Annotated in this window: 41 protein-coding genes; 12 read left to right on the top strand and 29 right to left on the bottom strand. The window is 64.1% G+C overall.

The features are described from left to right. Positions 1 to 232 precede the first annotated feature (232 nt). From GXP34_06325 to GXP34_06310, 4 genes are read right to left on the bottom strand one after another with little or no spacing between them, the layout of a single operon-like run. On the bottom strand, positions 233 to 937 hold the full coding sequence (locus tag GXP34_06325) for a hypothetical protein (protein ID NOY55587.1): 705 nt from the start codon (positions 935 to 937) through the stop codon (positions 233 to 235). Continuing rightward, on the bottom strand, positions 934 to 2,358 hold the full coding sequence (locus tag GXP34_06320) for an aldehyde dehydrogenase (GenBank protein ID NOY55586.1): 1,425 nt from the start codon (positions 2,356 to 2,358) through the stop codon (positions 934 to 936). Before GXP34_06320 ends, GXP34_06325 begins: the two co-directional genes overlap by 4 nt. Before the next feature lie 12 nt (positions 2,359 to 2,370). Then, positions 2,371 to 3,147, bottom strand: coding sequence for a glucose 1-dehydrogenase (locus GXP34_06315; protein ID NOY55585.1), 777 nt, complete (start codon positions 3,145 to 3,147; stop codon positions 2,371 to 2,373). A gap of 8 nt (positions 3,148 to 3,155) precedes the next feature. Beyond that, positions 3,156 to 4,517, bottom strand: coding sequence for a glutamine synthetase (locus GXP34_06310; protein NOY55584.1), 1,362 nt, complete (start codon positions 4,515 to 4,517; stop codon positions 3,156 to 3,158). 118 nt (positions 4,518 to 4,635) lie between these two features. Between GXP34_06310 and GXP34_06305 the strand changes: the two genes are divergently transcribed. Further along, entirely contained in the window at positions 4,636 to 6,018 is a 1,383-nt protein-coding gene (locus GXP34_06305) for a DUF4173 domain-containing protein (GenBank protein NOY55583.1), read from the top strand. Positions 6,019 to 6,057: 39 nt separating this feature from the next. Here the strand turns inward: GXP34_06305 and GXP34_06300 are convergent, their stop codons facing one another. From GXP34_06300 to GXP34_06290, 3 genes are all read right to left on the bottom strand, one after another. After that, entirely contained in the window at positions 6,058 to 7,200 is a 1,143-nt protein-coding gene (locus GXP34_06300) for a hypothetical protein (GenBank protein ID NOY55582.1), read from the bottom strand. Positions 7,201 to 7,471: 271 nt separating this feature from the next. Next, complete coding sequence (locus GXP34_06295; protein NOY55581.1) at positions 7,472 to 8,179, bottom strand: hypothetical protein; 708 nt, start codon at positions 8,177 to 8,179, stop codon at positions 7,472 to 7,474. 72 nt (positions 8,180 to 8,251) lie between these two features. Further along, positions 8,252 to 8,797 carry a DUF1697 domain-containing protein gene (locus GXP34_06290; GenBank protein ID NOY55580.1) on the bottom strand — a complete coding sequence of 182 codons (546 nt, stop codon included), beginning with the start codon at positions 8,795 to 8,797 and terminating at the stop codon, positions 8,252 to 8,254. 276 nt (positions 8,798 to 9,073) lie between these two features. On the opposite strand from GXP34_06290, the gene aroF reads away from it, so the two are divergent. Genes aroF through GXP34_06275 form a run of 3 tightly spaced genes read left to right on the top strand, consistent with a single transcriptional unit; the run spans position 9,074 to position 12,016 of the window. Further along, positions 9,074 to 10,168, top strand: coding sequence for a 3-deoxy-7-phosphoheptulonate synthase (gene aroF, locus GXP34_06285; GenBank protein NOY55579.1), 1,095 nt, complete (start codon positions 9,074 to 9,076; stop codon positions 10,166 to 10,168). Continuing rightward, on the top strand, positions 10,161 to 11,210 hold the full coding sequence (locus tag GXP34_06280; GenBank protein ID NOY55578.1) for a prephenate dehydrogenase/arogenate dehydrogenase family protein: 1,050 nt from the start codon (positions 10,161 to 10,163) through the stop codon (positions 11,208 to 11,210). The genes aroF and GXP34_06280 overlap by 8 nt, the downstream gene beginning before the upstream one ends. Then, entirely contained in the window at positions 11,207 to 12,016 is an 810-nt protein-coding gene (locus tag GXP34_06275) for a bifunctional chorismate mutase/prephenate dehydratase (GenBank protein NOY55577.1), read from the top strand. Before GXP34_06280 ends, GXP34_06275 begins: the two co-directional genes overlap by 4 nt. Positions 12,017 to 12,201: 185 nt before the next feature. Here the strand turns inward: GXP34_06275 and GXP34_06270 are convergent, their stop codons facing one another. The 10 genes from GXP34_06270 to GXP34_06225 all read right to left on the bottom strand — a co-directional run bounded on the left by GXP34_06270 (position 12,202) and on the right by GXP34_06225 (position 21,862). Beyond that, complete coding sequence (locus tag GXP34_06270) at positions 12,202 to 12,804, bottom strand: isoprenylcysteine carboxylmethyltransferase family protein (GenBank protein NOY55576.1); 603 nt, start codon at positions 12,802 to 12,804, stop codon at positions 12,202 to 12,204. 414 nt (positions 12,805 to 13,218) lie between these two features. Continuing rightward, the gene (locus GXP34_06265; protein ID NOY55575.1) at positions 13,219 to 15,600 is read right to left on the bottom strand and encodes a cation-translocating P-type ATPase; all 2,382 of its coding nucleotides are present in this window, start codon (positions 15,598 to 15,600) and stop codon (positions 13,219 to 13,221) included. Positions 15,601 to 15,944: 344 nt separating this feature from the next. After that, a complete protein-coding gene (locus GXP34_06260) occupies positions 15,945 to 16,355 on the bottom strand; it encodes a heavy metal-responsive transcriptional regulator (GenBank protein ID NOY55574.1) in 411 nt (136 codons plus the stop codon). Positions 16,356 to 16,539: 184 nt separating this feature from the next. Next, on the bottom strand, positions 16,540 to 17,787 hold the full coding sequence (locus tag GXP34_06255; GenBank protein ID NOY55573.1) for a hypothetical protein: 1,248 nt from the start codon (positions 17,785 to 17,787) through the stop codon (positions 16,540 to 16,542). Continuing rightward, entirely contained in the window at positions 17,754 to 17,945 is a 192-nt protein-coding gene (locus tag GXP34_06250) for a hypothetical protein (protein NOY55572.1), read from the bottom strand. The genes GXP34_06255 and GXP34_06250 overlap by 34 nt, the downstream gene beginning before the upstream one ends. Then, positions 17,942 to 18,409, bottom strand: a complete 468-nt coding sequence (locus GXP34_06245) for a hypothetical protein (GenBank protein NOY55571.1) — start codon at positions 18,407 to 18,409, stop codon at positions 17,942 to 17,944. The genes GXP34_06250 and GXP34_06245 overlap by 4 nt, the downstream gene beginning before the upstream one ends. 318 nt (positions 18,410 to 18,727) lie before the next feature. Further along, positions 18,728 to 20,347 carry an FAD-dependent oxidoreductase gene (locus tag GXP34_06240; GenBank protein ID NOY55570.1) on the bottom strand — a complete coding sequence of 540 codons (1,620 nt, stop codon included), beginning with the start codon at positions 20,345 to 20,347 and terminating at the stop codon, positions 18,728 to 18,730. After that, the gene (locus tag GXP34_06235; protein NOY55569.1) at positions 20,095 to 20,961 is read right to left on the bottom strand and encodes a cytochrome c biogenesis protein CcdA; all 867 of its coding nucleotides are present in this window, start codon (positions 20,959 to 20,961) and stop codon (positions 20,095 to 20,097) included. The genes GXP34_06240 and GXP34_06235 overlap by 253 nt, the downstream gene beginning before the upstream one ends. Then, positions 20,961 to 21,587, bottom strand: coding sequence for a TlpA family protein disulfide reductase (locus GXP34_06230; protein NOY55568.1), 627 nt, complete (start codon positions 21,585 to 21,587; stop codon positions 20,961 to 20,963). Before GXP34_06230 ends, GXP34_06235 begins: the two co-directional genes overlap by 1 nt. Continuing rightward, entirely contained in the window at positions 21,584 to 21,862 is a 279-nt protein-coding gene (locus tag GXP34_06225; GenBank protein ID NOY55567.1) for a hypothetical protein, read from the bottom strand. The genes GXP34_06230 and GXP34_06225 overlap by 4 nt, the downstream gene beginning before the upstream one ends. 92 nt (positions 21,863 to 21,954) lie before the next feature. On the opposite strand from GXP34_06225, the gene GXP34_06220 reads away from it, so the two are divergent. The 3 genes from GXP34_06220 to merA all read left to right on the top strand — a co-directional run bounded on the left by GXP34_06220 (position 21,955) and on the right by merA (position 24,715). Further along, positions 21,955 to 22,572, top strand: coding sequence for a sigma-70 family RNA polymerase sigma factor (locus tag GXP34_06220; protein ID NOY55566.1), 618 nt, complete (start codon positions 21,955 to 21,957; stop codon positions 22,570 to 22,572). A gap of 66 nt (positions 22,573 to 22,638) precedes the next feature. Next, the gene (locus GXP34_06215; protein ID NOY55565.1) at positions 22,639 to 23,013 is read left to right on the top strand and encodes a winged helix-turn-helix transcriptional regulator; all 375 of its coding nucleotides are present in this window, start codon (positions 22,639 to 22,641) and stop codon (positions 23,011 to 23,013) included. Positions 23,014 to 23,068: 55 nt separating this feature from the next. Further along, complete coding sequence (gene merA, locus GXP34_06210; protein NOY55564.1) at positions 23,069 to 24,715, top strand: mercury(II) reductase; 1,647 nt, start codon at positions 23,069 to 23,071, stop codon at positions 24,713 to 24,715. 530 nt (positions 24,716 to 25,245) lie between these two features. On the opposite strand, the gene GXP34_06205 is transcribed toward merA, so the two are convergent. Continuing rightward, positions 25,246 to 27,552 (bottom strand): MMPL family transporter, encoded by a 2,307-nt coding sequence (locus GXP34_06205; GenBank protein NOY55563.1) that lies wholly within the window; start codon positions 27,550 to 27,552, stop codon positions 25,246 to 25,248. A 69-nt stretch (positions 27,553 to 27,621) separates the two neighbouring features. On the opposite strand from GXP34_06205, the gene GXP34_06200 reads away from it, so the two are divergent. Both GXP34_06200 and GXP34_06195 read left to right on the top strand, forming a co-directional pair. Then, entirely contained in the window at positions 27,622 to 28,206 is a 585-nt protein-coding gene (locus GXP34_06200; protein NOY55562.1) for a TetR/AcrR family transcriptional regulator, read from the top strand. 261 nt (positions 28,207 to 28,467) lie between these two features. Then, a complete protein-coding gene (locus GXP34_06195) occupies positions 28,468 to 29,955 on the top strand; it encodes a DEAD/DEAH box helicase (protein NOY55561.1) in 1,488 nt (495 codons plus the stop codon). Positions 29,956 to 30,198: 243 nt separating this feature from the next. On the opposite strand, the gene GXP34_06190 is transcribed toward GXP34_06195, so the two are convergent. Next, positions 30,199 to 31,650 carry a PDZ domain-containing protein gene (locus GXP34_06190; GenBank protein NOY55560.1) on the bottom strand — a complete coding sequence of 484 codons (1,452 nt, stop codon included), beginning with the start codon at positions 31,648 to 31,650 and terminating at the stop codon, positions 30,199 to 30,201. Positions 31,651 to 31,994: 344 nt separating this feature from the next. After that, positions 31,995 to 33,860 (bottom strand): serine protease, encoded by a 1,866-nt coding sequence (locus GXP34_06185; GenBank protein NOY55559.1) that lies wholly within the window; start codon positions 33,858 to 33,860, stop codon positions 31,995 to 31,997. Between the two features lie 532 nt (positions 33,861 to 34,392). On the opposite strand from GXP34_06185, the gene GXP34_06180 reads away from it, so the two are divergent. Together GXP34_06180 and GXP34_06175 are read left to right on the top strand one after the other, a co-directional pair. Next, on the top strand, positions 34,393 to 35,019 hold the full coding sequence (locus GXP34_06180; GenBank protein ID NOY55558.1) for a TetR/AcrR family transcriptional regulator: 627 nt from the start codon (positions 34,393 to 34,395) through the stop codon (positions 35,017 to 35,019). Positions 35,020 to 35,663: 644 nt separating this feature from the next. After that, positions 35,664 to 36,236 (top strand): hypothetical protein, encoded by a 573-nt coding sequence (locus tag GXP34_06175; GenBank protein NOY55557.1) that lies wholly within the window; start codon positions 35,664 to 35,666, stop codon positions 36,234 to 36,236. A 207-nt stretch (positions 36,237 to 36,443) separates the two neighbouring features. On the opposite strand, the gene GXP34_06170 is transcribed toward GXP34_06175, so the two are convergent. The 4 genes from GXP34_06170 to GXP34_06155 form a co-directional block, all read right to left on the bottom strand. Next, entirely contained in the window at positions 36,444 to 37,208 is a 765-nt protein-coding gene (locus tag GXP34_06170; GenBank protein ID NOY55556.1) for a class I SAM-dependent methyltransferase, read from the bottom strand. 426 nt (positions 37,209 to 37,634) lie between these two features. Next, a complete protein-coding gene (locus GXP34_06165; GenBank protein ID NOY55555.1) occupies positions 37,635 to 38,456 on the bottom strand; it encodes an SDR family NAD(P)-dependent oxidoreductase in 822 nt (273 codons plus the stop codon). Positions 38,457 to 38,531: 75 nt separating this feature from the next. After that, the gene (locus tag GXP34_06160) at positions 38,532 to 39,428 is read right to left on the bottom strand and encodes a hypothetical protein (protein ID NOY55554.1); all 897 of its coding nucleotides are present in this window, start codon (positions 39,426 to 39,428) and stop codon (positions 38,532 to 38,534) included. Positions 39,429 to 39,581: 153 nt separating this feature from the next. Further along, entirely contained in the window at positions 39,582 to 40,598 is a 1,017-nt protein-coding gene (locus tag GXP34_06155; protein ID NOY55553.1) for a zinc-binding dehydrogenase, read from the bottom strand. A 207-nt stretch (positions 40,599 to 40,805) separates the two neighbouring features. Here GXP34_06155 and GXP34_06150 point away from each other — a divergent pair, with 207 nt between their 5' ends. Continuing rightward, positions 40,806 to 41,108, top strand: a complete 303-nt coding sequence (locus tag GXP34_06150; protein NOY55552.1) for a hypothetical protein — start codon at positions 40,806 to 40,808, stop codon at positions 41,106 to 41,108. Between the two features lie 165 nt (positions 41,109 to 41,273). Here GXP34_06150 and GXP34_06145 read toward each other — a convergent pair whose 3' ends face one another. From GXP34_06145 to GXP34_06125, 5 genes are all read right to left on the bottom strand, one after another. Next, the gene (locus GXP34_06145; protein ID NOY55551.1) at positions 41,274 to 41,615 is read right to left on the bottom strand and encodes a DUF3024 domain-containing protein; all 342 of its coding nucleotides are present in this window, start codon (positions 41,613 to 41,615) and stop codon (positions 41,274 to 41,276) included. Continuing rightward, positions 41,615 to 42,514: a nucleotidyl transferase AbiEii/AbiGii toxin family protein gene (locus GXP34_06140; protein NOY55550.1), complete on the bottom strand. Its 900-nt coding sequence runs from the start codon at positions 42,512 to 42,514 to the stop codon at positions 41,615 to 41,617. Before GXP34_06140 ends, GXP34_06145 begins: the two co-directional genes overlap by 1 nt. Next, on the bottom strand, positions 42,514 to 43,140 hold the full coding sequence (locus GXP34_06135) for a hypothetical protein (GenBank protein NOY55549.1): 627 nt from the start codon (positions 43,138 to 43,140) through the stop codon (positions 42,514 to 42,516). The genes GXP34_06140 and GXP34_06135 overlap by 1 nt, the downstream gene beginning before the upstream one ends. Then, positions 43,100 to 43,645, bottom strand: a complete 546-nt coding sequence (locus GXP34_06130) for a hypothetical protein (GenBank protein ID NOY55548.1) — start codon at positions 43,643 to 43,645, stop codon at positions 43,100 to 43,102. Before GXP34_06130 ends, GXP34_06135 begins: the two co-directional genes overlap by 41 nt. After that, positions 43,465 to 43,925: hypothetical protein (locus GXP34_06125; GenBank protein NOY55547.1), on the bottom strand; the 461-nt coding region annotated here is incomplete at its 5' end. The genes GXP34_06130 and GXP34_06125, both read right to left, overlap by 181 nt.

Below are 43,925 nucleotides of genomic sequence, written 5' to 3'. Positions count from 1 at the left end.
CAAAGCCGCTACGGCACCTTCCCCCCTACGGTCGCTCCGCTCCCCGACAAAGACCCCCCTACCCCAGCGCAAAGCCGCTGCGGTACTTTCCCCCCTGCGGTCGCTTCGCTCCCTTGGGGGGACCAATAGACGCATCACCCAGCGGTCTTGAGTCGACCTGAGGCCACGATACGAAGCACCGGATACCGGACAGGGCGATCAAAGCGAACTGCGACCGTGGATGAGGCTTCGACTACTCGGCGCGGGCGAACTCGATGATCCAATCGGCCAGCAGCGCCTCGTCGGTCGCATCGTGCAACGTCGCCTGTGCGACATCGGCGACGGCAGTGCCGATGTCATCTCTGCGTTCCGTCAGCAAGGCTCCTGCGAAGGCGGGTGTGAACTCCGGATGCCCCTGCACCCCGACCATGTGGTCATCGACGGAGAGCATCCAGATGGGACAGTGCTCGCTCGATGCGAGCGTCCGACCGCCTGGTGGGAGCTTCTCGATCTGATCCTGGTGGGTCATCAGAAGGCGCAGCCGGCGGGCCGGTGGCCGCATCCACGCCGCCTCGTCGACGACTTTGGCGACATGGACCCCGACTCCCCAGCCGCGGGTCGACCTCTCGACCCGCCCGCCGAGCGCCTGCGCGATCATCTGGTGGCCGAAACAGATCCCGAAGTATCGGTGGCCGCCTTCGTAGATGCCGACGACGAGACGCTCGAGCCTTGTCGCTATCGGTAGTGGATCGTAGACGGAAGCTCTTGCTCCGGTGGCCAACCAGACGTCGCATTCGTTGAGCGAGTCGGGCTCCTCGCCCCCGGCCAGGTCATAGAACCTGAGCCGCACATCGGATGCCGCCCGGGCGAAGAGGCTCCGGAACATATCCGGGAAGTCGCCCGAGATCGACCGGAACCGGTCCGACACGTGGTCGCAGATGAGAATCCCGACGTTCATCGGCTGTCCGCGATGAACACGGATTTGTAGTCGCTGTAATGATCGAGCGCGACCATGCCTTGCTCACGACCGATGCCGCTCTTCTTCATCCCGCCGAACGGTGCCTCGATGTGGACGCTGGAACTCGAGTTCACCGAGATCATCCCAGTTTCGAACTCGCGCACGAATCGCAGGGCGCGCCCGATGTCACGGGTCCATACCGAGCCCGAGAGCCCGTAGTCGCTGTCGTTGGCGAGGTGGACCGCCTCCTCCTCACCTTCGAAGGCGATGATGGCGACGACCGGACCGAAGATCTCCTCTTGCATGATGGCCATCTCCGGCTTGACATCGATGTACACGGCCGGGGTGAGGTAGTTGCCTTCGCCAAGGGCCCCGCCCGGGCGCTCGCCGCCGCACATCCGGGTTGCTCCGGCGGCATCACCGATCTCGAGGTATCTCTCGACGAGTTCACGATGGGCAGGGGTGATCAGCGGCCCCATCTCCGTGGCTTCGTCTGCGGGATCTCCGAGTTTGATCGTCGAAGCCCTGGCGGAGAACCGTTGCACGAACTCTTCGAAGATCGGCCGCTCCACGAGGATCCGGCTGCGGGAGCAGCAGTCCTGTCCGGCGTTGTCGTACACGGCCCAGATCGACGATTCGACACATGGCTCCATGTTCGCGTCGGCGAACACCACGTTCGCGGACTTGCCGCCAAGCTCGAGCGACACCCGCTTGATGCCTTCGGCTGCACCTTGCATCACCCTGGTACCGACCTCGGTCGAGCCGGTGAACGACAGCTTGCGGACCAGCGGATGGCGCACGAGTGCTTCACCTGCGATCGATCCCTTGCCCGGAACGACGTTGAACACGCCTGGCGGCACTCCTGCCTCGAGGGCGAGTTCGGCAAGCGCCAGCGCCGACAGCGGCGTCACCTCGGCGGGCTTCGCGACGATGGTGTTCCCCATGGCGAGAGCCGGCGCCGTCTTCCACGACAGGATCAGCATCGGGAAGTTCCACGGCACGATCAGGCCGCACACGCCAAGCGGCTCGCGGAACGTGAGCAGCGTTCCCGGCGCACCGGTCGGGATCGTCTGCCCGTGGATCTTGTCGACGGCTCCTGCGTAGTAGTCGAAGGTGGCGGCGGCCGCCTCGATCTCACCGCGAGCAGCCGAGATCGGCTTGCCGACGTTGGAGGACTCGATCCTCGCCAACCGCTCATGGTCCCGGCGGATCAGTCCCGCGAGCCGCCGAAGGACGTCCCGCCGTTCGCCTGGAGATGTCTTGCGCCACACTCCGAACCGCCCATGAGCGATCCGAACCGCCCGATCCACGTCGTCCGGAGTCGCACGGGCGACATCTGCGAGGGCCCGACCGTTCGCAGGATCGATGATGGTGACGGCGGTTCCGTCTGCGCTTTTGATGGCGGTCCCGTCGATGAACATGCCTTTCATCCCTTACTCCGCGGTCACGTAGGCGGCGGAGAGTCCCCCGTCGACCATGAAATCGGTTCCTGTCACATACGACGAGTCGTCGGAGGCGAGGAACAGAGCCGCCTTCGCCATCTCTTCGGCTTCTCCGAACCGTCCCATCGGCAGATGCACGAGACGCCGCCGTTTCTTCTCGGGCGTATCGAGGAACTTCATCAGCAGTTCGGTGTGCAGCGGCCCCGGGCAGAGTGCATTGACCCTGATGTTCTCCTTCGCATGCACGATCGCCAGCTCGCGGGTCATCGCAAGGACCGCCCCTTTCGACGCCGTGTAGGCGATCTGCGGAGTGGCGGCACCCATGACGGCCACGAATGAGGCGGTGTTGATGACGGATCCACCGCCGGCACGGCGCAACGCGGGGATCCCGTACTTGCAGCCGAGGAAGACACCCTTGGCGTTGATGTCCATCGTCAGATCCCACACGGCCTCGTCGGTGCCGACTGCATCGCCGTCGGCCGAATGCATGATGCCGGCGTTGAGAAAGAGCACATCGAGTCGCCCGAACGCCTCGTCGGCGACAGTTACCATCGCCTCGTTGTCGGCCGATCTCGAGACGTCGGCGCGAATCGCCACCGCCCTGCCGCCTGTTTCCTCGATCTCGGCGACCGTGGCCGTCACCGCATCGAAATCGATGTCGACCGCCGCGACCGCCGCGCCTTCTGCGGAGAACAGCAGGGCGGTCTCACGACCGATGCCGCTCCCCGCTCCGGTGATCAACGCGGTCTTCCCATCGAGTCTGTTCATGGTTCTCCTCAGATACGTTCGAAGTAGCGCCACTTCTCCCAGTCGGTCACGGCGTTGTCGTAGGCGGCCTGTTCGGTCCGGAAGAAGTGCAGGTAGTGCTCGTGTACGTCGGCGCCAAACGCTTCCCGCAGGAAGGCGCTGCCTTCGAAACCGTCGGTCGCATCGCGCAGGGTGCGCGCGACACGAGGAAGGTCTCGTGCTGCGTACACGTTGCCTTCGAAGATCTCCGGCGGCTCGATCCGGTTGGCGATGCCGTCGAGCCCCGAGGCGAGGACGGTCGCATACACGAGATACGGATTTGCATCGGCCCCGGGAATCCGACATTCGATGCGCAGACTCTCACCGCGCCCCACGACCCGGAACCCTGCAGTGCGGTTGTCGTAGCTCCAGGCGATACGGGTCGGCGCCCAGGACTTGTCCTGATAGCGCTTGTAGGAGTTGACCGTCGGTGCATAGGCGACCATCGCCTCGGAAGCGTGGGCCATCCACCCTCCGAGGAACCAGCGGAAGTCGTCGGAGCCCGAGATCGGACCCATCTTCTTGTCGCCGGGGAAGACATTGGCGCCGTCCCGCCACAAACTCGCGTGCACATGGCAGCTCGATCCTGCTTCGGCGGCATCGGGCTTGGCCATGAAGGTGACGCTGACACCCTTCTGCTCGGCGATGTCCTTCATCGCCAGTTTCATGATCGTGTGCCGATCCGCCATCTCGAGAATGCCCGCGTAGCGGATGTTCATCTCGTGCTGCCCTCGTCCCCATTCGCCCTTGGAGTTCTCGACAGGGATTCCGGACCGGCTCAGGTGACGACGCACCGCTGCGTTGTAGTGCTCTTCGCGGGCGCCCTGGAACAGGTGATAGTCCTCGATGTACCAGCCGGCAGGGGTGAGATTCTGGTAGCGACACTCGGCGCCTTCGCGGTAGCTCGTCTCGTACAGGAAGTACTCGAGTTCCGAAGCCGCCTTGGCCGTGTATCCCATTTCGGCGGCATGATCGATCTGGCGTCGCAGCATCGAACGGGGTGCGACGGGAACCAACTCGCCGGTCGTGGTGTCCTCGAGATCGCACAGCACGATCGCGCTGGTGGAAAGCCAGTCCGCCACGCGAAGGGTCGACAGATCCGGCACCATGTGAAAGTCGCCGTACCCGAACTCCCAGCTCGCGTATCGATATCCGGGGACCGGTTCCATCTCCATATCGACGGTCAGCAGGTAGTCGCAGGCGTGTGTGCCGTGCTCGTACACCTCGTCGACGAAGAACCGGCCGTCGACACGCTTGCCGTGCACCCTTCCATAGTGGTCGGTGAACGCGACAACGACGGTGTCGATCTCGTCGGTCTCCACTCTGGCTCGAAGGTCGTCGATGCCGAGCATGCCCCGTTCCATCCCGTGTCCTTCGGTCGCCGTCACCCGCCGGTGAATCTTAGACGTCGGGATACATCGCCGACTCCCGACTCCGCGACGACAACCGGGCATCTATCGTTGACTGTGCATGGACACGAGAGTCGTCGCCAGACCGGCCCGCACAACCGCCGTCGTCGTGTTGATGGCTGTCGCATTCGACGTGCTGGTGTTCCAGCACCCGTTGGGCATCGGGCTGGGGGTTGCCGGTTCGCTGTTCGCAGCGGTCGTGTGGTTTGGAGAACGCACCCTGTCCATTCGGCCCACGTCGTCGGCACGGCTCCTCGCTCTCGTTCTTGCGGTCGTCGCCTGGATCCCGACGTTCAGAGCTGCACCGACGCTTACAGCTCTTGCCGTCATCGCCATCGTCGGCCTCGGGATGGTGTCCATCCGTGTGCTGGCGCGTGACGACCTTCGTGCCTGGACCGTCGGACGGTACGCGGGAGCGCTCGGCAGGGCGACACTCGCTGCGGTCGTCGAGACCTTCGACTTCGTGACCGAGGACGTCACCTTCGGCCACACCGGCAACCGGGTCGGACGAATCCTGATCGGACTGCTCGTCGTGCTGCCGGTGCTCATCGTGTTCACCGCTCTCTTCGCCGGCGCGGATGCCGTCTTCTCCCGCCTGCTCGACGACGTCGTCAACATCGATCTGGGACGCTTCGTGACCCACGTACTGACGGTTGCAGCCCTCACCTGGGCAGGACTCGGCATGCTCCGGCACGCACTGCGCGTGGAGACACCGGCTCCCCGGACGAACCCTCGGCCGCGCCTGGTGGTCGAAGCGACCGCCGGCCTCGTCGCCATCGCAGCGTTGTTCGCCGTATTCGTTGTGATCCAATTCGCCTACCTGTTCGGCGGGCTCGATACGAACACCGGCTTGACCTACGCGGAGTATGCCCGGCGGGGGTTCTTCCAGCTCGTGACCGTCGGTGCGCTCGTCGTGCTTCTCGCGCTCGCCGTCGACCGCCTCGTCCAGGGCGTCGAACGCTCTCGAATCGTGGATGGCCTTCTCACCGTGCTCGTCGCCGAGACGCTCCTCGTGCTCGCCGGCGCAGTTGTCCGCCTCCGGTTGTATGTGGACGCGTACGGCCTGACCGACGCCCGCTTCTACGCAGCAGTGTTCCTGCTGTGGGCCGGGTTGGTGCTCGTGCTCGTTGTGGTGATGCTGCTGCGCGGACGCCGGTCGGCGTTCGCGCTGACTGCGTTCGCGACGGGGATCGTGCTGCTCATCGGGACCGCCGCCGTGAATCCCGATGGGGTCATCGCCCGCACCAACCTGACGAAGGATCCGGTGGATGTCGGCTACCTCTCCTCACTGAGCGCGGACGCGGTGCCATCACTCATCGGCCATATCGACCCGTGGACCCTCTGCGGGATGGTGGAGGCGCCCGGTGACTGGCGCAGCTTCACGTTTGCGGAAGCCGGAGGGCGCCGGGCACTCGACAAGGCCGGCGCGCCCTGCGAGTCCTGACGGGCGAGGCGGGAAGCGGGTCGGCGCGCGAGGCCGGTCTCAGTATCTGAGCACGGCGGCAACCGCCCCACCGCCCGGGACCTCCGAAGTGGGCTCCAGGTAGACCGATCCTCGGTGCCGCCAGGTCTCTGCGACGGCAAGATCGAGCAGATCGCGGTCTCCGGGCTGACGTTCATCGTGCCGTTCCACGGATGTCGGAAGGTCCGCCACCCCCCACTCGATGGCGTCTTCTGCAACGAACAGGGCCGCCACTCGTCCCAGGGATGCGGCGGGCAGAATGGCCTCGATGGTGGTTTCGGTCGGATTCACGCCTGTCGCGAACGACTCGGCGGCTGCATCCCGCTCCTTCCGAAAGAACGGTTGGGCGATACTCCATGCCCGCTGATGGAGTTCCTCGGCCGTGAGCTCCTCGGGGTTCCCGGTGATCTCGCCATCGAGGATCGTGGGATGCTCGCTCACACGGCGATAGATGGGAAGCAGGTACTCGACACCGGCCAGCACGAGGGGAGCATCGGTTTCGATGAGCTGGCCGATCCCTTGGTCGACGGCCCGGAAGAACCGCTCGAGTCGCTTGTATGAGGTCTCTTTCCCCATCCCGTGACCGTGGAACGTAGCCGTCAGCCTTCCCTCTCCTTGCCGTGCCGACTGGTGAAACTGGAGCTGACGTTCGGGATCCTCGAACCAGAGTGCCTCGGCCAGGCTCTCCGGGACCTCGTCCTTGATGTCGACCTCACCCACCCGATATCTCGATGCCCGCAGCAGCCGCACCCGCTGTTGGCTGAGCCCCAGCACATAGAAGCGCTCACCCCGACTCATCACCCGCAACAGCGGCTTGACATGGAACGTCTCGCCTACCACCACCAATTCTCGAAACGCCACAGGGAGTCGGTATGAGTCGAACCGATCCGGCGCGAGGAACAGGGCCAATCCGTCCTCCTGATGCTGCCAGAAGCTGGGATCATCACTCAGCTCGGCGGCGGGGCGAAGCAGTGTTTCTGCCTCCGGCGCCCGCACACCATCGCTCACGAGCCTCCGATGGGCCGCTTGGAGCAGGTTCTTCAAACGGATCGGATCTTGTTGAATCTCGGGCCCGAAACGATGCGTGGGCATGTAGATCGACACCGCGGGCGATGCCGTCGATTCGACCAGAGCGTCGAACATGTCCCTGTTGATGATGTCCACTGAAAGCCTCCTCTTCTTGGTGCACTTCGGAGTCGGTCGGGCGCTCGGCGACACCTTGACGAGCCATACGCTCCTGTGGAACCCTCTGTTCACCCAACGCCGGTGAATCTGCGGTCACACGCCACATTCACTCTTCGCACATCTGATTCGCCTCTCACGTACAAAACTACCTGATCGAGGAGCCAACCAGACCCGGGACGCCGGTTCTCCCCTCGCCCTGTCGCAGCCGCCCGAGCCCACTTCCCACAGCGATCGAGAATGCCTTCCGTAGTCACAGGGCGTCCGTCCCGATATCGGAACGTCGTGACAGGAGCTGCTTGGCCTGCTGCTGCACAGCCTCGACGCTCACCACCGGCTCGACGCCGAGGCATGCGAGCATCGGGAGGTCTCGGTCCGAGTACCGGGCACCCACCACAAGCTCCTGGGGCCGGAACTTCGCGATGATCGGTGCATGATCGCCGGGCTTGCCTTCACCGGCGGTCGGGCGCCGTTCGTTGCGGTCGATCCGCACCTCGACGCAGCGGTCGGCCATCGGTCGGGTGCCGAGGACAAGGTCGATCCTGAGCCCCAGCCACGATGGAACGCCCCCGCCGCGGTAGTCCCACCAGCTGTACCGGCCGGCGCCTTCGCTGTGGAGGCGGAGAAGGTCGACGAACCCCCGGTCCAGGAACCACCGCAGCTCGGCGCGTTCCGTTTCGGAGCAGTGGATGCGGCCGGCGCACGTGGCCGGGTCGCAGACGTCACGCTCGTCCGGGGCGATGTTGAAGTCTCCGGCGACGACGAGCTCGTCGTTCAGGTCAAAGGTGTCGGTCATCCAACGGCGCAACGCGGCAAGCCATTCGAGCTTGACCTGGTACGTCGGGTCGGTGACGTCCCGGCCGTTGACCACGTACACGTCGATGAAGATGACGCTGCCGAATCGGGCGGTGAGGACCCGGGCGTCATCCGGCACGGGGTCTTCGGGGAAGTCACGGATCACCTCATCGCGATACGAAGCACGAAGTCCGAAACACGCGACTGACGCGCACAGCCGCCGATCTACGCACTGGCACTACTCGGCAGACTTCCGGCGGTCGCTCAGTCCAAGCAGTTTGCGAACGGTTCGCACGTTGCGGGTCGTGGCGACGACTCCCAGCGCATCTTCCAGGTAGGCGTTCGTGAGCTTCGTTCTTCCGAACCCGTTGGGGCAGTGCAAGTGCACCTCGCGGCCGACGAGCGTGAACTCGTCTGGCCGGTGCACAGCCGGATCGATCGGGTCGTCGATTGTGGGGACTCGCTTCAGCAAGGCGATACCGATCTGGGCGTCGTCGACGACACCGACATAGGGGTTGACACTGGCCGCGGCGGCCAGTTCGTCGCAAGTGCGGACGATCACCGGAACGTCGAACCCGAACTTGGACGTGAGAGCAGCCTCGATCGACTTGGCCAGAGCGTCCGGACCATTCTCGTCTGCATCGAAGACGACATTGCCCGACTGGATGTACGTGACCACGTTCGTGTACCCAGCCCTGTGAAGGGTTTCACGCAAGCTCACCATCGGGACCCTCTTGTGCCCGCCGACGTTGACCCCGCGGAGCAGGGCGATGAACGTAGCCACTGTGCAAGGCTACCCCCGGCTCGGTCAAAGACCGGGAGCCCCCGTGATGGGAAGCGCCGCGACAAGAACTCCTTGGCTCTCCGCCGCGACGTGGCTATGCTCCTCGTCAGATGAGAGCCACCTACGTCTTTACGTTCTTTTACGCCGGGCCCGAGGCCCGGGTGAAGGGAACGCGCCACTAGGTAGGCACACGACACAACCCCTTCAACCCGGAGCCGACGGCTCCGGGTTTCTTGATTCCCGGAGCCGTGGTCCCCTGAGAGAGGACCGGAGACCATGAGCAGCCAGCCAGCACTGAAGAGTCATCGCAATGAAGACTCGACCACGACCGTGGTTCGAGTCGGCCCCGTGCAATTCGGCGACGGCTCCTACCCCGTGATCGCCGGTCCCTGCGCCATCGAAAGCGAGGCGCAAATGATGCGAACCGCCGGGATCGTCGCCCGCGGTGGCGCTTCGATGCTGCGCGGCGGTGCCTACAAGCCGAGGACCTCCCCATACTCGTTCCAGGGTCTCGGCCCGGAAGGTCTTCGCATCCTCGAGAAGGCCGGGCGGAGGACGGGCCTGCCGACGGTCTCGGAGGTGATGGAACCGGCCGACGTCGACCTCGTGGCAAGCCACGTCGACATGCTTCAGGTCGGCTCCCGAAACATGCAGAACTTCGCTCTGTTGCGCGCGGTCGCTCGTTCGGGCAAGCCGATTCTCCTCAAGCGTGGGCTGGCCGCCACCGTCGATGAGTGGCTCCTCGCCGCCGAATACATCCTGGATGGCGGAAACGCCCAGGTCGTCCTGTGCGAACGCGGCATCCGAACGTTCGAGACCAGCACCCGGAATACACTCGACATCGGAGCGGTCCCGGTCGTAAAGGCCATCAGTCACCTGCCGGTGACCATCGACCCGAGCCATGCTTCGGGCCGCAGAGACCTGATCATGCCGTTCGCGCTCGCCGGACGCGCCGTCGGAGCCGACGGCATGATGGTCGAAGTGCATCCAGAACCGGACCGGGCCCTGTCCGACGGTCCACAACAGCTCGACGCCGCCGGTTTCGAGCAGCTCATGGAGGCACTCGGTATCGTCTCGGTTCGAGAGGATATCGATCGGATCGACCGCCAGATCCTCCGCCTTCTCGCTCAGCGACTCTCTCGTTCGCTCGAGATCGGCCAAGCCAAAATGGCTCGCGGCCTGCCCCTGCACAGTCCCGGTCGCGAAGCCGAAATCCTCGCAGGCCTGGCTGCGGAGGCGGAAGGCTCCGGACTCGACCCTCAGGTGGTGCGGGCACTGTTCGAAACGATTCTGCACCAATCCCGCAGAGCGCAGCGTCACTCGCTCACACCGCTCGCGGCAGCGGCAGGCAGGAGTCGGACTGGTGCGTAGGCCCACGGCGGGGGTTCTCGGCACCGGCCTGATCGGCTCGTCGATCGGACTCGGCTTGACCGCAGCAGGATGGGACCTCATCGGATGGGACCCGGATCTCGCATCGCTGCAGGCGGCGCACGAGCGAGGTGCGGTCGCCAGCATCGCCGTCTCCGAGAACGACGTCGTCTCCGAAGATCTGGACCTGCTCATTCTGGCCGGGCCGCCGCAGGCGGTTCCTGGAACGCTGCGAAAACTCTCGACCGACGTGCTGGTGACCGATGTCGCCGGTGTCAAGACCCCCGTGATCGCCGCCGGAGCCCATCTCCGCCATTTCGTGCCCGGCCATCCGATGGCGGGACGAGAAGTGAGTGGCCCAGCCGCCGCCACACCTGTGTTGTTTCATGGAGCAACCTGGATCCTCACCACCGATGGAGCCGATTCCGACGACATGGAACGAGTCGAAGAGATCGTGAGACAACTCGGAGCCAATCCGGTGCGGATGTCTGCAGACGAGCACGATCGGGCGATCGCCGTGGTCAGCCACTTGCCACAGTTGCTGGCCTCGACGCTGATCGCGCAAGCCGCGGCAGAACTTGGAGACCTCTCCCTCGTCGGTGGCAGCTTTCGCGACCTCACCCGGGTGGCAGCCTCCGATCCCGGCCTGTGGTCCGATCTGCTTGCTGCGAACCGACAGCTTGCCATCGAGACGATCGAACGATTCGGTCACAGACTGCAACGGTGGGCAGATCTCCTCAAGGCCGAGGCGCACGTAGAGGTCACCGCGGCGTTGGCCGAGTCGGGCCGGCTCCAAGAGAGACTTCACCCGGCGGTAGCCGCGATCGAGATCTCACTGCTGGACCGACCAGGCGAACTCGCCGCGGTCGGCCGGGCGCTGGAGCACAGCCGAGTAGACGTGCGCGACCTGCAACTTCGTCACGCCCCTCATGGCGGCGGTGGCCTGCTGCAGGTGTTCGTGCGCAAAGACGACATTCCGGCCCTGTGCCGGGCGTTGCATGCCGAAGCGTTGACCGTGGCACGAATCAGAGGTGACGAACGATGAAGGTCGGATACCAGGGAGAGGAACGCTCCTACAGCCACCAGGCCGTGACGGACCTGTATCCGGACGCCGAAGCGGTGGGGCTGCACGGGTTCGCCGAGGCCTTCGCCGCCCTCGTCGACGCCGACGTCGACGTGCTGGTCGTTCCCATCGAGAACTCGACGACGGGAAGCATCCTCGAAGTCCTCGACAGACTCGACGCCGCCGATGCGTCGATCGTGGCCGAACACTACGGACGGGTACGCCACGCCCTCATCGGTCTTCCTGGTGCGCAACCTTGCGACATCCGTCGCGTGCTGTCGCATCCCGAGGCGCTGGCTCAGGCCCGTGAGACACTGACCGTCCGCGGATGGGAGCCGGTCGCCGTGCCCGATACGGCCGGCGCCGTGCGCCTGGTCGCGGAGGACCGTGACCCTACACAGGCTGCCCTGGCCCCTCCCGACGCGCATCGGCGCTACGGGCTGAGCGTCCTGCTCTCCGACGTCGTCGACCGTGACCACAACGCCACCCGGTTCGTGGCCCTCGCCCCCGGGGCGCCGTGCGCCAGACCAGACGACAACAAGAGCTCGATCTCATTCTCGACCGCGCACAGCCCCGGCGCGTTGGCCTTGGCTCTCACCGAACTGGGGCTGCGCGGTGCCAACCTGACCCGCATCGAGTCCAGGCCAGGGAGAACTGCCTGGTCCTATCGCTTCTACGTGGATCTGCTGCACGAGCCGGGACCGGTCGGGCTGGCACGGATCCTGGACCCGCCCCCGCACTCGATCGACGATCTCCACATCCTCGGCACCTACCGGGCGGCGAAGTGATCCCGAGGCAAGGCGCCGGACAGACACCCCCCCACGACGGCCACAGCCGACACCGACTGCGGGATTGCCCAGACCATGTCCCGGCCCCGTGTTCGGAACCCCTCCAGCGTGCTTGCTCGGAGTATGCAGCAGGACGCCGTCACGTGCGCCCGTTCCGGCACCCTGCCGTGCTCCGAACAGGCGGATCATCTGCCCCCGGTTGCCCGATCAGGTGATCTCCCAGGTTCTTTCGGTATCCCGATGTATCTCGGAGCGTTGGACAGATACCGACGGTATTCATCTCCGTACACATTCTCGAGATACGGCTCCGCCAGCCGCACGGTGTACAGATGCAAAACGACCATGAACACGAACGTGAGCGCCAGGGCGAATCCCGAACGCCCGAAGATCGATACTCCCAACAGCATCAACGACCAGCCGACGAACTGCGGATTCCTGCTCCATCGATAGATCCCGGAGGTGACGAGCTTCGAGATATCCTGCCCGGTCGACCTCCGCAGCGAACGAAACTCGATCATCCCCATCGGCAAGAGTACGAGTCCGATCACGAACAGAACCAGACCGACAATCTGAGCGAGCGTCTTGTCGACCGGTATCGCCCAGACGGCAAACCAGGACGCCAAGACCACCGGAAGGTGATGAAACACCCACATGCCGTACCAGGTGTAGAGAAGCCTGTTCGAGAACGTGCCCTTCGCCTCGTAGGTCGTCTTGATCTCGGAAAAGACGTATATCCCCAACGCCAGCCACAAGCCGATGGACACACCCAAGACTATGTAGAGCCACATCGCGATCTCACCTCATCCCGTCCTCGGATCACGGCCACAGTAGGAGCTTGTCCTGCGACGTGCCGTGTGGAAGATGCCGTTTCGGCCTCGCGTCGCCGTTTCGACAGATTGGTTCGAGCGTCACCGGCCCCCCTTCGCCCCCAGGCTCCCGGTCGTCTGCTCGGCGTCCAGAAGCCGGATGTGGGCGGGAGGCGAGGCTCATGCGGCGGACTCATTCGTCGTCTTGATCGGTGGAAAGCGAAGCGACGGGCGCCTGCGGAGCGCCCATCGCGTCGCGGATTACCCCGACCGGGCTTTCGTGCGTAGCGCCGCAACGGATCGGGGTCATCGTGCGGCACGTCGCGGCCCACATCTGCTGCGATCTCGTCTCATCCATTGCACAGGCCGGCTCCCGCGAAGATCGGAAGGCCCGTCTCAAGTCGACCAGACGCCGACGAGAAGCGTGATGGCCGTGATCGCTACGGCGAGCGTGGCCCAGAAGCGTACCGTTTGCCCGTCCAGGCGAAGTTCGAGCAGACCCTCATGGTCGAACATGTGAGGTGCGCCGCCTTTGGTCGCGTCGTGCCGATCGGGACTCTGATGGTGACTGTCTCGGCTGAAGGATTCGTATCGGCTGTTGCGTGCCTCGCCACGGAGAAACCGGCCTCCGAACGAGTTGGCGAGCACCGCGGTGACCGATGAGATCATGGCGATCATTGCCCAGACGGGACTGACGAGGCCGGTGACCGCAGCGGCGATTCCGATTCCGTTGAAGCCGAACGCGAGCGCCAGGTTCTGTTTGGTCTTGCGGTAGGAGGACACGCCGATCTCGTGGGCGTCCATCACGGAACCGAGCCGGTCACTCATGATGACGATGTCCGCGGACTCGATGGCGATGTCGGTTCCGGCACCGATGGCGACGCCGATGTCCGCCTGGGTGAGGGCGGGAGCGTCATTGATGCCGTCACCGACCATCATCACTCGTGTCCCGTCGTCCTGGAGCCGGCGGATCTCGGCGGCTTTCTCGTCGGGGAGGACCTCGGCAAGTACTTCGTCGATTCCGACCTGGGTGGAGACGGCTCGCGCGGTGCGATGGTTGTCACCGGTGATCATGACCGGGGTGATGCCGGCGTCCTTGATTCGTTGGATGGTTTGGGCGGCGTCGTCTTTGCTGTTGTCGGCGATGCCGACGAGTCCGAGAAGCCGTCCGCTGCGAGCAACGGCGATGACGGTCTGGCCTGCTTCTTCGAGGCGCCGCCGGTCGGTGTCGAGCGGTGTGAGATCGATACCTTCTGTGATGAGCCAGGTCGGTTTCCCTACGAGAACGCGTGCGCCTTCGACGATGGCTTCCACGCCGTATCCGGTGTGGGACTCGAAGGCATCGGTTTCGACCAGGGAGAGGTCCTGATTCTCGGCGGCGCCTTCGACGGCGCGGGCGAGAGGGTGTTCGCTGTTCATCTCGATGGAGGCGCCCATCCGCAGCACGTCCTCTTCGTTGACGCCATCGGCCGGCACGATGGTATTCACGGTGGGTTCGCTTCGAGTGATCGTGCCGGTCTTGTCGAACACGATGACGGCGATGTCACCCATCACCTGGAATGCTTCACCCGATCGCATCAGGATCCCCCGCTGGGCTGCTTCGCCACCGCCGCGAATAGTGGCCAACGGTGTGGCCATCCCCAACGCGCAAGGGTACCCCATCACCAAAGTGGCGAGCCCGGCAAGGAATGCACGATTCCAGTTCGGTCCGTCTCCGAGAAGAGCCGGTGCAACGGTCCAGATCGCGAATCCGGCGGCGGCAAGGATGAGCACGGTGGGTGCGAAGTAACGGAGTACGACGTCGACGATCTGCAGCACGCCGGGGCGGAGGCTTCGGGCCTCGTCGATGAAACGCCCCACCCGAGAGAGGAACGCGTCCTCGCCGACCCGAGTCACTTGCACGACGAGGGTGCCGGTCTGGTTGATGGATCCGCCGATCACGTCGTCGCCGGGACCCTTCTCTGCAGGAATCGACTCGCCGGTCACGAGCGCCTCGTCCACCGCCGAGAGCCCGTCCACGACGATTCCGTCGACCGGGATCGACTCACCTGGTCGAATGCGGACACGGTCGCCTGAGACCACGCCGTCGATCGGTGTCTCGCTCTCTTCACCGTTACGGATCACCCGGGCGGTATCGGGACGTAGCGCCATGAGACGGCGAACCGCCTGCGATGCGCGCGTGCGCACGACCAGCGACGAGTAGTGCGACAGAATGTGATAGGTGGTGACCAGAGTGGCGGCGGCGAAGAAGTCACCGACCGGGAAATCGTTCAACACGAACAGACCCATCAAGCCGCCGGCGATCCCGGCGAACGCGGCGAACTCCAACAGCACGTGCTGGTTCAGAATGCCACGGCGCAGCGACGCCCATGCCATCTTCTTGATGAACCAGCCCGTGACGAACATCGTGTTCAGCGCCAACGCCAACAACAGCCAGGGCATCAGCGGGATCTCGACGAGATCGAGCCACCGGCCGAACAACATCAGCAGCAGACTCGCCACGGCGAAACTCCCCGCGGCGATCAACCGGCCCCGCTCACGGCGAAGCTCGTCGGCGTCCTCGTCGAAGCTTCGCACCTTCTCCGGATCCCGATACGTGTAGCCCAGTTCCTCCAGCGTGCGGCGCAACTTCTCCGGCGTCACCTTGGAAGGGTCGTACCTGACCAGCCCCTCCTCATGGGCCAACGACACGCCCACCTCATACACACCGTCGATCCGCCCGTAGGCCTTGTTGATCGTCGACGCACAGAACGAGCACGACATGCCACCGATCTTCATCCGGAACACAGCCTGTGCGCCCTCGATGTCGGTGTTTCGGTCTGTGGATCCGTCGGCCATCTCTGTCATCTCGTTTGTTCAATCGGGTTCGAAACCCGAGGCTCGGATCCGTCCTCGAACGACGTCCTTTGACACCCGGTCCGGGTAGAAACGCACCTCCACCCGGCACCGTCGTAGCCGGCTCGGGCCCGGATCACACCGTCCAGATGGCTCGGCGCAGATCCGAGGCTGTCTGCGGATCCCGTGCAGTCCCCTGCACCGTGAACGTCATCGATGCCGCTGCCGCCATCTGCCCCTCACGTCCAAGTCGTCGGGGACTGTCGTTGCCGTCGTTCCACGCACGGTCAGTGCCGTGCCCCGGCAGGCTGGAGGATGTGACACACGCAGGGATCATCCGAGTCGATATCGGGAAGTGTGCGAGCCAGTCGCTGCAACCGGCGAAGCTCCTCAGACAAGGTCTCGAGCCGGCCGATTCGTTCCGCAACGGCATCCACCTGACGATCCAACACGGCACGGACATACCGGCACGGAGCCTCACCCCGGTCTCGCAGACCCAGAATCTCGCGGATATCGTCCAACCCGATGCCCAACGACCTCGCCAACGTCACAAACCGCAGTCGCTCCACATCGTCCACCGAGTACGAGCGATAGCCCGACGGGGTCCGCTCCGGCTCCGGCAGCACCCCGACCGACTCGTAATAACGGATCGTCGGCGGACCCACCCCCACCGCCTTCCCAACCTCGCCGATTCTCATCTCACCACCACCTGCTATCCCGACTCTCCGGCCGAATCTCCCGTCGGTGCACGCCGACGACACCGACCGTACACCTTCGAGCAACTTGAAGGTCAAGTACATTCTCGGAACGATGAATCGGTACGGCGTGGCGCACTCGTCCACGTGCAAGAGCGCCCGTGTCACACGTCGGGCAACACGCGCCTCAGGCGACCCGAAGTCGATCCATGGCGATCATCATCGCCTGCCGTTCCTGACTCGACAGCGACATCATCACCTCGTTGCGAGTCGTCTCGACACGCTCCCGATCGACCGTCGACAACCCATCGAGAGCCGAGGCCATGGTGCCGACATGCCAGGTGCACTGGATGGTCGGATATGCGGCGATGGTGCGGATGCGACTCATCATCATCTTCCATCGCTCCTCCTTCTCGAGGGCCGCGAGCATCCCGACCATGATGCCGATCGTCCCGCTCAGCTCATTCCTGGTCGCGAACGGCCGGAACCCGATCATCAGCGACAGCCCCGCAATGAACAACCCGGCTCCGAGCACCACACCCCACGGATTCGTTCCCGGGTGTGGGTACATATACGTGCCCATGAAGAGCACGATGAATCCATACATGTAGGCGAGGACGGACAGGTACAGCCACAGGTTCGATGCGAACCGCTGTGCCATGGTCTCGGTTCCCTCGAGGAGATTCGCCTTCCGTACTTCCCGGATCCACAGCGACGCGGACGAGGCAACGAGGAGGATGACCGAGAGCCAGGAAAGCTCGGCCTTCGGGAGGAGATCGACGAAGGGCGTCCCTCCCATGAACGCGCTCAGAAAACCGTAGAGCAGGACCGCAAGGCCACCGACCAGCAGCGCCCAGCGCACCGGTACCTGCCAGCGCGGGTCGTTGCCGAGGAACCGCTCTCTTCGAGCGATCATCTTGGCCATTCCCCGGATGGGGATGATCGTGATGATGCCGATGAACGCAAGGATGAACCCCGACCAGCTCCATTTCGGCAGCCCGAAGACGCCCTGAACGGCGATCAACGTCCCCACCCCGGTGAGGATGATGCCCTTCACCAACATCACTCCGCCGGGCAGGATGAGATCTGGCCGGAAGTTCAGACCCGGCCCGAACTCGAGGCCACGAACATAGGCACCCTCGATCGGGGTGCGCACCAGCCACGCGGCCGATGCCCAGAACCCGAGGAAGAGAACGACCAGTACCGTTGCCTTGGCGGCATCGGCCCAGCCCGTTTGCAGCATGACGGCAATCGCGACGAACAACGGCATGAACAGCACCCCGGCGATGAACGATGGTGGCCGGCTCTTCAGGTAGTCCTTCCGTTCGGCGAACGGGAAGAGCATGAGTGTCAAGACGGCACTGATGAGGCTCACACCGACGATCGCCGGCCAGTCGACGGTCACTTCGTCCCCTCTTCCTGTGATCGTCCCCACCGCACCAGGACACCCCACACGGCGAGCAGCGCACCGTACGCTGCCACGACGAGCCAAATCTGCCCGACCGACCCCGACGCCCTGAGCGTCGACCACCAGGTCAGCATCAAGACGAGGACTCCGAGATAGGCGGCGATGAACTTCGCCGGCGTGCTCATCCCGCCTCTCCCATCAGCCCGAGGTTCTGCATCATGGCCATCATCCGGCCACGTTCGGCTTCCGGCAGGGCGGAGACGATCTGCTTCATCGTTTTCATCTCCCTCTGCTGCTGGTCGGCCGGCAACGACTTGACCACGGCGGCGTGCGACTTCATCAGCGTCATCCGGGTATCGGCATCGAGCCCGTTCAACGCCTTGAAGCGTGACGCGGCGATCTTCCGGTAGCCGTCTTCGGGAAGCTGCAACGCTGCGGCGAGCATCCCCTTCATGGCGCGCTCGCGAGACGCTTCGTCTTGACCGGCGAACACGGCGAGGCGATCTCCGAGCATCATTGTCCGCCGATCCTCCGGCGCGGCAGCCAGCATCCGAACCATCTGGTCCATGCCGGCTTGTCCACCCTGGGATGCGGGGGCAGGAGCCGATGCTTTCCGCTCGGTCTTGGTGTTCTTCTTCAACCAACTCATGGGGCCACCTCCTTTGTGTATGGTCCCAACGATTGAGTCGAAGGTCGGGCGGAAACGTGTCGCTCCGGACGACACAATTCCGTTCACGATCCGACATTCCGTCGACCGAGGCGGAGGAGTTGGTCTCGCCCGGTGTCCCCAGGCCCGAGAAAACGTGTCACCGGACTACTCGGATCGCACCGATCACCGAACGGCATACCCCCGGCAGGATCCTCGAGGTGCACGAACCCATGGTGTGCCCCGACCGTAGGGCGACCCCTTCGGACCGACACCGGCAACGACGCCCCGTGTCGTCGCGGCAGGTCCGCCGATCGGCCATCACGCCGTTGTTGGTCGGTGGACCCCTCCGGCGGCGGCGTTCACCGCTTCTGCCAGCGTGGGATGGATGTGGATCGCGTTGCGCACCTGGTCGACGGTGAGCCCCGCGTACGCGGCGACGACGAGTTCGTGGATGAGGTTCCCGGCATCGGGTCCGACGATCGTGGCTCCGACGATCACTCGATCGGGCCTGGTGACGATCTTGACGAACCCGTCCGTCTCACCGATCGCCTTCGCTCTGGCCACGCCGCGGAAGTTCTCGACCCCCACTGCCGCTTCGCCGTACCGTGTCTCCGCTTCGGCGTGCGTCATCCCGAATGTGGCGACCTCGGGGTCGGTGAACACGGCATGTGGGACCAGTCGTGTCGACGTCGTGATGTCCTCTCCGTTGAACAGATGTCGCGCGAGAAGCGCTGCGTCGTCTCTCGCCGAGTGCGTGAACAGTGGTGGTCCGATCACATCGCCGATCGCGTAGACACCGGCAGCCGACGTTTCGAACCGTTCGGAGGCGACGATGAATCCCCCATCATCGACCGCCACACCCGGTATCTCGAGGCCGAGCCGTGACGTGTTGGGTGTTCTCCCGACCGCCACGAGGAGATGCGACGCCCCGACATCACGTCCACCGACGGACAGCTCGATGCAGCCGTTTGCCGCGCGTACCGCGGTGGGTTCCTCGCCGAGCAACAACTCGATGCCCTCACGCAGGAACACACGCTCGACGACTTCGGAGGCCTCGGGATCCTCGGCTGGAAGCAGACGCGATCGGCGATGGACCACCGTTACCCGAGATCCGAATCTGCGGTACATCTGGGCGAACTCACAGCCCACATAGCCGCCGCCCATCACGATCAGATGCTCCGGCGCCTCACGAAGATCCAACGCGGCCGTCGAGTCGAGAGTCGGCACCTCGCCGATCCCCGGCAGATCGGGCACGGTTGGACGAGCGCCCGTGTTGATCACGATCCGGGCGGCCCGGTACACGGCCCCTCCGGCCTCGACGGCGTGCGGTCCCACGAACCGGGCCCAGTTCTCGACAAGCGTGAGATTCGTCGCTCGCTCCGCCGCCCGATACGACCCATTCCTGACGGCTTCGACGATCGCATCTTTGCGGTCGACGATCCGGCCCAGGTCGACAGAAACCGGTCCCACGTCGATCCCGAATTCGTCGGCGCGCCGCGCCAGATGCGCGACCTTGGCAGAGTGGATCATCGTCTTGGTCGGGATGCATCCCCGGTTCAGACAGGTACCTCCGAGGAGATCACCTTCGATGAGCACCGTCGAACCCCGCCGAGCGGCACGCAGCGCGAACGGGAGACCGGCCATTCCACCGCCGATGACGATCGTGTCGACGTCTGTGGATTCGGTCACGATGCGATCTCCTTGGCTCGACGGCGCCGCCGAACGCGGATGGCCTCGGCAACGCCGATCGCGACGATCACGGCGACGAAGCCGCCGGCCCAGCGTATCGGCGTATTCCCGATGCTGTTCGTGAACCACGCCGAGACTCCTCCCACGTAGAAGATCGGCCGGTAGAGGATCGAGTCCTGACCGGGCTTGACGAACAGCGATATCGCCCAGTAGTACATGATGAAGAGACCCGATGCGACGAGTAACCATCCTCCGATTCGTTCAACGTACGGAAGAATCCTCTGCATACGTGTCACGAGAACCTGGCGGGATGTCGCGAGCGCCACGGCGATGGCGGCCAGCACGACACCCATACCCACGGCGTAGGCAACGAAGACCGACCAGCCATACACAAGACTCGGAGTTCTTGCCGAAAGGCCGACGACTGCAAGGAAGATCGGAAGCGTGCACGAGATCGACGCCGTTCCAAACGCAACACCGAATCCTGCCATGGCCAGAAACGATCGGCCTTGCCTTTTCTTCATGCCGATGACTCGTGCGGTGAGGTGATACCCGCGTATCACCGCGATGCCGATCCCAAGGAGCGATGCGCCGATGACCAACGCAACCCACGGCACAAAACTGAGCATCCATTGGAGACCCGCCGATACCAGGAGACCGACGGCACTGAACAACACCAAGAAACCGACTGTGACAGAGAAGCCGACTCGAAGTCCCGTCACAACGCCGGGAGGGGCTTCGTCGCCTTCGTTGCCACCGAGGAACATGGACACGTACGCGGGCAGCATCGCGAATCCGCACGGGTTGACGGTGGCGACCATGCCGGCGACAAACGCGAACAGAAGTGCTGCAGTGAGGATCATCAGCTCTCGAAGTACTTGACGATCCGGGTTTCGAGCTCATCGACCGTGAGCTCACCGGTGTAGAGCTCGATCACGCGCCCATCCCCATCCAGGAAAACCGTTGTCGGCATCCCATAGCCTCCGAACTCGGCATACGTCTCGCCTTGCGGATCCCTCGCCAGTGGATAGGTGACACCGGTCTGCTCGACGACGCTCATGGCCGCTTCGATGTCATTACCGAGATTGATGCCGAGGAACTGGACCGAATCGCGATGGGCCTGGTAGACCTTCTCGAGACTCGGCATCTCAGAGAAGCATGCCGGGCACCACGAGGCCCAGAAATTGATGACAAGAGGCCGGCCCTCCAGACTCGATATGGTCACGGGGTTGCCCTCGAAATCCTGCAGCACCACGTCGGCCGCCGCACTCGCCCCTGTCGACGCCGCCGCACTCGGCCCTGTCGACGCCTGCGGACTCGGCCCTGTCGACGCCTGCGGACTCCGGGACAACGCGAACGCCACAGAGACCGCTACGAGCACGACGACGCCGATGCCGCCGACTATCCACCATCTCCGGCTCGCTCCGCCACCGCCGGCGGCTCGTTCGGCGCGACGGCGTTGCCGCCGGGCCTTCTGCTTTTCACTCATCGCCGCTTCCTTTCCTGAGCAGTCGGTCGAACTTCACACGTCGGCTTGCGTCTCACCGAACGTCGGTAGGCGATCCCTGCGGCCAAGAGGACCACAGGAATGATGAACCACGGAGCGATGAGAAACGCAGCGACCGCTCCGAGCCCCAATGCCGCGGCCAGCAGAGCGCCCCCACAGCACAACGCCAAGGCGATCGCCCCACCGACACCACCGGCTCTCGCCGCCGCGTCCTGTCTCGAACGCGGCCGGGACGAAGACCTGTTCGTCACGGGCATGACCTCCGTATCTCATCGGGCTCCGGCAATATAACATTCGCTCACTACAATATTATCGACGCGTCAGCAACCTACCGGAGCCAACGATCACCATGGCCACGACTCCCAGGCCGAATTGGACGACACTGACGGACGAACAGTTCACGGCCGCGGCGCTCTATGACGACCGCGACTGGCTCGGTGAACTGTTGAGCCGCTACCAAGAGCGACTCTGGAGGTGTGCACACCGAATGGTGTCACCCGGAGAAAGCGAGGACGCCATCCAGGAGATCAACGAGCGCATCCTCAGAGGCATCCCTCGGTTCCGAGGTGACTCGACGATCGGCACATGGATCTTCGCGGTGGCACGCAATACCTGCCTCGATGTCAGACGCAGAAGGAAACCTCCCACCTGTTCGTCCGATGCCATCCCCGAAGACATTCCCGGTGCAAGCCGGCCTGCCGATGCCTTCGATATCTCGATACTGGGATGCCGGACCGCCTTGGCCATTCATGAACTACCCAAGGGACAGGCCGGCGTCGTCGTTCTTCGCCTCGGCTGGGGCTTCTCGACCGCCGAAACCGCGACACGTCTCGGAATCTCCGAAGACGCTGTAAAAGCCAGGCTTCGCCGTGCTCGCCGACAGTTGCAGTCGGCCCTCGCCCAACAGATCGCATGCCCACGTTGCGGACCGGGCACCTACGCCGTCACCGGCAGCACGGTCGTGTGAGCCCATCGCCCCAACAACGTATGCGCTATCGTCGATATCTCCCCGGCAACAACGATCGGAGACTTCATGGGACGACCAGCCATCATCGAAGCAACCCCGGTTCCGCTCCCCGACGAGGAACTCATCGCCCGCATCTTCCGAGGGCTCGGTGACGCAACCCGGATCCGCATTCTTCAGCTTCTCCTGAAAGGCCCTCGAAGCCAAAAGGAGATCGTCGAAGAAGTCGGCCTCTCCCAGGGACGCGTCTCACAACATCTCGCGTGCCTCGAGTGGTGCGGATACCTCGAAAGCGTACGGCGCGGCCGTATCGTGGAGTACCGGGTTACGAACGCGCGAGTTGTCGCTCTGCTCGATCTCGGCAAAGGATTCCTCGACACGACCACTGGCGATATCGGGTCGTGCCGCATCGTGATGACCGAACAACCTATGAACCAGGACTGATTGCATTAACACAATATCTGAGTACTCTGTCTTACGACCACGAGCGGAGAAGACAATGAGTACCAAGATCACCCTCGGCGTCAAGGGGATGACCTGCGACAGCTGCGAACACCACGTTGGGAGCGTGCTTGCCTCGGCAGGCCTGACGGATCTCGAAGTCGACTGGCGCCGTGGGCTCGCAACCGGAATCGACACAGGTTCGTTCGACGTGACGAAGGCGACCGATGCGCTGGAGGGGACCACCTACGAGATCGTCTCCGTCTCCACATCCGACAACGAGCCGGCGGACATCACCGCCTCGGGCGACGACGACTACGACCTGCTGATCATCGGCTCGGGTTCGGCGGCGTTCGCCGCAGCGATCAAGGCGAGGGATCTCGGAGCGTCCGTCGCCATCGCCGAGAAGGGCACCATCGGCGGCACTTGCGTGAACGTCGGTTGCGTGCCGTCCAAGGCGTTGCTACGACCTGCGGAGCTCTACCACCAGGCCGGCCACTCGCCGTTCGCCGGAGTCGCGACGTTCGCCGGTGATCTCGACCTTGGCGTCCTCATCGCAGCCAAGGATGAACTCGTCGGAGTCCTCCGGCAGGAGAAGTACGTCGATCTTCTCGACGTCTATGACATCGATCTGATCAGAGGAACCGCCCGCTTCACCGGCCCAAATGCCGTCGAGGTCGATGGACGACCGATTACAGCCGGTCGCTACCTCATCGCGACAGGAGCCTCCCCGTGGGTGCCACCGATCGAGGGTCTCGACGATACGGACTATCTGACGTCGACGACCGCTCTCGAGCTGACGGAACTGCCAGAGGAACTGATCGTCGTCGGCGCCAATGCCATCGGTCTCGAGCTCGGACAGCTCTTCGCCCATCTCGGGTCGAAGGTCACTTGGGTCGAAGCGTTGGACCGGATCGCCCCGTTCGAAGAACCCGAGATCTCCGACCTGCTGCGCGGGAACCTCGTCAGTGATGGCGGACAGGTCTACGAGAATGCCGTGGCACGGCGCGCCGGCACAGACGGAGACCGGACATGGCTCGAGATCGAGACCGGCGGCACCGGCGCGCGTCTGGAAGCCGACCGGCTTCTGATCGCCACGGGCCGTCGGGCCAACACGGCGAACCTTGGGCTCGACTTTGCAGATGTTGGAACCGACAAGCACGGCTCAATCGTCGTCGATGCGAGCTTCGCCACCTCGAACCCGGCGGTGTGGGCAGCCGGCGACGTCACCACCATCCCGCAGTTCGTCTACGTCGCCGCCGCCTCCGGCAATATCGCCGCAGAGAACGCGCTGCGCGCTGCGGGACGCGCGATCGACCTCCGCACGATGCCGCGTGTCACATTCACGAGCCCTCCGATTGCTTCGGTCGGCCTCACGGAAGAGGCGGCGCGGGAGACCGGACGCCCGGTCGTGACGTCGATCCTTCCCCTCGATTCCGTGCCCCGGGCGCTGGTGAACCGCGACACCGCCGGAGTGATCAAGCTCGTCGCCGATGAGTCGACCGGAGAGTTGCTCGGCGCACATATGCTGGCGGAGGGAGCCGGTGACGTCATTCAGGCGGCGGTCGTGGCGATGCACTACCACGCAACGGTCGATGAGATCGCCGGAATGTTCCACCCGTATCTGACGATGGCCGAGGCGCTCAAACTCGCCGCCCAGACCTTCAACAAGGACGTCAGAAACCTGTCTTGTTGTGCTGCATGATGCCTATGCTGTGGGATAATGAATGATGATGACCAAGAAAGGAGAGACCGCATGAAGCGCTTCACGGTACCTCGCGTAGCCCACTGTTCGGACGGCTGCAGAATCGGGTCCTGAGCAGGACGTTAAACCGCTCAAAGAGCCGATGGTCGCCTCCCTGGGGAGGCGACCATCCGTTTCAGGACGTGGTTTGCGGGATGCATTTCGACCACGGGTGTCCGCGGCCACGACCGGCCGGCAGCACGGGTGCCGTCCGTGGCGAGGACGATACCCGAGACTCGAATGCTCACTTCGGCCCGTTTCGTCCGGGGAGTGGGCCCGTACTGCTTGGCACACATCCTGCGGACCCTCGATCGCCCATCGACACAGAGCAACCCGACACCCCTCACCGGATCGGGTCAGGGTGATCCGGGACCGTTTACTGCGTCCCGCGACCATTCGAAGCCCCCGGCAACAGCAGCGGCGGTCACCCCTCGCCTTTCGGTCGGAGGTTGCAGCACGGAACACCAAGTGCCGTGTGCCAGGTGTGGGCGTCACTCGGCAGACTCCTGGCGTGCCTGCGATTCCACTTGTTCGGGCTCGACGACCAGGTTTGGAAGCATACGGTCGAGCCGGCGGGGAATCCACCAGTTCTTCTTTCCGAACAGCTCCATCGTGGCGGGCACGAGCAGCATCCGCACCAGGGTCGCGTCGATGGCGACCGCTGCGGCGAGACCCAGCCCGAGGATCTTGACCGTTCTGGTGTCCTCGAGCAGGAAGCTGCCGAAAACGAAGACCATGATCAGTGCCGCCGCCGTGATGACCCGCGCCGTGACGGTCAATCCGTCGGACACGGCCGCGCTGTTGTCACCGTGTCGGTCGTACTCCTCACGAATACGGGTCAGCAGGAACACCTCGTAGTCCATCGAGAGCCCGAAGACGATAGCGAACAGCATCATCGGGATGAATGGCTCGATCGGACCGGGAGCGATGCCCAGGAGTCCGCCGCCCCATCCCCACTGGAACACCGCTACGACGATGCCGTAGGCGGCGCTGATCGCGAGCAGGTTCATCACGACCGCGCTCGCCGGAACGAGCACCGAGCGAAACACCCCCATGAGGAACAGGAACGAGATGAACAGGACGGCCCCGTAGAAGTACCAGATCCGCCGAGACAGGTACTCGGAAAAGTCGAGATTCGCGGCGACCGGCCCGGTGACCCTGAGATCGGTCCCCACCGTCCGGTCGATCTGCGGGATGACGTCGTCGCGGAGATCGTGAACGAGATCGGTGGTTGCCTCATCCTGCGGTGAAGTCTCGGGAATCACCTGCCAAAGGACGGCGGTCGGCTGCCGTGGGTCGTTGAGAATGGGCCGGGACACCCGGGCGACCCCGTCCACTTCCCCGAGCGTGTTCGTCACACCTTGGAGTGCCTTGAGATCTATCCCCCTCGACAACTCGCCGATGAGAAGCAACGGCCCATTCGCGCCCGGCCCGAAGCCTTCGGTGAGCAGATCGGAAGCCTCCCGTGTCGTCGTCCCCACAGGATCGTTGCTCGCGTCGGCAAACCCGAGCTGAACGGAGAGGACGGGAATGGCAACGATGGCGAGCACGACGATGCCCATCACGGTGATGATTCCTGCTCTGCGCTGGACGAAGCGACTCCACCGGTAGAAGGCGGTCTCTTCGATGGGTTTGCCGGACGAGATCACGACGCGCCTCTTGAGCGGTCCCCAGAAGCGCCCTGCGATAACGGCGGCAATGGCGAGAATGAGTGCTGCCCTGAGCGCCGGGATGTCGAGTGCCACGCCGATCAGGGCGGTCGCCACGAGCACGGAGGCGAGCAGGCCACCGCGGCGTGTCACCTCGATGCGATGCCCTCCAAGACCGATGAGGGCGGGAAGCAGGGTGACCGACGCGACCATCGTGACCAGCACGGTCGTCGATGCGGCAACGGCGAGACCTGTGATGAACGAGACGCCCATCAGCAACATACCGAGAAGCGAGACGACGACGGTGACACCGGCGAACAGCACGGCGCGACCCGCGGAGTTGAGCGAAGCCGCGGCCGAGTCGACAACGGAGATCCCGCGGCCGAGGTACTCCCGATGCCGAGTAACGATGAACAACGCATAGTCGATGCCGACCCCGAGGCCGATCATGATGCCGATCGTCGCGGCGAAGTCGGGCATCTCGATGATGTTGCTCACCAGCGCCGTGATCAGCACGCCGGTTCCCACCCCGGCGAGTGCCGTCGCGACGGGGAGGCCCATTGCGAGCACGGATCCGAACGCCGCGATCAATACGAACATGGCGAACGCCAGGCCGAGAGTCTCCGAACTCGGAGGTTCGCGATGGCGGAACACGTCACCGCCGAGAGCCAACTCGAACCCGTCGATCTCGGGGGCCATCGATATGATCTCCTCCCCAATCCTGGCACCTTCGCCAGTCGTGGTGGCCGCATCCAGGACGAGCTGTGCATAAGCGATCTTTCCCGCGCTCTCGCCGCTCGTCGAGATCTGGCTGTCCCCGATCGGTGAGTACGGGCTGACGACGTTGACGACGCCCTCGATCTGCTTCGTTCTCTCGAAGAGCTCGGACATCGCTGTTCGCACATCCGAATTGTCGACACCCTGTTCGGCCCGGAACACGATCGTCGCCGGATCGCCTCCTGCATGCGGAAACTCGGTCGCGAGGATGCCCAGACCTTCACTACTCTCCGACGCTGGAGCAGTGATGCTGGAAGTGAAGGCCTGTCCCACGCCGAGGACGGTGCCGACGAGCACGGCTACCGTCAAGAGCCAGGCGGCAATGAATCGCCACGGATGGGACGCGGCGAACCGACCGAGGCGTGTGAGCATGAAGAACTCCCCAAATGAGACAAACTGACTTAAGCGAGACAGACCATATCATGTATGTGGAGGTACCACATGCCCAGCTCTGAACGCCGGACCAACCCGCAGGTTCAACGCACTCGCCGCCTCATGCTCGATGCGGCCCGTCGGCTGCTTTCGGAACACGGCCCCGAAGCGGTGACCCACCTGCGGGTCGCCGACGCGGCCGGTGTCGCCAGGGCCACGGTCTACCGCCACTGGCCCGACCGCTCCGATATCCTCCTCGACCTCCTGCGCCGGGGAGCCGACCTCCACCCGGCCCCTCCTCCGGCGAACCTCCCCATCTCCGATCGGGTGACCGGACTTCTGCGGACGTTCGCTGCCGCTCTCAACGGTGACAGCGGACAGATCGTCACGGCAATGATCAGCCTTGCCGAATGGGACGAGGACGTGTTTGCCGCGCTCGAGCGGATGACGGCGTTCGGACCGAAGTTGCTGAGGGATCTCCTCCACATCGGTCTCGAAGAGGGATCGATCGTCCGCGGCGCAGACATCGACCTGCTCGCCGACCGTCTGATCGGCCCCCTCTACCTCCGGCGGCTCCTGTACCACGACGAGATCACCGACACCTACGTGGATCATCTCGTCACGAGCACCCTGGCACCGGTTCTCGCCACGTGACCGTCGGCGGGCACGTGCCCGCGTTGAATGCATCCGGCTGGAGCGGCCGGCCGTGCAACCCCGAATCCCTGCTATCGTTGCACAGGCCGCACCGGGTGGAGGCCAGCGTATAGTCGCTTCCCCGGTGGTTACACGGCTTGTTTCTCATACGGTTGGACTGCCTCTTCGGCCGACTCTCGATCCCGTAGGCGATGGGCGCCGCGCGGTCGAGCGAGAGATCGGCACATTCACCTATCTTCCCCTTCGGGACCAGGAGTCATCATGACAACCACGTTCGCCCAACTTGGGCTACCCGACACGCTCGTGCGCGCACTCGCCAAGGGCAACATCGTCGAACCCTTCCCCGTCCAAACAGTCACGATCCCCGATGCTCTCGCCGGCAAAGATGTGTCCGGCAGGGCACCGACCGGATCCGGCAAGACCCTCGCATTCGGCCTCCCGCTGCTCACCAAGGTGGACAGGGCGAACGCGTACCGGCCCCGGGCGCTGATCCTGGCTCCCACGCGAGAGCTCGCCGAGCAGATCAAACGCGAACTCGTTCCGCTGGCTCAGGCGGTCGGCCGCCGTGTGTTCGCCATCTATGGCGGTGTGGGATACGGTCCCCAGAAAGGCGCGTTGCGGCGCGGCGTCGATGTTCTGGTAGCAACCCCCGGAAGGCTCGAGGACCTCATCGAGCAAGGCTCCGTGGACCTGCGCAAGGTCGATATCGTCGTGGTCGACGAGGCAGACCGAATGGCCGATATGGGGTTCTTCCCTGCCGTGCGACGTATTCTCGATCAGACGTCGAAGCAACGGCAAACACTGTTGTTCTCGGCGACGCTCGATGGGGACGTGGCCGTCTTGAGCCGCGATTACCAGCGGGATCCTGTCCGCCACGAGGCGGGGACGGTGGAGCCCGAAACGGTCGACGTCCGGCACCACTTCTGGCTCGTGCAACACCACGACCGTGTGCAGCACACCGCCGACCTGATCGAGGCGGCAGGCCGCTCCATCGTGTTCACCCGTACCCGTCACGGTGCCGACCGACTCGTCAAACAGCTCTCCAAGCTGGGAATCAATGCAGTCGCCATGCACGGCGGACGCTCCCAGAACCAGCGGACCAGGGCCCTCCAATCGTTCTCGTCCGGTCGCTCCCAGGCGCTGATCGCCACTGATGTCGCGGCGAGAGGAATCCACATCGACGCGGTCGCCTCGGTGATCCACTTCGATCCGCCTGGCGACTCCAAGGACTATCTGCATCGCTCGGGCCGCACCGCTCGCGCCGGTGCCACCGGAACGGTCGTCAGCCTCGTGACCGGCGACCAGCAGCGGAACGTCCGCCGCATGCAACGGGACCTCGACCTTCATGCACCCATCGAGGCGCCCCGACTCGAGGCGCTCAACCACGGTGGGCACCGGGTCGGCGAGCCTGCGCCGGTAGGGCCAAGGCGACAAGCTCCGACCACGCGCCCGGACGCACGCCCCCAGAGGAAGCCGCATCACCCAGGCGACGGCGGGCCGAGCGTCTACATCGCGAACCTACCGTGGGAAGCCACCGTCGACGACGTGCAAACGCTGTTCGCACGCTACGGCGAAGTCCACCAAACCACCATCATCACCGACCGGCGGACAGGACGCTCGAAAGGATTCGGCTTCGTCGACATGCCCCAGCCGGCCGCTCGGACCGCGATCGAAGCGCTGCACGGTTCGATGCTGGACGGCCGGGACCTCACCGTCCGCTTCGCCAAACCAAAACGCCACTACGACTGACACCCCGCCGGCGCCGAATCACCGACAGGGTTGATACCACCGTTTGCAGGCTTGGTGAGGAACGAACTCGGCGGCGCCGTGATACGGGAGCCCGGCACTCTCGCCGATCGTGGGCGACCGGCCTGCCGATCCGGGCCGGCTTCTCCGGATGCCGAGATAGCGTGACCTGTGAGTTGGATGCTGCACGAACGGACCGGGGGGCTCCCGAGGGAGCCCCCCGTGTTCTCAGGGCAGATGGGGGTTCTAGTAGCCGGACTGGTAGACACTGCCGGTGATGGGATCCCAGTCCACGTCGTAGGCGACGCAGATGGCATAGGCCATGCCTGAGTCCCAGTCGCCCCGGGGGGCAGGGATCGATTCGACGTACAGTGCCGAGTCGTCATAGGGAACGCCAACGAAGTCTTCGAAGACGGAACCGGCGCACTCTGTGTCCGATTCTTCTTGGAGCGTGTCGGCGCCAGGCCACGGGCGGGAAGAATCGAACTGGATGATGGCGATCACCTCATTGTCGTGTGCCTGGTTACAGTCCACGGGTGTGATGTAGCCGGCGTCGAGGTCGATCCCTTCGTCGTCGAAGCAGGTGCCGGGCCAGAGCTGCAGGTACTCGTACACGTCGTCCTGACTCGGTGATGCAGCCGCCGTGGGCTCCGTGGCCGGGGGGTTCGTTACGGGAACATCCTCGGCGGCGAGTTTCTCACCCGAGTTGAGGACACCTTCGTAGAACAGGTCCGTGTCGGGCCGGTACACCTCGATGGAGATCGCATCGGTGGCGTTGCGGCTGCGAAGCACGTCGCAGTAGTCGGCCATGGTGCCGTCGGTGGCAGGGACGATCCCTTCGATGAGGGTGACGATATCGCCGGGTCTGACACCGGCGTTTCCTGCGGGGCTGCCGGAGACGACCGAGTTGACGAAGACGCCGGACACGCCGTCCTGGCTGATCGCCTGCCCGTTGATGCCGAGGGAGGTGACATTCTCGCCGGCTTTGAGTTGATCGAGAACGGAGAGCGCCTCGTCACGGCCGATCGCGTACGATTGGCCGGCAGAGTCGCCGGCGTAGTTGACGGCAACTATGTTGCCGTTCTCGGTGACGATTGGACCGCCCGATGAGCCGGGAAGCGTGTCCGCGGAATGCTCGATCACATGATCGACCGACGACCAGTCGGACTCGCCATCCGCTTTCGCCTTGGAGACGATCCCGTCCAGCAGTGTGTACTCGGCGGAACCGAGCGGGAACCCCGCAGCGTAGATCTTCTCGCCGGCCACGATCGGATCGCTGGACCACTCGAGATACGCATACCCCTCACCGTCGATATCGATGACGGCCAGGTCGGAGCATTCGGATACACCGAGGACCTTGGCGTTGCGAGGCTCGACCTCCCCATTCACGAACACGTCCAAGAAGGCTGCACCGGCGACCACGTGGTTGTTGGTGACGGCAATGCCGGACTCGTCAACGATGAACCCGGAGCCGGATCCTGCCGTGTTGTACATGGTGCCTTCGCCCGGTTCCACGAAACTGCCATGTGCGACGATGCGTACGACCGCGTCCTGGACACGGTCCAGACTGTCGACTGCCTGTCCTCCACCATCGGCGGACGTGTCGTCCAGGTTGTCCCCGATGCTGAATTCGGCGCTACAGGAGGCGGCGACAAGCGCCACGGCCATCAGCGCGAGATGTAGTTTCCTGATCCGCATATCACTCTCCTTGTCAGATACTGTTCCGTGGTTGCAGCACCATACCTTTGCCGGTGTGCCGGATCCTGGCTTCGTGATCGATCCCCGACAGCAGGCGACCGCCGCTCACGACGGATGCGGTGTGGGCAGACAACGGGGTTCTCGCCGGAGTATCGAGGACACCCGCGACACCCGCCTTTGTGTCGTTCCGCGGACGAATCTGCCGGTCGATGATCGTCGCACCGATGGACGGTCGTGCGGCTGGGAGAACTTGTCGATCCTTTGGCGGTCGCGTCGGTGTAGCGAGACGCAAACCTGCTCTCGAGTACGAGGACATGTCCATCTCATACACCATCATGACGGTATCAATAGCCTTCGGAGGTAAGCCGAGCCGTATCGAAGGTGTGCTCGTCGAGGGCTTTGGAGAACGCGTCGTAGTCCGGTTCGCTGAACATGAGTCCGGAAATCCAGATGATGACGCTGTGGTCGGCGTTCCATGCCGCAATGTCCAGCTTGACGGCATCGAGATAGTCGGTTTTGCAGTGGTGCCAGAATCGGTACAGGCCGTTGTAGGTGCCGTCGTCGTAGACACCGATGCCTCCCTCCGTGCACCGGTCGGACCAGTCGCGGGATCTGACCCACATTTCGGGGGTCCATGAGTCGTACGGAGTCTTGTGCGCGATACCCATCTGGTAGCCGGGGGTGGTCCAGTCGGTGGTGTAGTCGCCGATGGTGTCGGAGCCGATCACGTACAACTGCACGCCGGTGCCGTACGGCCCGTCGGGTGACCCGTAGATGGGTGTGGCATCGACGGAGAGCTCGAGCCCCCATTCGTCGGGTTTCACGGCGTGGATGACATGGTGAGCGTCGTCCACCGAGTCGTAGGCAGCCGGGTACGGTTCTGCGGGCAGCAGGTAGAAACCGGTGTTCTTGATCCAGTCGAAACCGCCGTTGTCGTTACCGGGCGGCGGCCCGAAGGTGGGCAACGTCGTGGTGGTGGGAGGCGGCAGCGGCTTCGTCACCGTCGTGGTGGTGGGAGGCGGCAGCGGCTTCGTCACCGTCGTTGTACCCGTCGGCTGCGGCGCGCCGGCATTGCTCCAGTGTTGCCCGTTGGAGCCGAGGACCACGTCGGTACCAAGGACCCCCTCGTAGAACAGGTCGTCGCCGGGCCTGTAGACGACGATGGGGATGGGCTCGATGGCATTGTGATCGTGGAGGGCGATGCAGTAGTTGTCGAAGCCGCGTTCGGAGGCAGTTTCACGCCCGTCGATGGAGACGATGATGTCGCCGGGTTGAAGGGCGATCTGATCGGCGGCGCTGTTTGGAACCACGGCACGTACCCAGAGGCCGTCGGGACCGGAGGTGTTGGCCGGATCGCGATAGGGAACGGTGTTGAGACCGATGGTGATCAGCGGGCTGCCACCGGAGCGACCGCCCAGTTCGAGATCGGAGATCCCCGCGCCGATGGCCCAGAAGGGGACGGCGAAGGTGCCCGTGCCATCGACGGGCAGGATGATGGCGACAACGGAACCGTCGTCGATCATGACGGGTGCACCGCCTTCTCCAGCCCGGGTTGGCACGCTGAGGCTCAAGAGGGCGTCGCTGTCGATGTCGAACCAGGTGGTTTGCCCCCTGAGGTCGATACCGGTGACGGTCCCGTCGGTGACGGTGTACTCGGACGTGTCCTGCGGATACCCGCCGATGCTGACGTGTGTGCCGACAGCGACGTGTTCCCCCACATTGTCGAGAAACGGGGTGTCCGTGATGTCGGTGTACATGACGGCAAGGTTGGAGCACTCGTCGATGGCTCTCACCGTGGCAGCGTGCGGTTGTGGATCGTCGGCGAGATACACGTCGATGTTCTCGGCACCGGCGACGGCACGATTCGTGGTGAGGATGTTTCCGCCGACGCCGATGAAGAACCCGGTGGCGGCGGCGGCGACGGGATTCAACGCCTCGTCTTCGGGCGGATCGTTGAAAGGTCCGGCAACGACACGGACGATGGCGGCACGGGCGTCTTGCACGTTGGCGTCGACGGCCCCGCCGGTCGAGCCGGCGGCACCACCACCGGGGACGGTGGCGGCGGCATTGCCGGACGGCACATTCGTGTCGGTCGGCGCGCTCGTGCCGGAGTCATCGGAAGTAGTTGTCGTCGTCGTGTTGATCTGGATACTGCAGGCACTCAGAACGAGTGTGAGGCCGGCGAGTGCGATCCAGATGCTGCGAGGCATTGCCTTCTCCAAAGATGTCGTCGCGGGTGGACTGTACCGACAGGACTTCCACCGGATCAAAACGGTCGCCCTGCCATCTTCACCTGGTGTTCAGACGAACACGGCACACCTGTTTCGACCCATCCAGTAGGAATCATCACATCCGGTATTCGACACATCGGGCCCAAATCTCAAGCGTTTGTCCGCGACGGCAGAGTGAAAGCCCCGATACATGTTGCCGACAGGGGTGTGCCCGAGTCCTGGTGCGTCATTGGAGGAAAGGGGTCGTCCGCGTTCCGCGACCTGGCTCGAAGGGTGAGACATCCTGACACCCACGCGGAAGTTCTCCCGGACGCACGGCGACATCCGATCGTACGGAGAGTTCCCTTCTGGAAGAACCACCATCGACGCGCCGACACCCCCGAACCGCTCGCAGCCGCCCTCCGCACCATCTCTCGACCTCGATACGGACGAGAACTTGACTCACAACGCCAACGATGTCCTGAGTCTCGCCTGTTAGAGTTTATACTCTAATAATTAGAGGACATACTCTATGGCAACGGTCGACACACGAGATGCGATCGTCGATGCGGCACTCGAGCTGTTCAACAAGGACACGGTGGCCGCGGTCTCGACAAACCGCATCGCCCAGGAAATCGGGATCAGCCCCGGCAACCTCTACTACCACTACCGCAACAAGGAAGAGATCGTCCGCACCCTCTTCGACCGCATGGTCGACGATTGGGACACGGTGTGGCAGCTCCCGCCAGGACGGGCTCCCACCGCGAGCGATCTCGTCCAAACCCTCGAGCGGACATTCGAGCTGCACCGGCGTTACCGGTTCTTCCAGCGGGAACTCCTCGCATTGTTGGCCCGAGACCCACAGCTGCGGGATCGGTACCGCGCCGTGTACCGCCGGCGCCTCGAAGAGTTCACCGTGTTTGCCGAATCGCTCGCCGCTGCAGGGGTGATCCGCTCTTCGATACAACCGTGGTTCACCGGACTGCTCGAGGGTCTCTGGATCATCGGCGAACACTGGATGGGGCACCTCGAGATCGTCGGGGACCCAAACGATCCCGAACAGGTTCGCCACGGTGTCCAGATCGTACTCGCCGTGTTGGGCCCGCATCTGAGCGACGAGTTCCTCGGCGACTGCAGCAGGCAAGGACCACATTCCTGATGCCGCTCGACGAAGAGTCAGGCTGCGCCACGCCGAAACCCGGTGACACCGGCGAGGAGCATCCCGGGATGACCCGCAGAGCGTTTCTGGCTCGGGTGGCCGGTGCCATCGCGGTGCTGGGAGCTACCACGCTGGGATACCGAGCCGTCGATCAGGGCGTGTTCGCCACCGGCACGGGGCAGGCATATGCGCCATGGGCCGACTTCGCCGATCGCAGCGGACTCGAAGCCCTGGTCGCCGGAGCCATCCTGGCCGCCAACGCGCACGACAGCCAACCCTGGTTATTCGAGGTACGGCCAGACCGGATCGATGTCATCGCCGATCGCTCCCGGTTTCTCGGTGCCATCGACCCTCTCACTCGTGAATCGGTTGTGAGTCTGGGCTGTGCGATCGAGAACCTGATGTTGACCGCCCGCGCCGAAGGCTTCGCACCACAGATCACCTATCGGCCCGATCGGTCTCAGCCTGATCGGACCGCCCGCATCACGCTCGTGGCGGCGCCTGCAGACCGATCCGGCCTCTACCGGATGATTCCGGGCCGCCACACCAACCGATCCGGCTACACGAGTGCACGGATCGATCCTGGGCTGCTCGAAGACATCGCCGGCCTCGGCGAACTCGACGGTGTGAAAGTCCGATGGCTGATCGGCTCCGATGCCGACCGCTACGGTGAGCTCCTCGTGGCGGCCACCGAGGCGCTCATTGCCGATCTGGAGCAATCAGCAGCCTCCGCCAAATGGTTCCGGCACTCGTGGGACGACATCCAAGCTCAGCGAGACGGCATCACCCTCGATGCCCAGGGAATGTCCGTCCTGCGAACGGCCATCGCCAAGATGCTCCCCGCCGGTTCGCGGCAGCGAAACGACGACTACTGGCTCATGGCGTTGCGCGACACCCAGGTTGTGACCGCCGCCGCCTACGGGATCATCCTGGTGCCCGACGCTGCGGCCACCGAGTCGCGGCTGATCGGTGGCCGCACCCTTCAACGCATCCATCTCGCTGCCACCGAGAACGGCATCGCCCTCCAGCACATGAACCAGCTCACCGAACGCGCCGACCGCGAACTTCAGCTTGGCCTCGCCCCCACCTTCGGCAATGCCCTCGAACAACTCGTGGGTGGCGACGCGCTACAGCCCCTGGTCGCGTTTCGCGTCGGATACGCAGACCGCGAGGCCCGCCCAAGCCCCCGTCGAGCCCTGAGAGACGTACTCATCTGATGAGGTCAACGACGACTACCACCACGGTGACACGCCTATATCCGGCCACGGCGCTGTGTCCGGCGGCCTGGATGCCGGCGAAGATACGCCAAATACCACGGAGTAGCCGGCTGGGGCGCCGACTCATCCCGCACCGATGCTCTTCGGCGCGATGCCGACTTCGGGTGGTCGCCTTCCTTTGGCGGAGGCATCAGGCCAGGACGGCTTTCAGCCGGTACGTTCGAAACGGTGGGCCTGCCAGCTCGTGAGTGGAGGGCCCACCCCGGCGGCGACCTGTCGGGCGTCGATCACGGACCCGTCGGCAAGATGGAACTCGTAAGGGCGGCCACCCCGGCGCTCTTCTGCGACGTAGACGTCGAGAGCCCGGCGCAGATCTTCACGGGAGAGGTCGAACGGCACCCACGAGGAGCGTTCCACCGTCTCGACGAACCGGTAGCCGCCGACGTCGGCAAGGCCCTTGATCCGCTCCTCTCCGTAGTGGGACGACACCTGAAGAAGAACAACCGCGCCGGGTTTCAGAAACGGCCGGGCGCCGTCGAGGACCCGGCGCCGCCACTCCAGCCCGTCCCCGTCGTCGGAAGCCGGCGGGTTGGCAACGAGGAAGTCGACACCGCCGACCAGCCGCTCGAGCAGATCCCGGTCGCCTGGGTCGTAGGGAGTGAAGTGGTCGGCCCGAACGACGGTGACTCGGTCGGCAACACCGTTGCGGGCGACGTTGCGGCGAGCGTTCGCCACCGCCTCGGGATCCCGTTCGATGGCGATGATCGACGTCACCGCGGGGATACGGGCCGCGGCGATGGAGAGGAGCCCGGTACCCGTGCCCCAGTCGATGCCGACGCCGACAAGGAGATCCCGACAGCGGCCCACCGCCCGTGCCATCACCCTGCTCGCCGGCGTGACCGGTCCCCCGCCGGCGGCGATCTCCACCTCGACGGTTCCCAGACCTCCCGTATCCTCGACACGCACGACCATGCCAAAAAAGGTAGCACGGCCGGGTTTCATACCTGGCGAACCGACGACGGAACCTGGACCTCTGACCTCAATGCGGGATCAGTCGACACCGTCGCAGCCATGGTCACCGTCCGGGCCGCGCCGGCCGACGAGCGGCCGCGCAGATTGTCGAATCTCGAACGTCTCGCGCCAAGTCGTGATGGCCGACCTACATGTCATCCTGTGTGACCGCGTCTTCGCCGTCCCAACATGTTCCGTCCGTGGAGGAACACCACGAGGGCGATGAGCGGAACGTGGATCGCAGGTAGATTGCGCGCGGGCCGCTCCGGCAGGTAGATGTCTGTGACGGACCCGTTCTCGGCGCCAAGGGACTCGGCGAGCCCGGTGAGCGGACAGCGAGCCCCGTTCGCCAGACCGCCAGGGCCGTCCTGCTCCCCCGTGTCGCGTTCATGGTGTCGGATGGCCTGACCGCCCTTTCAGGGTCCGGCGCCACCCCCACGTCACCAGTCGGAGCGTTCCCAGGGGGCTGAGGCGCCTGGCGATCACCATGAGTTTCGCGTCGACCCCGACGACGATTCGTTTCCTGTCCTTCTTGATACCACGAATGATGCGCCGAGCGGCCTGGTCGGGAGTGGCCATCGCCCGGCGTTCGAACTCGACGTTCTCCTCGTCACTCGTGTGGCGGGCGTTACGCGAGATGTTGGTCTTGACACCCCCCGGGTACACACAGCTGACGGAGACGTTCGTATCCGACAGCTCCTCCATCAGGGTTTCCGACAAGGCCTCCACGCCGGACTTCGAGATGTTGTAGGGACCGCTGGTCGGAAAGGGAAGGAATGAGTTGACACTCGCCACGTTGACGATGTGCGCTTCCGGCCTCTTCCTTAAGAGAGGAAGGAACGCCTTGACACCATGGATCACGCCCCAGAGGTTGACACCGATGACCCAGTCGAAGTCCTCGTAGGTCGCGTCCTCGACGGTTGCCACGCAGCCCACACCCGCATTGTTGACGATGACGTCGACACCACCGTGCCGACGTTCGACGGCGAGGGCGAATGCCTCGACAGCATGCCGATCGCCGACGTCGACGACGTGGGTCGTCACTTTGGGACTGCGATCGACGAGTTTGGCGGTCTCATTCAGCCCCGCCTCGTCGACGTCGCCGAGCGCGAGATCTGCGCCCTCTTCTCCCAGTCGGACCGCCAGAGCCCGCCCGATCCCCGACGCGGCACCTGTGAGAGCCACCACCTTGCCCGAGAAGTCCTTCATCGCGCCGCCCCCGGTCCTCACATCTCGCTTCGTTCCATGATGTTATCCCGTCTGCCGCTCAGTCCTCCATGCGGCTCACTTCGCGATTCCTCCGTCGAGTTTGAGCAACTCCGGGACGTCATGTGGATCGATGCCGGGATCGACTCGATGCAACTCCCAGGTTTCCTCGTGCGACGTGGAAGCACCCGGGGAAAGCGTGGCCAGTGACCCGAGTGTCTCGAGTTCGACGAACCGCGAGTCGCAATAGCACTGTGCGGTTGCGCCCAGGTCGACGTGACGGCCACCGGTGGAGTGTTGTGCACGTTTCACAAACACCGAATCGTCCCGCACATAGGCCAGCCACCCTCGATCCAGCGACGTTCCCACCTTGGTGGGACGGGTGCGATTGGCCTCGAGCATGATCATCCGGTTCTCGACCACAAACGGGTTGTCTTCCACGCCGGTATACGGCCAAACGACGATCGCAGCGTTCGCCTGCAAACCGTGCGGGTCGACGGGCTTGCGAGCCAGAGGAATCAGGGCCGTACCACCGACGGGCAATTGGGTGATCGCCCACGGTGCGACGTCGATTGCCTTGTCTCCGGTGTTGGTGAGTGTGTGGACGATGGAGACGGTGTTCTGCCCGGCGTGCGGACGGATGATCATCTTCTTCTCTATCCCGACGGTCACACCGCCGGTTCCAACGACCTGCAGCGCCGCTCCGACCTCGGTCACGACCACGGGTTCATCGTCGGGCTCGTAGGTGACATCGGGTGACTCAGGCGCAATCCATAGCCGGTGGCCGCCATGAAGCTTGTAGGAGCGACCATCGGGAAGATCGAGTGCGGCGTCACCCAACTCGGCAAGCACATTCGTCGACCCGACCTCCGAGAAAGCGGTGATACGAGGGCCGAATCCGGTGGCAACGGTCAAGACAAGTCGGTCATTGGTGATATGGACCTGATTCAGATCCTTGTCGAATCTGATTGTCATGCTGCCTCCGATACGCCGTCGAGCATGGTAGATCTCGACCTGTTCGAGCAGGGAACTCGCTGCCGGGAGATTGTCGACGCGGCCGGTCTCACGTCACACCCCGTCGGCGGACCCCGAGTCAGACGAGTGGCCCCTGCGATTCCTCTCGACGGATCAATTTGCGTCGACGACCAGCACGATCCTGCCCTGCACGGCGGCCTGCTCGACGAGTCGGTGCGCCTGCGCGGCCTCCTCCAGCTCCATCCGTTTCGCGATGACCGGTCTGATCTTGCCCTGCACCAACAGGTCGAAGAGCGCGGTCAGGTCCTCGCGGAACCAGTCCGGGTGTTTCTTGCGCAGCGCACCGATCTGGTAGAAAGCCGTCGAGCGGCGGTTCGGGAGGAAGTTCCACAACACAACCCGCATGAACTCGAGAGGGACGCTGCCGCCTCTGCCCATGGCACTGTCGTAGAAACCGTAGGCGACGAGCTTGCCGCCTGGCCCGAGTGACGCGAGGGACCGCTTGAAGTTGTCTCCGCCGATGGCATCGAAGACAGCGTCCACACCCTGACCGGTCAACGCCCGGACGCGGGCAACGAAGTCTTCACTCCGATAGTCGATAGGGGTTGCCCCCAGCTCGGCGACCAAGTCGTGCTTGGGTTCCGAGGCCGTCCCGTACATCTGCAAACCCGCCAGTCTTCCCAGTTGGAGCAACGCCGTGCCGACTGCCCCGCCGGCGGCGTGAACCAGGATGCTCTGCCCGCGCTGCATGTGTGCCGAACGATGCAACATTTGGTGGGCCGTGACGTACGACAACACGAGACTGACCGCTTCGCTCGGATCCAATCCGGCGGGCACGGGAACCAGAGATCGCTCCGATCGACAGATGTATTCTGCGTAGGCACCCCAGACCGTAAGATCGGCCACCGCTTCCCCGACCTCGAACTTGGTGACATCCTCACCCAGCTTGTCCACCACGCCGACCAGGTCATAGCCCGGAGAGAACGGCGGTTTCTGCTTCAGGCCGTAGTAGACGCCCTTGCGAACCATCGTGTCGGTGAAACAGGCGCTGGTCGCCTGCACCTTCACGCGCACCTCACCCGGACCCGGCTCGGGGAGGACAGCTTCTTCAACAACCTCGAGGACGTCCGGTCCGCCGAACTCGGTGATCACGACCCGCCTGTAGCCCATGTCCCTCTCCCCATGAAACTTCCACTCGGCATTCAAGTCGGACGGTTGTCGCAATGCGGACGTGGGCAGCGGCCCGAGCCGATCGACCGCAGTTTCCATCTTGATCCCCGTTTCGAAAACGTTCTCAGATCGTGCTGGACGAGCGACCAACACAGAACGGACACACCGATAACACCCGGTGGCAGTGAAGACGACCGCCGTCCCAAAGTGCGACGCCCACCCTTGCTCACCGCGGACCAGGTCGTCGACATCGCGATCACGCTCGCCGACGATGGAGGGGTCGTGGGACTGTCGATGCCCAAACTGACGTCGAGACTCGAGGACGGAACGATGACCCTCTACGGGTACGTCGCCGACACGCAACAGGCTGCTCGACCTGATGACGGCCAGGGTCATCGGGAGAAGGTCGGTATCGGAAGACGTCGAAGCGTGCCGGCCGCTCCATACGCACACGGCAGTGCGACCGGGGGTTGTCCAACAGGATTCGAACTCGCGACCTTCGGGTTATGAGTTGCTTTCAAAGGGTGCTGGTTGGTTCTCGTTGGTGCTCAATAGTGCCCGCTGCCAGGGGTTTCTCGCAATGGGCGTGTTAGCTCGTACCTGTGGATAATCCCTCATATCGCCCCATCCGTTAGAAGATCCGTTAGAAGAATCGGGGTAAGGGACTCGGGGAGGTCATCCCCAGAAGATGGCGGTCGGGTCGCTCTCGATCTCGGCAATGAGGCGGTCCACGTGAGGGGTCGGCGGCACCGGATCGTACTTGTGGAACTTGAGGTTCCGATCTCGCCAGTAGAGCAGCCATTCGCTTCTCGTCTTCGTGTAGCGGAGTCGGGCAACGGGGAACCGGGTCCACTCCGGCCCGTAGTCGGATTGCCACGGTGGACGGCATTCCAAGATGGTGACGGTTCGGTCGGTCACGTCGAGTTCATAACGAACGAGGCCACGAGCGCGCTCAGGTAGGTTGGCGTTGCGGGCATCGACCCACCGTCGGATCCGAACGAGATCGATCTCGGGGATCACGGCGACCCCCACTTCAGGCCATCAGGATCCCAGGTTCCCCTGGTCAGTCCGGCGATCACCGGGTCGACGAGGCGGCTCACGATCTCGGTGGCCTCGGTAGCGTCGAGGACTGCGAAGCCGGGAACGGTGGTTGCGATCTTCCGGTAGCCCTGCTGCCACTCGTCCGATGGTAGCGAGAACGGCAGGCACGGGGTCATGCCCCGGCGGCGATGCTCACTGACCAGAGCCGCATGGAGGGCGGTAGCCGAGACAGTCTGGGTGGTCGCGATCAGCACGAGATCGACAAGGTCGCGGTAGCGGGTACTGGGCCGACCGGCGTAAGTACCGATCATTGCCGCATGCTTGTCGGCAATCTGGTCCGGGATGGGGTGAGCGCGGTACACAGCGTTGCGCAGTCCAGGTATCTCGACCGGCTCGATTGGTGGGATCAGATCGGGCTCAGCCGTCATGGTGCGATCCGCGACCACATCGACTCTGAACGTCTCGAAGACCTTGTCCCCGAGGTAGGCGGTCACTCGAACTTGGATCCCGGCCGTCTCTCTGCCGAGACTCGCTCCGCGTTCGACGTCGAAGGTGAAGAAGTCGCCAAGATCGGCCTCCGTCGCGTCGCGCAACGCAGCAAGCGCCGCGTCGATCTCGCCCTCGTAGTACAGGTCGACGTCGATGCTGTGACGCGCTCGGAGAGGTAGACGGGCAAGCAGACCGGTGGCTCCTTTCAACACCCACCGCTCCGGCTGCCGGATGAACAGCCTCGCCAGCAGACGTCCGTAGGCGAACTGGCGGCGAAGTTCGGCGACCCCGTGGGGCGATGAGGCCGCGACGTTGGCGATCCGATCGGTCAGTGCACGTTCGAAATCCCTCGCCGACACATAGGGGACGCCCTCGGCTGGAGTCATCACCGCATCTTCCCCGTTGCCAGCTCCAGAATCGCGGCAAGGTCAACCCTTCCCTCCAGAGCTTCCTCCACTTCGGCTTCTGTGGTCAGACCTCTCGCCAGCGCCTCGGAAGCGATACGTCCCAAATGTCCGCCGTCCATGTGATCGGCCGCGAGGTCAGCAATGGTCCGCGCCGGCGTCGTGACTGCAAACCCGTCGTACACCGTCCACTCCTCCCTCTTCAGACCACGTGACCGGAGGTGGATCTTGACGTTCGCCCGAGCCTGGAGACGTCGGTCGGAGATGAACTCCGGTACGTCGGCGATGGCGACCCCCAGATCAAACAGGCCCGCCGCCGACCGATGCGACACCCAGAGATGAGGCCTGAGGGTCCGTTCCCGGGCCGACAGCTCTGGGGTGAGCCGAAGCCACGCCGCCCGAAGCTGCTGATGGGGGTCGTAGCCGGCCCCAGCGATCCGGTAGACGCCGTAGTCGAGCCGCTCGATAGCTCCACTCTTCAGGGCACGCTGCAGTGCCATATCGCCGACACACTCACGAACCGCCTGGGCACGAGTGAAATAGCCTTGCTGCGACTCAGCCACAGCGCTAAGCCGGGCTCCGATCGGAGGCCGTGTAAACGTAGCCATGATCACACATCATAGCTGCAAACCTATCGCTAACCGATAGTTTTACAGCATATAGGTCCATCGCGCTTTCCAAACCGGCTCGGGTGAGTTCGCGAATCCCGCCGCCGGTGCTGCGGACGTAGTCGAGGTCCTCGCTGCACCGCACTGGCGCAGGTGCATAGAGCTTGTGCAAACAGGTGCCCCCTCGGAACACCAGCTCGTCACCGAGATAGTCGTCGTTGGCAATCTCGACGATGAGCCGGGACAGCACCAGGTCCTGCGCGATCTGCTCCACCGTCGGCCACGGCACGGTGCGGCCCCATTCGGTGATTGCCGCTTGGGGGATCACGACGACTCCTCGTCCGGGTACTCGGCGACGATCACGTTCCAGCGCCGATCGAGGTTCCCGGATCGCCCGTGGCCGGGGTCCAACAGAGTGGGCGTGGTCCGCGTGGACGCAACGGGGACCAGCGGTTCGGTGTCGACTTCCACGTCGACCTGCCCGGCCATGTAATCGAGGAGCCATCCGGTGCGTTGCACAATCGACGCCGGATAGCCGGAGGCGACCTCGGCGAGCCGGCCAACATCGAGAGCATCCTCACCCAGCATGTCGCCGATGATCGTCGCCACGTTGAACAAGGCCCCACTCGCATTGGGGAAGGAAACGAGATCGAGCACGGTGGCTTCCGGGGTGGAGACACGCATCGTCCCGGTTGGGGTGTTGACGACATCGGTGGGTCGATCCGACGTGTGCACCGACGTGATGAACTCGATTCGGACCCGCCCGAATGTCCGAGCACGAAGCC

This window comes from Actinomycetota bacterium (assembly GCA_013152275.1).
In the GTDB taxonomy this organism is placed as follows: Bacteria; Actinomycetota; Acidimicrobiia; order Spongiisociales; family UBA4744; genus BMS3Bbin01.
The sequence above is the reverse complement of the archived record's forward strand: the minus strand, read 5'-3'. Positions and strand labels throughout refer to the sequence as shown.

What these genes read in the sequence shown, in the direction of transcription:
- GXP34_06315 (NOY55585.1), bottom strand. Translation starts at nt 3,147, where the DNA reads ATGAACAGACTCGATGGGAAGACCGCGTTGATCACCGGAGCGGGGAGC.
- GXP34_06160 (NOY55554.1), bottom strand. Translation starts at nt 39,428, where the DNA reads ATGACAATCAGATTCGACAAGGATCTGAATCAGGTCCATATCACCAAT.
- GXP34_06135 (NOY55549.1), bottom strand. Translation starts at nt 43,140, where the DNA reads ATGGCTACGTTTACACGGCCTCCGATCGGAGCCCGGCTTAGCGCTGTG.
- GXP34_06185 (NOY55559.1), bottom strand. Translation starts at nt 33,860, where the DNA reads ATGCCTCGCAGCATCTGGATCGCACTCGCCGGCCTCACACTCGTTCTG.
- GXP34_06140 (NOY55550.1), bottom strand. Translation starts at nt 42,514, where the DNA reads ATGACTCCAGCCGAGGGCGTCCCCTATGTGTCGGCGAGGGATTTCGAA.
- GXP34_06220 (NOY55566.1), top strand. Translation starts at nt 21,955, where the DNA reads ATGGCCACGACTCCCAGGCCGAATTGGACGACACTGACGGACGAACAG.
- GXP34_06130 (NOY55548.1), bottom strand. Translation starts at nt 43,645, where the DNA reads ATGGCTCCTCGATTACATGGCCGGGCAGGTCGACGTGGAAGTCGACAC.
- GXP34_06165 (NOY55555.1), bottom strand. Translation starts at nt 38,456, where the DNA reads ATGAAGGACTTCTCGGGCAAGGTGGTGGCTCTCACAGGTGCCGCGTCG.
- GXP34_06200 (NOY55562.1), top strand. Translation starts at nt 27,622, where the DNA reads ATGCCCAGCTCTGAACGCCGGACCAACCCGCAGGTTCAACGCACTCGC.
- GXP34_06250 (NOY55572.1), bottom strand. Translation starts at nt 17,945, where the DNA reads ATGAGCACGCCGGCGAAGTTCATCGCCGCCTATCTCGGAGTCCTCGTC.
- GXP34_06260 (NOY55574.1), bottom strand. Translation starts at nt 16,355, where the DNA reads ATGAGAATCGGCGAGGTTGGGAAGGCGGTGGGGGTGGGTCCGCCGACG.
- GXP34_06265 (NOY55575.1), bottom strand. Translation starts at nt 15,600, where the DNA reads ATGAAGATCGGTGGCATGTCGTGCTCGTTCTGTGCGTCGACGATCAAC.
- GXP34_06305 (NOY55583.1), top strand. Translation starts at nt 4,636, where the DNA reads ATGGACACGAGAGTCGTCGCCAGACCGGCCCGCACAACCGCCGTCGTC.
- GXP34_06190 (NOY55560.1), bottom strand. Translation starts at nt 31,650, where the DNA reads ATGCGGATCAGGAAACTACATCTCGCGCTGATGGCCGTGGCGCTTGTC.
- GXP34_06275 (NOY55577.1), top strand. Translation starts at nt 11,207, where the DNA reads ATGAAGGTCGGATACCAGGGAGAGGAACGCTCCTACAGCCACCAGGCC.
- GXP34_06180 (NOY55558.1), top strand. Translation starts at nt 34,393, where the DNA reads ATGGCAACGGTCGACACACGAGATGCGATCGTCGATGCGGCACTCGAG.
- GXP34_06195 (NOY55561.1), top strand. Translation starts at nt 28,468, where the DNA reads ATGACAACCACGTTCGCCCAACTTGGGCTACCCGACACGCTCGTGCGC.
- merA (NOY55564.1), top strand. Translation starts at nt 23,069, where the DNA reads ATGAGTACCAAGATCACCCTCGGCGTCAAGGGGATGACCTGCGACAGC.
- GXP34_06215 (NOY55565.1), top strand. Translation starts at nt 22,639, where the DNA reads ATGGGACGACCAGCCATCATCGAAGCAACCCCGGTTCCGCTCCCCGAC.
- GXP34_06320 (NOY55586.1), bottom strand. Translation starts at nt 2,358, where the DNA reads ATGTTCATCGACGGGACCGCCATCAAAAGCGCAGACGGAACCGCCGTC.
- GXP34_06240 (NOY55570.1), bottom strand. Translation starts at nt 20,347, where the DNA reads ATGGTTACTCGTCGCATCGGGTCTCTTCATCATGTACTACTGGGCGAT.
- GXP34_06310 (NOY55584.1), bottom strand. Translation starts at nt 4,517, where the DNA reads ATGCTCGGCATCGACGACCTTCGAGCCAGAGTGGAGACCGACGAGATC.
- GXP34_06235 (NOY55569.1), bottom strand. Translation starts at nt 20,961, where the DNA reads ATGATCCTCACTGCAGCACTTCTGTTCGCGTTTGTCGCCGGCATGGTC.
- GXP34_06325 (NOY55587.1), bottom strand. Translation starts at nt 937, where the DNA reads ATGAACGTCGGGATTCTCATCTGCGACCACGTGTCGGACCGGTTCCGG.
- GXP34_06205 (NOY55563.1), bottom strand. Translation starts at nt 27,552, where the DNA reads ATGCTCACACGCCTCGGTCGGTTCGCCGCGTCCCATCCGTGGCGATTC.
- GXP34_06270 (NOY55576.1), bottom strand. Translation starts at nt 12,804, where the DNA reads ATGTGGCTCTACATAGTCTTGGGTGTGTCCATCGGCTTGTGGCTGGCG.
- GXP34_06230 (NOY55568.1), bottom strand. Translation starts at nt 21,587, where the DNA reads ATGAGTGAAAAGCAGAAGGCCCGGCGGCAACGCCGTCGCGCCGAACGA.
- GXP34_06170 (NOY55556.1), bottom strand. Translation starts at nt 37,208, where the DNA reads ATGGTCGTGCGTGTCGAGGATACGGGAGGTCTGGGAACCGTCGAGGTG.
- GXP34_06155 (NOY55553.1), bottom strand. Translation starts at nt 40,598, where the DNA reads ATGGGCTACAGGCGGGTCGTGATCACCGAGTTCGGCGGACCGGACGTC.
- GXP34_06225 (NOY55567.1), bottom strand. Translation starts at nt 21,862, where the DNA reads ATGCCCGTGACGAACAGGTCTTCGTCCCGGCCGCGTTCGAGACAGGAC.
- GXP34_06245 (NOY55571.1), bottom strand. Translation starts at nt 18,409, where the DNA reads ATGAGTTGGTTGAAGAAGAACACCAAGACCGAGCGGAAAGCATCGGCT.
- aroF (NOY55579.1), top strand. Translation starts at nt 9,074, where the DNA reads ATGAGCAGCCAGCCAGCACTGAAGAGTCATCGCAATGAAGACTCGACC.